Genomic DNA, 57671 nt, shown 5'->3' with positions numbered 1-57671 from the left:
TAGATTTTTTGTTAAACAAACCAAATGCTCCACCGGTAATAAAGTCTTCATTATTTCCTGGAATCATATCGGTGGAATAATATGTGCTTGTCCATGGTTGTGAAGAAACAGGACCTAGAAAATCAATTGCTGTCCATGTTGCACCAACGTCAGTTGTTTTATATACACTAAAACTGTTACCTGTTAAATATATGTTTGATGACATTACTGGCGGAAGCTGTGCTCCTATTGATACGTCATCAAGATAACCGCCATTGCCATCGTCGTTAATATGACGGAAAGCAACATAAATATTTTGACCTGCATAAGCATTTAATGGATATGAGAATCTCTTCCATGTGTAAGGAGCAACTGTAGTATCTGCTGTATTTAATCCTGCAATCAGATTTGTAAAACTCGCCGGCATTGAATCAGTCGTAGATACTCTAATGTACAAAGAATCTGGAGGATATTGTGCCGAAAATGCATTTTTCCACCAAAATACTAATGAGTCACCGGCAACGATACCATTTACTTTTTTGGTAATTAACCAGTCGTCACCTCCCGTTGATTGATAGGAAATATATGCACTTGCAGCACCCGAATGAAACTGGCTTGTAGAACGTGACCAAACACTCGTACCGAGTACGTTAACTGAACTCCAGCCTGTTGGCGGGAATGTAACGTCGTCAAAACTTTCATCTAATTTGTTCGTTGAAACTGCTGTTGATTTTATATCAATATCGTAAAACGTTGAAGCTGCTAATCCTGAGTTTGCAGGGGTTGTCCAGGTTAATCCTGCATCTGTTGTTACTCTGAATGCTGTGGATGATCCGGAAACATAGCCTGTGTTTGCATCTGCAAATAATATCCTGTACAATGTCGCTGATGTACCTGTTGAAATTGCTGTCCAGTTAGCACCTCCATTTGTTGTTCTCCTGACGTTACCTGATGATGAAGCAACGATGATATTCAATGAGTCAAATGCGTGAATATCATATGATGAACCTCCTGCTGTAGTCACACCCGTCCAGCTCATTCCGCCGTCTATTGTGCGGAAAACATAAGGAGCACTCGTTGCACAGGCATATCCTAATGTGCTGCTGACAAATGAAGCAAAATAGAATGTACCCGAAACGTAAGGAGTCATGCTTGTTGTATCCCAGTTTGTACCGCCGTTTGTCGTTCTCCAGATACCATTTGTACCCGAAGTTGAATTGGCTGACCCAAACGCTAACCCGGTTGTTTGATCAAAAAAATGAGCGTGATAAATGTTTGTATGCTGACCCGAAGTAGCGTATAAACCGTGTGCTGCGTGCGTCCATGTCCAGCTCGTGCCTGCATTCGTAGTCTTCATAAAAGTACCTGCATAGCCAACTGCATACCAGTTGTTTGCGTCCCAGTATTTTACCCAGCGTAATGTGTTACCCTGTGGTGAGGGGTGTTGCCAAGTCCATGGACCCGTTTGTGCAAAACCCTCAAAGCTAATACTGACAAAAATTGCCAGCATTAAGAAAGCGAATAGTTTTCTCATTGCATTTATTATTTAGTTAATAAAAAATGTTATTTTAAAATCCAATGTATGGCAAATCAATTTTAAGACATTTTTACCTTAAAAGCAATAGAATTAGTAGTATTCTTGCCCGCTATACTGATTTCCACTCATCTAATATTATTCATTTAAGACTTGAAAAAAGTTATTTTAAAGTATAATTTTGTATTCTATGCGGGAATAGCTCAGTTGGTAGAGCGCAACCTTGCCAAGGTTGATGTCGCGGGTTCGAGTCCCGTTTCCCGCTCTTTGCTTTTATTTTAATGGTGTCGTACCCAAGTGGCTTAAGGGAGCAGTCTGCAAAACTGTTATGCATCGGTTCGAATCCGATCGACACCTCATATTATAATTGGTTTCATCAGTAAACTGTTATGTTCGCCTCGGTGAATTCGAATCCGATCAACCTTCTTATACATTCAGACTTATTACTCGATAAGTCTAAAAATCCGACTACTGTAATCCATATTACTTTGAAAATGCTTTTTATTAGTAGTATATTATTCATAATATTAATAATTAAGGAGACCTAAATTTTGAGAAAATTAAGTATTTTATTTTTAAGTTTGTTCTTTATTTCTTCCATTTTAACTCTAACATCATGCGATAAAAAAGAGAATGGTCAGAGACCTGATGTAAAATCAAATGTAAGCGAATACGTAAAAACTGACGACGTCGGTCAAAAAGTAACCTTGAAGTATTTCCCTAAACAAGGCGATAAATTTAATTATAAGATGACCGCTAAAACGTTTTCTACAGAAAAAAGTCCGGGTACGGGAGATGAGGAAGTTGCCAGCGAACAATCGATGACTTATTATTACTCTCAGGAGGTCGCAGAAGTCAGCGCTTCAGGTTATATTACTTTTAAAATGAAATATGACAGTATTATCATAACCGAAAAAATAACTGCAAAGGATTCTTCTATTTCACAGACATTTAACTCAAACATTAAAGATTCTGTTTCAGCAAAAATAGATTTTATTCAATATAACGCTCTGGCTGGTCAGGAGTTTAAATTCAGAGTCTCACCAAAAGGTGAAATATCTGAAGTTATTGAACTTGAACAGATTCACGAAAAGATTTTCAAAGCTCTCGGAGATACTCTAAAACCTGATGAAAAAGCAAAGATAAAAGAATCAATGGGTTCGGAAGCTCTGAAATCTATAATTCAAAACCAGTACCAGAAATTCCCTGATAAGGATGTATATAAAGATTCTTCTTGGACATTCGATACGGAGACAAATCTTTCAGTATTTCCAATCAAGAATATTCTGGGATATAAACTTAATAACGTAAACACTGAAAATAATGTAATTATTGATATTATTGCATCACTTGGAATCGAATTCCTGAGTAAAGAAGAAAAACAACAAGGTATGACTATTAAACTGACGAATGATGAAGCAGGCGGTTCAGGTACAGTAAGCATAGACCTTACCAGAGGATGCGTCGTTAGAAAAGAGACAAGCACAAACATAAATATGGGCTTAAAGCTTTCTGCCCAAGGTCAGTCGGCTAACTCGAAACAAACTTTGAAAACACATTTACTTGTCGAATTAAATTGAGTAAAATGATGAAAAATATTGCTGTTATTGAACACCCTCTTGTTTCTCATTATCTGACAATCTTAAGAGAAAAAAATACTCAGAGCTTTGAGTTTAAACAAACAGTCGATATTCTGTCTTATATTCTTGCTTCAGTTTTCTATGCTGAGTTAAAAACTGAAAAGGTAAATATCACTACTCCTTTGAAAGCAACTGTAGGTTATAAGATTAAACAGAACCTTGTACTGCTGCCGATTCTTAGAGCCGGATTGGGATTAACGAGAGGTTTCGTTGATTTATTTCCATCGATAAAAATCAGCCATATCGGTCTTTACCGCGATGAGGAATCGCTAAAGCCGATAAAATATTATTTCAAGTTTCCTAAACTGAAAGATAAGAAAGAAACAAAGGTTATAGTTCTTGACCCGATGATTGCAACAGGCGGAAGTGTTATATTTACGCTTGAATATCTTCTGAACATGGGATTTAAAGATATCAGCGTCGTTTCCCTGCTTATGGCTCCTGAAGCAATAAAAGCAATCGATAACCGATTCGGAAATACTGAAAGAAAATGTTTTAATATTTATACTTGCAGTATCGATGAGAAATTAAACGAAAAAGGATTTATTGTCCCCGGACTCGGCGACGCAGGCGATAGAATGTTCGGCACTGTTTAAAAAATTTATTTCTGAAGGATGTTTAGCAATTATAATAAAAAGAAACTCGATGAGTTACTAGTAAATGCTAAAACAAGTCTTTCATCAAGGAAAGTCAATGAGAAATTAATCTCTAACGCATTCAGGTTCGCTCTCGATGCCCATAAAAACGACAAGAGACAGTCGGGAGAACCTTATATTACACATCCATACGAAGTAGCGCTGATCCTTGCAAAAGAAATTCCTATTGATGATATAACTATTGCCGCTGCATTGCTGCATGATGTTATTGAAGATACAGAATTTACCATAAAGGATATTGAAGCAGAATTTGGTAAAGAAGTTGCCGATATTGTTGACGGTGCAACTCAGATAGAAGGACTCGTGGAGAACTACGAACTCAAACAAATTGAGTCTTACAAAAAGATGCTTCTGTCTATGACGCTTGACCTTCGTGTAATGCTAATTAAATTCGCGGATAGACTCCATAACCTAAGAACACTTGAATTCCTTTCAAACAAACGCCAGTACAGGATGGCTCAGGAAACTCTCGATATTTACGCTCCCCTCGCTCACAGGTTTGGACTTTCAAAGCTCAAATCGGAACTTGAAGATATGTCTTTTAAATACCTGAACAGAAAAGAATACGATAAGATTGCAAACCGCATCAAAGACAAGAAACGTGAACGTGAAAGATTCCTAAAAAAGTTTATTGAACCTATAAAGGAAAGCCTGATAAAGGAAAACTATAAGTTTGAGATTTATGCGAGAGCTAAGCATATATACAGTATTTACCAAAAACTCAAGAAACTGGAAAAGGGATTCGACGATATTTATGACCTGCTTGCAGTAAGAGTAATTCTCGATTCGAACAACAAATATGACTGCTTTTCTGTTTACGGTATTGTTTCTCAGCTTTATGCACCGATTCCGGAAAGGTTTAAAAACTTTATTTCTGTTCCAAAGCAAAACGGATACATGTCGCTTCATACCACCGTAATGAGTAGCGAAGGGAGAAGAGTTGAAGTCCAGATTCGTACAAAGGAAATGCATGAAGTTGCCGAAAAAGGTATTGCCGCTCACTGGAAGTATAAGGAAAATCTGAATATTAATGACAAGAAGATTGAAGAATGGATGAGGAACATACGCGAAACTTTCGAGAACGCTGCAAAAGAAGACATCTCAACAGGACAGCTTATTGAGAATTTCAAGCTTGAACTCTACCAGAACGAAATATATTGTTTCACACCAAAAGGCGAGTTGAAAATTCTTCCTTCTGGTGCCACACCCGTTGACTTTGCTTTCGCAATTCACACTCAGGTCGGCATGAAATGCATCGGAGCTAAAGTTAACGGAAAAATAGTGCCTCTCGATACACAGCTCAAAAGCGGAAACCAGATCGAAATTATCACTTCAAAAAATCAGAAACCAAAACTTGACTGGGAAAAGTTTGTTGTGACCCATAAAGCCCGTTCCGATATAAAAAAGTATTTTAATTCGGAGAAGCGACAACTAATTTCTGACGGTAAAGAGATGTTTGAGAAAAAACTTAAGAAGAATAAACTTCATATCAATGATGATGCACTACTCGAAGTTTTACAGAAACTTCACTACAAAGACCTTCAGATTTTCTATCAAAATGTTGCCTCAGATAACAATAAAGCCGATGAAGTCATCGAATATATAGAAGATAAAAGCAAACTCCAGCAAATTGAAGCTGAATCAGTTGCTTTGAGCAGTGCAGCAGCAGAGGCAAAAGGTCTTGAAAGCATTGATAGGTTCAGAAAGCAGGCTCAGGATACGAGCAAGAATATTTCTCTCGGCTCTAAAGGAAGTAATTCTATACAGGGAATTAAATACGACTTTGCAAAATGCTGCAATCCCATACCCGGCGACGATGTAATAGGATTCGTTACTCAGACTGAGGGAATAAAGATACACAGAAAGAACTGCAATAATATTATTAATCTTTTCCTCCTCGAGCCCGAAAGAATCGTTGAAATAAACTGGGGCGAAACTAAAGGTACCGAGTTTGTCGGCGGCATTAAAATAATCGGCGAAGATAAACCGGGTATCCTGAACGAAATTACTGAAATGCTTGCCAAAAACTTCAAACTTAATATTAAAAGTATTAATATATTTACTAAGAGCTCAATGTTTGAGGGGACGATGATAATTGAAATTGAAAACCTTAAGCAGTTGAATTCAGTTATTGAGAAAATAAACAGTCATAAAGGTGTTTTTAGCGCTTCAAGGTTTTATAGCTAAGCACTTAATAAAACCTACTGTGGCTTCCTTCCCTTATCTTTAGAGCTTTTACTGCTCCCGTCATCATTTTTATCATTGGGAATTAAAGGTCTAAGCATTCTTTCAATATTTGTATCTATATCCGCTAACGAGTCTATCAGCGATCGCGCTTTATCATATTCGTCTTTTTTAAATCCTTCTATGTATTTATTTACTTCTTTCTCTTTCTTTTTCTCACTGCTTTCAATGGTAAGGAATATAAATCCTATCCCTGCTATTAGAACTAAAAACGATACTATGCTGACTACAACAACAATTTTCCCCGAAGATGTTTTCCTTCTTGCTGCTAATAAAGGATTGGAATAGTAAGGTGCAAAGTATTTAGTGTAAAAATCTCTGTCTTTTTCATAATACTGCTTTGCAAGTTCGTCAAAATATTTTCTGCTCGTTCTGTAAAACTGGTCTATCTGCTCTTTTGAAGGTCCTGTATTCATTTTACTCCTCCCAGATAACCACTGCACTGGCGTATTCGTCAGTGTGTGATATGCTTACATTAAATTTTTGATTTGAATATTCGTTCTGTGTAACATGGTTTATGTACGGTTTCCCTCTTGCATCGTTTAATATCTCAATATCTTTCCACTTAAAATCTTTTGAAATCCCGGTCCCGAGCGCCTTTGAATATGCTTCTTTTGAGGCGAACCTGCCCGCGAAATGCGGCTCGGGCTTTGCTTTAAAAGACTTGCAGTATTCAATTTCTTTTTCGGTTAAAATCTTTTCGTAAAACTTTTCCCCGAATTTCTCTATTACAGATTTAATCCTTTTTATATCAATAATATCTGTGCCGATTCCTTTAATCATTTATACAGTTCTCCTTTCTAACAATATTAATTAATTCATCAATAGAATTTATATCATAATCAGAACCTGGATGTAATGTATTAAATGTATCTCCGTATCTTGCAAAAACTGTTTTCATTCCCACTGACTTTGCACCAACAACATCCCTCTCTGCCCAGTCACCTATCATAAGACATTCATCAGCTTTAAGATTTAACCTGCTGAGTGCAAGGTTAAACGGTGCGGGAGAAGGCTTTCTCTCGCGTGATTCATCATATGTAATTATCACATCAAACAAATGATGAAAGTTCAGGTAAGATAATCTTAACCATGCTTCTGAAGACGGTGCGTCCGAAACTATCGCAAGCTTAATCCCCATCCTAATCAGTTCTATTAACGTAGGAAAGACTTTTGGATATGGCTTTAATGCAGCTTCACGGGCAGTTCTGTACGCTACTATTCCCGCAGATATTATTTTATAATCAATCTCTCCGTATTCTGTTTTCAACAGTTCATCAAACACTTGCTGATATTCAATACCTTCCCTTTTGTAAATTGCGTTTATCTTATCCTTTGCCTCAGACTGCGTCATCCTTAATCCGGAATCTACCATCGCATGAACAGCAGCATCAACAGCCCGCTCTTTCATGAGCATAAAATCCACAAGCGTGTTATCAAGGTCAAATATTATTGCTTTTATCATACTTTTTAAAATGTTTAAGAAAATCACTTACCATAAAAAATGAACCCGTTACAAGAATAATATCGTTTTTATCAGCCAATCGCTTCACATGTTCGAACGCATCCTTTACGTTAGCTTTGATTATGTATTTACTGTTTCCTGTCATATACTTCACAAAATTCTCAGGGTTGCAGGCTCTCTTATAATCCGGTTTAGTGAATATTATAAATCCTTTTAATTTTTCCAATTCATTTATGCACTTGCCGAGTTCCTTATCAGCCATCATACCGAACACTACAAAAAGTTTTCCGTATTTCAGGGCACTTGTAATTTCCTTAAGATTACTAAGACCTTCAGCATTATGCGATACATCAAGCACTATCTTCGGCTTCTTCGATACAATCTGGAACCTGTATCCGTAACCCGCGTTCCTGCTTATATTTTCAAGCCCTTTTTCTAATTCAATGCCTGAATAATCAATAACTTTTCTCTGCTTCAGGTTATTAAGAACTGCTAACACTGTCTTGAAGTTGTTTATCTGGTATTTCCCTCTCAAAGGCAGATTAAAATACTTCCCGAATTCTTTCAGGTAAACATCAAATCCTGATTTCGATTGTTGAAAGTAAAAATCAATTAAAGACGAATCTGCAAAAACTGATTTCTTATTTTCACAAATTTTCTTTATAATCGCTTTTGAATATTTTGAAACATTTCCAGTTACACATGGAACATATCTTTTTATTATGCCTGCTTTTTCATTAGTGATGCTTTTTATTGTATTGCCAAGATATTCGGAATGGTCTATTGAGATACTGGTTATTACGGATATTTCAGGTCTTATGATGTTCGTGGAATCGAGCCTTCCTCCCAATCCGCATTCAATCACTGCAAAATTAACTTCGCAGTCCGCAAAGTACTTGAACGCCATTGCAGTTGTCGCCTCAAAGAAGCTCGGTTTTATCTTATCTATTAAACTGAAGTGTTTCTCCGTAAATTGTATGACGAAAGATTTTGGTATAACTTTGCCGTTTACCCTTATCCTTTCCCTGAAATCTTTAACATGTGGAGAAGTGTATAGGCCGGTTTTATACTTACTCTCAGTTAACACGGATGATATAATAGATGCAACCGCACCCTTGCCGTTTGTCCCTGCTATATGAATTGACTTAAACTTTTCATGAGGATTACCGCAGGCTCTGGAAAGTTTACGTATGTTATTCAGGTCATATTTAATACCGACACGTTCAAGTGAAAATAAATAATCTATACATTCCGTATAACTACTAAATTTCATTCCGATATTTAAAATCTAACCGTAAAGTTCTCTTTCAGTTATCTCGCAGAGTATATGACCTATAGTGATGTGTGATTCCTGAATTCTTTGAACATTATTCGAAGGAACTATTACAGATAAATCACATTCATCTTTAAGTCTTCCACCTCCGCTTCCAAGCAGGCAAATAGTCTTTATCCCCATTGATTTTGAAATCTGTACCGCTTTAATAATATTCTTTGAATTTCCGCTCGTCGATATTCCTATTAGTACGTCGCCTTCTCTTCCTATACCCTCTATGTTACGGGCAAATATATTCTCAAATCCAATATCGTTTCCGCCGGCGGTAAGGTTTGACGAATCAGTTGACAAAGCAATCGCAGGTATTGCCTTCCTCTTAATATCATGTGAAAGTCTTATCATAAACTCTGTCGCAAGATGCTGTGAATCAGCCGCACTGCCCCCGTTCCCGCATAACATCATCTTGTTCCCGGCTTTTATTGTACTAAGTATCAAATCTGAGGCTTTCATAATTTCATCGTAACAACTCTCTAAAACCTTAAGTTTTATTTCCGAGCTTTCCTTTAATGAGTCCGTTAAAAACTTTTCTCTATCGAACATATTAGTTGATTAAATTTTCAATTATTTTTCTGGTTGTCCCGAGCGTATCACTGAACACGAGCTTGCAAGAATCACTTACCTTTTGATAATATACCTTGTCCGTTAAGAGCTTTCGTATGTCCCTGTAAAATCTGTCCCTCGTGCTTACCAGTATTCCGCAGCCTTTCTCAACAAGTATCTCGTCTTCATCTGAATTCTTAACCTCGTTCGCAAAAAAAACAGGTATGTTAAATATCGCAGGCTCGAGCACATTATGCAATCCCGTTCTGAATCCTCCGCCTACGTAAGCTATATACGCAGCAGAGTAAAGGCTCATAAGCTTTCCAACACTGTCAACTATAACAAGATTTTCACCTGAATAATTTTCTATTTGAGATAATCTTATTGATTTCAGGTTTTCATAATTACTTTTTAGGTTGCTCTCAATCGCAAGTATCTTAGTTTCCTTCGGTTCATGCGGAACGAGCACAGTCAGCAAACTCTCCCCGTATTCTGGCAGTTTATTAATAACTGGCAGAATAATTTCTTCGTCATCTTTCCATGAGCTTCCTATAACAAACACCTTCTTATCTTTGATTACAGAAGTATCTATTACATTTTCAATCTTAATATTCTTCGATGCTTCATAAACTCTCTCGAACTTTGAATCACCCGCCTTTATCACTTTTGTATCATAACCTCTCATCATCCTAAGATAATTTTGATAATCGGATTCGTCTATAACGAACATTTTATCAACCATTCCGTACATTGCTTTCTTAATGGACTTAACAAACTGCAGTTTCCAGAACTTGTCTTTTTCGTCGTATCTTGCATTCGCAATAATGACCTTAATATTATTTATCTTTGCACAATAAAGAAAATTGAACCATAGGTCATACCGCATAAGTATAATCATCTCAGGATTAATAGCATTAATAAACTTCTTAACGTTAAAATATGAATCAAAAGGAATATATGTTTTCTTTACCTCAGGCAGCAAATTTATTGAGTTTTTGTAGCCTGAAGGAGAGAAAAAGGTTGCTATTATTTCGTAACCCTTTTTCTGAAGCTCATCTATAATAGGAATTGCCTGCTGGAACTCGCCGAGCGAGGATGAGTGGAATATAATTCTTTTAGCTGATGAGTCTAACTTCCAGTTTTCAATTTCGCGGAAAATGTATTTCCTGCCTTTGAAACCTTCCCTTATCTTTGGATTGAACAAAGATAGGAACCTGAATCCTGTCCAAATCAAAGGCAGAAAAACAATATTGTAAACGATAAACCAGAATGCGGTCATATCTTCGGAAGATATTAGACTTCCATTATTTCTTTTTCTTTCTTCTGTACTAAAGCGTCAATTTCTTTTATGGAATTATCCGTCAGCTTCTGCACCTCGATTTCACTGTGTTTACGGTCATCCTCGGATATATGTTCCTCTTTTTCTGTTTTCTTTAGCTTTTCTATTTCATCTCTTCTGATGTTTCTGATAGAAACCTTTGCTTCTTCCGCAAGTTTCTTCACATGTTTCACGAGTTCTTTTCTTCTTTCTTCGTTTAACGGAGGAATCGGTATCCTGATTATGGTACCATCGCTCGAGGGGTTCAATCCGAGATTTGCGTTCAGGATTGCCTTCTCGATAATTGGAATAACCGTCTTGTCCCAGGGCTGAATGTTAATTGTATGAAAATCGGGAGTGCTGAGATTACCAACCTGATTTAAAGGTGTAGGAGTACCGTAATAATCAACTCTCACGCCTTCAAGCAGTCCAACGGAAGCCTTGCCTGTTCTAACCTTTACAAACTCAGACGTCAAATGCTCGACAGCTTTTAACATCCTTTCTTTAGTAACTTTTAAAATATCTTTAATCATAAAATATATTAAATTATGAAATTAATGTTCCGATATTCTTCCCGGAAAGTAATGCTTTAAGGTTACCTTTCTTGTTCATGTTGAAAACAAGAATCGGAAGATTGTTCTCTCTGCAAAGAGTAATCGCAGTTAGATCCATCACTCTTAGGTCTTTATCCAGAACTTCACTGTATTTTAATTTCCTGTACATCTTTGCATTTTTGTTCTTTTCGGGGTCAGAATCATAAACACCGTCAACTCTCGTTCCTTTAATTATCACGTCAGCCCTCATCTCAATCGCTCTGAGTGCTGCTGCAGTATCAGTCGTAAAATATGGTTCGCCCGTGCCGGCTGCAAATATTACGACTCTTTTCTTCTCGATATGCCTGATTGCTCTCCTTATGATTAAAGGCTCTGCTATCTCGTCCATTTTTATTGCAGATTGCACGCGTGTATAAATACCTCTTTTTTCAAGTGCATTCTGCAATGCGAGAGAATTAATCAGCGTCGCAAGCATTCCCATAGTGTCTCCTGTAACTCTGTCAACTCCCTGCTGTGAAGCCGAAAGCCCCCTGTAAATATTACCACCGCCGATTACAATCCCGAGCCCTATCTTCATTTTTTGAACATCCGCTACTTCATTCGCGATGTGATCGACTACCTTTGAATCAATGCCAAAACTTTCGGAGCCCATTAAAGATTCTCCCGAAAGTTTCAGCAAAATTCTTTTATACTTTATCGGCATAATGAATTAATTTTATGGTTTATCCTAACTGGAATCTTGCCATTTCTGTCACATCAAGCGGCTCGTCCGTTGCTTTCGAGTAATCCTTCAAAAGGTCGCCTACCGACTTGCTTGAATCCTGAATGAATTCCTGCTCAAGTAGACAGTTTTCCTGAAAGAATTTCTCAAGCCTGTTCATCGTAATCTTCTCTATAATGTTTTCAGGTTTCTTTTCGTTTCTTGCCTGCTGCTGATATATCTCGAGTTCTTTCTCGATAATCTCAGCTGAGACTTCGTCCCTTCTTACGTTAATAGGTGTCATCGCAACAATCTGCATTGCCATTTTTTGGCCTATTTCATTCGCTTCTTCGGTATATTTTCCTTTCATTCCTATAATTGCACCTACTTTGCTGCCGAAGTGAATATACGTAGAAACAAATCCGCCTTCAACAGAGATAAACCTGACTCTTTTCAGTTCAATCTTTTCTCCAACACTTCCCATCATACTGTCAATCGTTTCCTGTACTGTCAGACCGTTATCTCCTTTTACAGAAAGCAGGTGAGCTGCATCATTGCTGCTGCTTGCCAATGCCGTGTTTGCAATTCCCTGTGCGAAATTCTGGAAACCTTCTCCCTTTGAAACAAAATCAGTCTCGCAGTTAACTTCAATGATAACACCTTTTGACTTATCTTCACTAATTTGCGATTTTACTGCACCTTCTTTTGCAATCTTGTCAGCTCTCTTTGTTGCCATTGCGGCACCTTTTTTTCTGAGGTACTCAATCGCTTTTGGGATATCACCGTTTGTTTCTTCAAGAGCTTTCTTGCAATCTGCCATTCCGGCTCCTGATTTTTCTCTTAAATCCTTTATTAATTCAATTGTTACTGCCATATAATTTTAATCCTTCTTTTTGCTTTATCTTGTTTAGATTTCAATTATGGAAAAGCAATTATGCTTTTTCCTGTTTTTCTTTCATCTCTTCAGTCTCGTCTTCTTTTCTCGTCTTAGCTACCTGAACGCCTTCGATTACAGCTTCTGCAAACGCCCTTGTGATAATCTCGATTGATTTCACTGCGTCATCATTCGCTGGAATCGGATAATCGATTAATTCTGGGTCGCAGTTTGTGTCTACAATTGCATAGATAGGGATGTTTAGCTTTCTCGCTTCATCAATAGCAATGTGCTCTTTCTTAATATCGACGAGGAAAAGTGCACCGGGAAGTTTTGTCATTCCTGATATACCGTTAAGCACTTTTTCAAGCTTTTCCTTGTCGCGCATCATAATTAATCTTTCCTTCTTAACGAACTTATCGAGCGTTCCGTCCTTTTCCATCTTCTGAAGTGTAGTAAGCTTCTTGATGCTCTTTCTGACGGTGTTAAAGTTTGTTAGCATACCACCGAGCCATCTTTCGGATACGTAGAAAGATTCGCATCTTTCAGCCTGTTCTTTAATTATTGCCTTTGCTTGCTTTTTGGTCCCTACAAAAAGAACTCTTTTTCCTTCCGCAGAAATTCTCGCTACAGCATTGCAGGCATCATCGATTAGGTCAACGGTTTTCTTCAAATCAATAATATGAATACCGTTTCTTTCCATGAAGATGTATTTTCTCATCTTAGGATTCCATCTTCTTGTAAGGTGTCCGAAATGTGACCCTGCTAATAACAAATCTTCGATTTGTACTCTTGACATGTGTAATTTCTCCTATTAATAAAGCCACGGACATTTTGCGATAAGCTTACGCTTATGTATGAAATGCATCATCCCGGAGGATGAAAAAGTTGGCTTTTGTTAATCTTCTATTCTCATCATTTTTCTTGACACATTCCATTTAATGGAACACGGGTGTTTTGAAATCAGAGAATATGTATTTTTAATTGGTTTATAAAAAATTTAAAATCTTATCTCTTCGAGAACTGGAATCTCTTTCTTGCTTTTGGTCTTCCGTATTTCTTTCTTTCTACCATTCTTGGGTCTCTCGTCATAAAACCGCCTTTTCTCAAGGTTGGCTTTAACTCTTCATTTATCTCTACTAATGATCGAGCAATACCAAGTTTAATCGCATCAATCTGACCTCTGAAACCGCCTCCGTTTACGTTAACTTTTAAGTCGTATGTACCTTCGGTTCCGGTGACAGTAAAAGGCTGCATTATATCCTTTAAGTGACCTTCACTCTTGAGGAATACTATTGCATCCTTGCCGTTAATAGTAACTTTTCCTGTGCCCGATGCAAGATGAACTCTTGCAACTGCAGTCTTTCTTCTTCCTACTTTTATTGGTGTACTTGTAGCCATCAAATAATTAAATTTTCAAATTTCGGTTTAAATGTTTAAAGCAATAGGTTTCTGTGCCGAATGCGGATGTTCACTGCCTTTGTAAACTTTCAGTTTGTGGAAAAGAGCGTCTCCGAGTTTTGTTTTTGGAAGCATTCTTTTCACTGCCAGCTCAATTACCTTTTCGGGAGTCTTGGCAAGCATCTCTTTATATGTTTTGATTTTCTGACCACCTGGATACCTTGAGTGAGTTTTGTAGTCCTTTAATTCTGCTCTTTTGCCCGTTATCTTCACCTTATCGGCATTAATAACTACAACCCAGTCGCCTAAATCAGCATTGGGGGTGTATTGAGGATTGTACTTCCCTCTAATTCTTTTTGCAACTTCACTTGCAAGACGTCCGAGGACTTTACCATCGGCATCAACTACATACCAGTTGTTGGGATTTTCGCCCCTCGTGGCATATTTCGTTATTCTAACAGATTTTCTTATCGTTTCTTTCATCGGTTATTCTATAAAACATGTAAATTAACATTATTTAAAATTAAAGTCAATGAAAACAGTTGGCAGAAATTGTTGTCAGTTATCAGTAACGGGCAACTATCAACCATCAACTGATAACCGACATCTTTCGACTAAACAAGAACCTTTTTCACCTGCTCTACTGCCCAGTCGATTTCCTCTTTCTTTATGACAAGAGGAGGTGCAAATCTGATAACGTTTTCATGGGTTTCTTTGCAGAGTACGCCGAGATTCTTCAGACCTTCGCAGTATTTTCTTGCACCACCGGCTTCCGGTTTAAGTTCAACACCGATAAACAAACCTTTGCCGCGAATTTCTTTCACGTGTTTTGAATTCAGTGCTTTAAGTTTATCCCTGAAATAATCGCCAAGTTCATGCGACTTTTCAATCAATCCTTCTTCTACGAGAACCTTCAGGCTTTCCCTTGCGACTGCACATCCGAGAGGATTTCCCCCGAACGTTGAACCGTGGTCACCAGGTTTAAACACACCGAGAATTTCCCTTGATGAGAGCACTGCTGAAACAGGATAGCATCCGCCAGAAAGAGCTTTGCCGATCGTAACCATATCTGGTTTAATACCGTCGTATTCATAGGCGAAAAGCTTACCGCTTCTGCCAAGTCCCGATTGTATTTCATCGGCAATAAAAAGTATATTATTCTTCTTGCAAAGTTCAAAAGTCTTTTTCAGATAACCGTCAGGAGGTACAATTACTCCGCCCTCACCCTGTATCGGTTCTACGAGGAATGCAACCGTGTTCGGCGTAATTGCTTTTTCAAAATCTTCTGCATTACCGTATTCAACAATCTTGTATCCGGGGGTTAACGGACCGAACCCAAACCTGTACTGGTCTTCAGTTGAAAAACTAATAATTGATATTGTTCTGCCCGAGAAGTTATTCGTACAGGCTATAATCTCAGCCTGATTTTCAGGAACGCCCTTTACAGTATAACCCCATTTCCTCACTGCCTTTAAAGCGGTTTCAACAGCCTCAGCTCCTGAGTTCATTGGAAGAATCATTTCATATCCCGTCATTTCGGAAAGCTCTTTACATAGCAGAGGAAGCTGGTTATTTCTGAAAGCACGTGAAGTTAGTGTTATTTTATCCGCTTGCTCCTTCATAGCATTAACTATTCTTGGATGGCAATGCCCCTGATTCACTGCTGAATAGGCTGCAAGACAATCGAGATATTTATTACCGTCAACGTCCCAAACCCAAACACCCTGACCTTTTTCAATCACAACATCAAGGGGGTGGTAATTATGCGCACCGTACTGCTCTTCAATTTCAATAAATTGTTTTGTGTTCATAAGATTATAATTTAATTATTAATAAAAATACCTATTTATTTTCAAAGGATTTTTTCTGAATAGAATGTAAATATACAAAATATAACTCACAGATTCGAGTGATAATATCTATCATAAACTCTTCCTGCTCTAAGTACATTTCTTTTTTTAAAACAAGTATAAAATAAAAAAGGCGTCCATAATGAACGCCTTTATGAAACCGGAAATTTCTTTTATTATTTTATGAGTGTCATTTTTTTAATATCAGTGAACTGATTCGATTGAATTTTATAGAAATAAACACCGCTTGTCAACTTTGACCCGTTGAAGTCAACAGTATAATTTCCTGCGGATTTAACTTCATTCACGAGTGTACTTACTTCCTTTCCGAGCATATCATATACTTTTAAAGTAACATGACCCTGTTTCGGTAAAGCAAAATTAATTTTTGTCACTGGATTAAACGGGTTCGGAAAATTCTGGCTTAGAGAATAAACAGATGGGACTTCGCTTCCATTCTGCGTGATTCCGACAACACCATTAGCAGCTGTAAAAAATAACGCACCGTAAGCAGCAGAACCGATCTCACCGACGGCTACACCAACGTTAAATCCTTTTAAAGCGACACCGTATAAATTTCTGTTCTCAGCGTTCAGCTGGTCAACAAAAAAGAACCCAAAGTCACTTGAAGTCATTATCTTGCCATTATCACCGCAAACAGTGACTTTCGGACCGTAATAATCAATTGAACGAAGATGCTCGCTTGTGAGATACTGAGTATTGACGGTCCAGGTCTTGCCCCAGTTAGTTGATCGTAGAATGGTACCGTTGTTTCCGCAAATCATAGCTTCAACATCGTTAAGAAAAACTACGTCGTTAAGATAATCATAACGGTTCGTATTTCTTGCAACCCAGTTTGATCCAAAGTTGGTAGTATTCCAGACCTTGCCGTCTGTACCGCAAATAATTCCCCTTCCGTCAAAAGTAAAATTTGGTGAATAAGCAATTGAATGCATTGTGAACGGAATGTCAAACCTCTGTACGAATGAAAAACCTCCGTTGAATGTTTCAAAGAAAGTTCCTGCATACCCCACGAATGACGCATATCCCGGGGCTCCGATTTTAACGCCTATACCACGTATTGTATGGTCGGGTGTACTGAATGGTCTAACGACTTCCCATGTACTTCCGAAGTCAAATGACCTGAGAATGACACCACCCATACCAGCCGCCCAGACTAATCCCGGTGCATGGGGATCAAACTGAACATCGTTCATCCAGATGTCTATATTAGAATAAGTTAAAATCCATTCTTCACCGTTATCCGTTGTTTTTAAGACTGTGCCGCCCTGCCCTACTGCAACACCTATATTTTCGTAAGGAGGATATGCAAAATCAACTCCGAATAATGAATAAGGAACACCTGTCTGATAAAGCGTCCATGGCTGAGCTGAAGTTACTGACGCGAAACCCATAAGCGCCAGTAAAGCGAGTAGTAAGATTTTTGATTTCATTGTTTTTCCCTTTTTTTGAATTAAATAAATATAAATTACTATATTCTTTAATTCCCCCTGTACCTGAAAACCCATTTGCAGATTATTTGAGTCTCCTGCAAAAGCAAAATTATTAATCAGGTGTAACAAATTACTGATTGTATTCATTAATGTCAATATTGAATTAAAAATAATTTTGTTTCAATAATTATCATAAATATATTGGCTCTTTCTGTATCTCAAGTCTTATTTGAGATAAACAATTACCGCGCTTGAATCATACGAGTGAGATGAATATCATTCCCTGAACGCTCTAAGATTAACATAAATAAAAAACAGTTAATGCAAAAATTATTTACCCCCGGAATCAACAATAGCTGACATAAAGAGAACCGAGTATGAAAAGCAGGTATAAGAGGAAATGAGAAACGGATGGAAAAATAAAAGTGAGAGAATAAAAAAGGCGGAATTTTATTCCGCCCTTTTTAGATATTCATTAATAAGAATTATTTAATGAGCATTAGTTTTATTACATTGTTGAATGAACCTGATTCCATTTTACAGAAATATGTTCCGCTGGAAAGATTTGCACCGCTGAAATCAACAATGTAATTCCCTGCGTTTTTGTTTTCATTCACTAATTTTGATACAAGTTTACCGGTCATGTCATATACATTCAGACTTACGTATCCTGTTACGGGTATTGAATAATTTATCTTCGTAGTTGGATTAAATGGATTAGGATAATTTTGTGACAAATTATACTTAACGGGAATTTCGATATTACCGATTCCTGTTAATGTACCCGTGCATCCTGTGTATGCAAACAAACCGACCGATGATGGATATCCCTGCCCAAGAGTGAAGCATGAATCTGAGGCATCGTATCTGTATCCGGCTCTTACTGGTGCGTAATTTGTTGACATCCCGGTCGCAAGGTTAAATGAAGCTACGAATGTACCTGCATTAAATGAACGTGTCCAAAGGGCACCTGTACCACCCACTGTTACCTGATATGCAAACCTGAATGTATTCGGAACTCTTGGAATTGAAACTACATCTGTGTATAAAGTAGAATCAGTCGTTGAACTCACATAACCGCCGGACCATGTTGTGCCATTATTTGAAGTTCTTTGATAATAGGGATCCCAATCGGTCGCTGACCATTGTCTTGTTAAGCCAATCATCATATATTGTGCGCCGCCTGCATCGAGTTGAGTACTCGCTATTCTTGGCTTCAAATTAACTTTCGTCTCTGCAATTTGTGGTGTATTTGTCGGAGCAGTAGTGCCGTAATTTGAAGAATATGACAAGTATAAATTGTTAAATCCTGCTGTACGGTAAAAATTTGAAACAGTTACAATAAAGTCGGTATTCGCCGAGTCTGAATATGCAATATCGTTGTACTGCATCGTTGTATCAGGTACTTCGGTGTAAGACCACGCATAGCTTCCACTGAGACCATTATTCCTGTATGTTAAGGCCGGTGTAACAGCAAACGGATTTGTTATAACTGCAAATTTATCGCGTACTGTATGACCCGAAGCCAGCAACGTATCTTGTGTGCAAATAACGTAAACATATGAGAGGTTTGTATATTTTCCGTTATCGCTCGTTATTCTTGGATAAATGAAACTGTTACCTGCTGCAGCAGTGTAAAGATTACTTGCAAAAAATCCTGAACCAATACTGTTTAATCTAATCAGTACAGAATTGTGCACTCCTGCGTTGGTGTATCCTACAACTGCAAAAACATAGGACGTATCGCCTTTATTTACCGCCTCTATATCAAGTTCATCGTTTCTCCATTTATAAGCTACGGAACTCTGAATCCTGTTTATCAATGTCCAGGTTATTCCTGCGTTTGATGATGTAAAAACTTTTAAAGTATCAGATGCTGAAACAGAAACTGAATATTTTGCAGATACTACATATAACCTGCCTGTGACTCTGTCGGTTGAGGTTGCACATGCCCAGTTAGCATCTAACCCGTTAATGATTGTAAGATTGTAATCTCCTGGTGAAACTGGTTCGTTGCAAACTATGCTTGTTAATCCTGCATTGTTTGTGAGAGGTGCTGATGTTGATTTGCTTTCTGTAACTCTTTCAAGTTCGTTTTGCAGCTGCGTAGCTTTTTCAACATTGCCGTTAATTCTTGCTGCACTGATTTGGGCGGTGATTTCTTCCACCTTCGCTTTATCGTAATTAACCGCTACAGAATGCTGAGGTCCATGCAGAGGTGTGTCATATACGATTTGAGAATTTACTTCTCTTGTGTCTTTCTGTGCGTACGCAATGTACGGCATCAATACTGCCATAAGCAGCAGTAGTAGTAAGTTGTTTTTCATAGCTTTTATTTTTTAGTTAATAAAGATATTGCTCTTACTTAAAATCCTATTACACTACAAAAATCTTTAAATGGCTGAATAACGTATTATATAATTCAAACCAATTAACCAATCCCCCTTATGTTGAATATCAGAACAATAATATTCATTGAAAGTTCCATGATTTTAAATTAAATGACAAGGCAGTGGAAAACTAAAAACCGAAACCGGGAGGGAGAAGTATAGAAGTCGGAATATAAGTGTTAGTAAGAAAATGGGATGTTGAATTTTATGAAAAGAGCCAATGCAAAAGCACCTTGAAAATCCATGAAAAAAGAAAGGTGACCTGCGACGATTGATCGGGTGAGGAAGTGTTGTAGTTAGGTAGTGACAAATTCGTCACTTCAATAAAAGTCATAACTAACCCCTAACTTGCCTCTAACTTACCTTAAGATAGTCTAAAAAAGATTGTTATTTTATAGTGACAAATTTGTCACTTTGTCCCTGTTTGTTCTTTTTGTTTTTTATATAATATTGTGAAGTGACTGAGCAGGTTAGAGATATACATTTTATATGTTTTTCGTTTTATATGCTGTTCGATTTAGCTAAATTTATAGTTTTGTAGTAAAATAAAAATAACGTAAGACAATTGAAATTAATTGAGAGGAGAATGGTGAAGAAAATAATATCGGTGGTGGGAGCAAGACCTAATTTTATGAAGATGGCACCCCTGCATAAGGAGTTAATGAAGCATAAGAAAAGAGTTATTCATAAGATTGTGCATACGGGACAGCATTATGATAAACATCTTTCGGATATATTTTTTAAACAACTTGGACTTCCGAAACCGCATATAAATCTTGGTGTGGGTTCGGGTTCTCATGCAGAGCAGACGGCGGAAACGATGGTGAAGTTTGAGAAGATTGTGATGAATGAAAAACCCGATTTGGTTCTTGTTTACGGTGATGTGAATTCCACTCTTGCAGCCTCAATCGTATGCTCTAAAATTCTTCAGAATGGAAATTCCGTTCCCGTTGCACACGTGGAAGCTGGGCTGCGTAGCTTTGACAGAACGATGCCCGAAGAGATTAACAGGATTGTTACGGACTCGATTTCAAATTATCTGTTTGTTCCTGAAGAAGACGGTATGCTGAACCTGAAGAAAAGCGGAGCTGATTCACGCAGTGTTTTCTTTGTGGGAAATATCATGATTGATTCTTTGACTGGTTATCTTATGGATGCGAAGAAATCAAAGATACATGATGAGCTCTGCCTTACGAAAAAGAATTACGCTCTTGTGACGCTGCACAGACCGTCAAATGTTGACTCGAAGAAAAACTTTATTAAAATACTTAACATCTTAAAGGATATTAACAGATTAAGTCCCGATACTGATGTCGTGTTTCCTGTTCATCCTCGCACACTGAAGATGGTTGAAAAATTCGGGCTTTACGTAAAGCTTGAAGCGATACGCAACCTCGTAATTACACAACCGATAGGATATATTGATTTTCTTGCTCTGATTAATTCTGCAAGGTTTGTTATCACCGATTCGGGTGGAATACAGGAAGAAACTTCTTTCTTGAATATCCCCTGCCTGACGCTGCGAGCAAATACAGAAAGACCTATTACGATTAAGCATGGCTCAAATGTTCTCTGTGGAAGCGACAGTAAGCTCATTCTGAATGAGCTTAAGAAAATATTTTCAGGAAAATTTAAGAGAACAAAAAAACTGAAATATTACGACGGAAAGACGGCAGGTAGAATTGTAAACGTAATTATGAATAAAATACTGAAATAAAATTGCAAGTTAAAAGATTATATAAGGTAATAGACATACTTGAGGAACATTTCGGAGGTAAGAGAAAGGTATCCAAGCCGAAACCGAATCTGATGGACGTTTTAATTGCAACGAAGCTTTCTCAGAATACAACGGATAAAACATCTTACATCGCTTTCAGAAATCTGAAGGATGAGTTCGGCAGTTGGGAGAATGTTATGACGGCTCCCCTTTCAAGAATAAAGAATGCAATAAAGGTTTGCGGACTTGCAAACACGAAGGCAGTGCAGATCAAGGAAATGCTTAAGAACATAATGAATGAGCACGGTAGTCTGACGCTGAACCATTTAAGGAAACTATCAGACGACGAGGTTTATGAAGAACTTTTAAAGCATAAGGGTATAGGTAAGAAGACAGCTTCTTGCTTACTCGCGTTCGGAATGGGGAGAAACGTATTCCCCGTAGATACCCATGTACACAGGGTTTTGAACAGAATTGGTCTTGTTGATACGAAAACTCCCGGGGAAACTTTCGATGCGGCGAAACCAATAGTTCCTGATAAATTAAAAGTAAACTTTCATACTAACCTTATACGGTTCGGAAGGAACGTATGCAGGGCTGTAAGACCTCTTTGTTATGAGTGTATGGTTCATCATCTTTGCAGCTTTAAGCAAAAAAACTTATCCGGAAATTCAGGGCTGAAAGCCGCAGCGAAAAACAATTTTATAATATTAGAGAAAATTTGATTTGAAGATTAACAAAGATGAAATAAGAAGGTTGCTTGTGATAAAATTCGGCGGAATCGGAGACGTGCTTATGTCAACACCCGTTTTGCCAAACCTGCGGGCATACTTTCCCGATTCTAAGATTGATTATCTGACTCTGATAAGGAACCGTGATGTGCTTATGGATAATCAATACATCGACCGCGTTTTGACCTACGACTCAAAAATTGATAAATCCTACGACCTGATAAGGCATATAAGGAACAAAGAGTACAACCTTGTGATTGACCTGTACTGCAATCCGCGAACGGCTTTCCTCACTTATGTCACGGGAGCTAAATACAGAGTAGGTTTTAAATTCCGTGGAAGAAATTATGCGTACAATATAAAAGGGAAAGGACGCGGGGGTTTAGTCCATAACACAGACTTCAATCTGGATGCGCTAATTAATGCAAACATACCCATCGTTTCCAAAAAGCTCAATCTATCAGTAAACATTGTTCATGAGGAGTTTGCTGATAAATTATTATCCGATAACGACTTAAGAAATGAGTTTCTTATAGGGATTGCGATAACGGGCGGATGGGAATCGAAACGCTACAAGATAAATGATTACATTGAGCTAATAAAACTTATATCAACAAAATATAATGTTAAGTTTATAATACTCTGGGGTACAAAGCAGGAGCTTATAGAAGCAAGGGAAATTAAGTTAAATACAGATGGAAATGTTTACATAATACCTGAAAGTCCAATCAGATATCTTGCTGCCATCATCAAGAAATGCAAGGTACTAATAGGTAATGACTCGGGACCTCTGCATCTGGCAGGTGCGGTCGAGGTGCCTGTTCTCGGGATTTACGGTCCTACTAATCCGGACCTGCAGGGTCCTTACGGTGATAGGAATGTTACCGTACAAAACACAAAACTTGAATGTTTGCACTGCAACCTGCTCGATTGCAATATCGGTAATGTATGCATGACTGAACTTTCGAAACCGCTTATTCTTTCGAAGTTTGAAGAACTTCTTAATAAGAATAAAATTTTGATTCCGCATAAATAGATGTCAAGAAGATATTTAATAGTAAGAACAGATAGAGTTGGAGATGTAGTAATGACGACCGCAATCCCGAGAGAGATAAAGAAGGCATATCCCGATGCTTTCGTTGCAACTCTTACGCAGCCAAATACCTCAGTTATATTCGATAACAATCCGTATGTTGATGCGAGAATTACAGATGACCTTTCGAAGGATTCATTCTGGGACGTTGTGAAACAAATAAGGAAGTATAAGTTTGATTACGGTCTGTTGATTCTACCGACTGAGCGTGCCGCATATCAATTGTTCTTCGGCGGTATTAAGAAAAAAATTGGCGTCGGGAGGATATTTTATGAGATAATCACTCTTATGGAAAGCGTCTCACGAAATAATTACAAACCTCTTCGCCATGAGGCAGATTACTGCATGGACCTCGCGAGAAAGACGGGTGTTAATACTGATAACTATCAACCAGAAATTTTTTTGTCTGATGTAGAAAAAGCAGAAATAAGCGATTATCTTAATTCAAAAGGAATTGAAAACAGCACATACAAAATCATACTTCATACAGGCTCGAGAAATTCCGCACCGAATTGGAGCGAGGAGAAATACTTCAGGCTAATACAAAAGTTACTCAAGAAGTATCCCGATAAAAAATTCGCTTTACTGCTCACGGCATTCGAAATGACAAATGAGTTTAAAAATAAGGTGCAATCCCTTAAAGACAGAAGGATATACGACGTATCAGACGACATAGACAATTTGCGAAAGCTCATAAAAATAATATCTGCAACAGATTTAATGATATGTTCATCCACTGGTCCCATTCATTTAGCGGATGCACTCGATAGGAAATGTATAGGGATTCACTGCAAGCGTGATATGAGCTGTGTTAAGATATGGGGAGTGATAAACAAAAAATCCATAAACCTTGAAGTATCAAAGGAATACTGCGACGCTAACTGCAGCCGTGACAAAGAAATATGCGGTATTGAAAACGGTCTTTCTACTGATGAAGTTTTAAACCATATTATACTATAAGAATGAAATACAAAGATTTAAGAATACCAAAGTGCAAAAACTTTTCGGGCTACAAACCCTGTAAGCCTTACTATAACTGCATCGAACAAGGTTGCGCTGATGATACCGCAAATGCTATGGGGAAGAAAATACTGATTATTTCTCTCGATGCACTCGGAAACGTACTGGATAACACACCTTTGCTGCATGCGATTAAAAGGAAGTTTCCGGTCAGCACTATACACTGGATGACAATGCCTAATGCGGAGAAGATTCTTTCCAACAATAAATTCATAGACAAGCTTTTTCTCTGGGATGATGAAAGCAGAATGATATCACGAAATATAGAATACGATACAGTTATGAATGCGGATAAATCCCTGTATGCTTGCGCTTTCGCAAATGAGACGAAAGCAAAAAAGAAACTCGGATTCCTCCTCAATGAAGACGGCAAGATTGTTCCGGCCAATGATGCTGCAATGTATAGTTACATTCTCGGAATTGATGACAAGAAGAAGTTCAGGGAAAATACCAAAACGGGAGTTGAGATTATACATGAAGTGTTTGAGCTGAAGTACGAAAGAGATAGATACGTTTTTGAATTTAACCCGGAAGAAAAAGAATATGTTGCCGCATATAAAAAGTCAATAAAGTACGATAAAAAGAAAGTTTACGCGGGATTCAACACGGGATGCTCTGAGCTTTTTCCAAACAAGAAAATGACTGTTGAACAGCATGTAAATATTATAAAGAACTTACTGAAGAATAAAAATATCGTAGTAATGCTTCTCGGCGGTCGAGAGGATACTATTCGTAATAATCAGATATTCGATACATTTTCGAGTGCGGAACAAAAGAGGATTATTAACACACCTTCAACTGAGGGAATCCGCAGAGGAGCCTGTTATATGTCTATACCGGATATTGTTGTTTCGGGGGACAGTTTCGGTATGCACCTTGCAATAGCACTTCAGAAGTACATAATAGCATGGTTCGGTTTATCATGCCAGGCTGAGATAGAACTTTATGATTACGGAGTGAAACTGTATCCTAAAGAACTGGAATGTTCGCCTTGCTGGAAACGTGTATGTCCTTACAATCTTGAGTGTATTGACATGATTGACCTTAAGAAGATAGTCGAAACAATTAATAATTTTAAAAAGTAAATATTATGGGTTTCAGAATTCCATTGTACATTCCGGTTTTATCGGGGAATGAAAAAAAGTACGTGAATGAGTGTCTTGATTCCACATGGATTTCATCAAAGGGGAAATTCATTCATGAGTTTGAGGACAAATTTTGCGAATACATCGGGGCTAAATACGCTGCATCAGTTTCAAACGGAACGACTGCACTTCACCTTGCGCTTGAAACGCTCGGAATAACTGCCGGTGACGAGGTTATTGTTCCTACGTTTACGTACATAGCATCTGTGAGTGCTATTGTTTATACGGGAGCTACCCCTGTATTCGTTGATTCAATTGAGGAAACATGGCAGCTTGACCCTGAAGATGTTAAGAAGAAAATCAATCCGAAGACAAAAGCAATAATGGTTGTTCATCTTTACGGTCAAATGTGCGACATGGATGAGATAATGAAAATTGCAGATGAGAACAATCTATTCGTAATCGAAGACTGTGCGGAAGCGTTTGGGTCCCGGTATAAAGGAAAATACGCCGGTACTTTCGGAAACATAGCAGCTTTCAGTTTTTACGGTAATAAAACAATTACAACAGGAGAAGGCGGAATGCTTGTATCGAACGATTACTACCTTTATGACAAAGCTTACCACCTAAAAATGCATGGAGTATCGAGCGTAAGGGAATACTGGCATGACGTAATAGGATATAATTATAGAATGACAAACATCTGTGCCGCTATTGGACTTGCACAGATTGAAAATGCAGATGAGATTATTAAGAAGAAAAGAGTGATAGCAGAATTATACGCAGAAAACCTTAAGGGGCTTCCTTTAACATGGCATAAAGAACAGAAAGAGACCGTACACTCATACTGGATGTTTTCCATACTGGTAGAAAGCGTCAAAGTAAGGGAGGCTTTGCGGAACTTCCTTTCAGAGAACGGTATTGAGACACGACCTACTTTTTATCCTGCCCATACTATGCCGATGTTTACTCACACGTATCAGAAGTTCAGAGTTGCAGAAGGAATTGCTATAAGAGGAATTAATTTACCGTGTTTTCCTGAGCTGAAGATGGAGCAGGTAATTGAGGTATGCAATGCCATTAAGAGTTTTTATAAGTAAAGAAACAATTTACCACCAGAACACAATAGTACCTAAGAAAAGATTTGATACCGTGAAAAAACGATATAACCGGGGAGGACTAAGGGAGGACTATTAGAGCGCTATGAAGAGAAAAGATCTTATGTAACAGTGGAGCAGAGACTCGGAATCAGACATTACGCAAAAGCACTAAAAGTTGAGATTGGCACTCTGATTTTTCTGATTGGATTTTGATTCTCATTGATGATATAGATTTAAGGGAATGTAGTATAGGATTTAATGATAAAAATATATTAACTTTATGAAGTTGATTTAATATAACTTTATTAATATTTTTGACTACTTAATTATTCTTCATAAAATGTCTGACTTAAAAATATTTACCGGTACAAACTCTCTGAATCTTGGAGAGAAAATAGCAAATCTTCTCAATGTGATTCCTGGCAACAGAGAGATAAAACACTTTTCTGACGGTGAAATCTGGATGCGGTATAATGAGAATATACGCGGGAGGGATGTTTTCATTATACAATCCACCAATCCCCCGTCTGATAACATAATGGAACTTCTTATAATGATAGACGCTGCAAAGCGTTCATCGGCATTGAGAGTGAATGCCGTTATTCCCTATTTCGGATATGCCCGTCAGGACAGGAAAGACCAGCCGAGAGTCTCAATAACTGCAAAGCTAATATCTAACCTAATCGAAAAAGCTGGGGCGGACAGGGTCATAACTATGGACCTTCACGCGTCACAGATCCAGGGATTCTTTGATATGCCCGTTGATCACCTTTACGGGTCGGCGGTATTCCTGAAACACTTTTACGATTTAAACATCCAGAACCTCGCAGTATGCTCACCCGACGTAGGAAGTATTAAAATGGCGAGAGCTTATGCAAAAAGACTTCATGCAGACCTAATTCTCATAGATAAAAGGAGACCGAAACAAAACGTCGCGGAAATTATGAATATAATAGGAGAGGTAAAAGATAAAAACGTACTTGTTATTGACGACCTTATTGATACTGCAGGAACGTTTGTTAATGCTGTGAACGCGGTAAAGGAAAAAGGTGCTTTGGAAATTTATGGTGCCTGCACGCATGCAATTCTTTCGGGAGAAGCGATGAAAAGGATAGAAGATTCACCGCTCAAGAAACTCTACGTTACTGATACAATCCCTCTGAAACAAACATCGGTGAAAATTGAAGTGAAGTCTGTAGCGTCAATCTTCGCAGAAGCTATAATCAGAACAAATAAGGATGAGTCAATCAGCTCATTGTTTGACATAGTGGTGTAGCTGAATTTTTTAGGAAGTATTTTGTTCTAATTATATTATAAAACAAATATTCAGGAGATAATCTTTACATGTTAGTTGATATTATTATGCCCAAAATGGGTGAGTCAATAATGGAAGGCACTATACTTAAATGGCTTAAACAGCCGGGCGATAAGGTTGAAAGAGATGAACCTTTACTCGAAATTTCTACGGATAAAGTCGATACAGAAGTCCCCTCACCTGAATCAGGAATTTTAGCAGAATTGCTTTATAAAGAAAATGATACAGTTGAAGTAGGCAATGTTTTAGCTAAACTGGAAACTGACTCAAGCGCAAGCGTAACTCCGAAGCAAACATCAAATGAAGAGTTAAAAAAAGAGGAAACAATTAAGGAAACTTCTGTACCTGCAAAAGATGAGGTTAAATTAACACCAGTTTTGAAAGAGGAGGAAATAAAAGCTGAAGGAGGGTTTTATTCACCACTTGTTCTAAACATAGCGAAGAAAGAAGGGGTAGGATCATCAGAACTTTCATCGATAAAAGGCACTGGTTTGCAAGGTAGAGTAACAAAGAAAGATATATTAGAATATATTTCAAAAAGAGGAACAGCACCTTCTTTAAAGACCGAAACAGCGGTTCCCGTAAAAGCAACCGCAGCACCTGTAAAGAAAGAATTTCCAAAACAGGAAATTAATTATAACGAAGAAGGTTTATCCGTACTTGAGTTTGATAATATTAGACAAAAAATGGCTGAGCATATGGTTGAATCAGTTGCCATATCACCGCACGTAAACGCCATTGCAGAGGTTGACCTTACAAACGTTGAGAAAGCAAGAAAGAAAATGGCGGCAGAGTTTGAAGCGAATGAAGGATTCAAACTGACATACATGCCGTTTATAGCAGAAGCAGTAATAAAAGCATTAAAAGATTTTCCTCTGATAAATTCTATAATTGATGATTCATCAAAACCGTTTAAAGCAATAACCAGGAGCAAGATTAATCTCGGTATGGCAGTAGCGATGGAAAATGGAGGACTTATAGTTCCGGTTATAAAGAATGCTGACGGAATGAATCTCGTAGGCATTTCAAGAAGTGTCAATGACCTCGGAAAAAGAGCACGTGTAAAGAAACTGACGCTTGATGAGATTCAGGGAGGTACGTTTACAATATCAAATTACGGTGTATTCGGTAACATTATAGGAACTATGGTAATAAATCAACCGCAAGTCGCAATAATGGGAGTTGGTGCAATTAAGAAGAGACCAGCAGTATTGGAAACACCCGACGGAGATTTTGTTGTAATAAAACCGATGGTATACTTAACACTTTCGTTTGACCATCGTTTGATAGATGGTGCCCTCGGCGGCAGGTTTATAATGCGTGTTGCACATTATCTTGAAAATTATCAGGGTTAAAAATTAATATAAATTATTATGGAGGTTACCTAACAATAGTTAAGTAACCTTTTTTTGTTAAACATTTTGTTAAAGAAATAAAATAGATTAATATGGAAAAAATAAAACTCTGTTTGTTATTAGTCTTTATTAGCATTGCTTCGCTGGCTTTAGCCGCTAATGACAGCGCAAACACAAAATACTGGATTATCTTTTCGGATAAAGACGGGATAAAACAAGAAGATGTGATTAAGTATAACTCATTTGAGTATAAAGCAGGTTTAGAGTTACTTACTGAGAAAGCCATTAATCGACGTTTGAAAGTACTGAGAAAAGAAGAATTGATTGGGTTTGCAGACCTGCCTGTTTCAAATAAATACATTGACAAAATTATGAACATGAAAATTGATGTTATTGCTAAATCGAGATGGTTCAACGGCGTAAGTGCTTACCTGACACAATCACAGCTCGAATCTCTGAAGAAACTTGAATTTGTTAACCAAATATTTGCTGTTAAGAAGCTTTACAAACAAGGTTTTGAAAGCACCTCTCCCGTTTTTCTTAAAACTTATTATGAAAGTATTACGGAACATGATTCGATGAATGTATATGATTACGGAAAATCGTTTAATCAGATGATGCTCGTAAATGTACCTGCGGTTCACAATCTTGGAATAACGGGCAGCGGAGTAATGGTTGCAAGCTTTGACGACGGTTTTGAATGGAAGACTCATGAAGCGCTGATGGGCTTGAATGTTCTTGATGAGTTTGATTTTATTAATAAGGACAAAAACACAGCAAGAGAAAAGAATCAGAAATATACTGATTCGGAATCTCAGGGGGGACACGGAACAGCAACTCTGTCTTCGCTTGCAGGTTTCAAGGAAGGAAAGCTTATAGGTCCCGCGTTCAATTCAGATTATATACTTGCAAAGACTGAATACGTATCTTCAGAAACACCTATGGAAGAGGACTTCTGGCTTGAAGCAGCGGAATGGGCTGAAGCACTCGGCGCCGACGTTATTACAAGTTCGCTTGTTTACAAAGCATTTGACAAACCTTTTCTGGATAATTCATACACTTACGCGGACTTTGACGGGAAAACTTCAATCATCACGATTGCAGGAGATCTTGCTGCACATTACGGTGTGGTAGTCTGCAACGCAACCGGTAATTATTACCAGACCGACCCACCTTCTTTAGGTTCGGCATCTGATGGTGATTCAGTAATAGGGATTGGTGCGGTAGACAAGCAAGGGAATGTTACGACCTTCAGCTCAAACGGACCGACAAGTGACGGACGGATAAAACCGGACATAGTTGCTCCAGGTGCGACTGTTTATGTTGCAAGAATGGGAGAGGGAAATAATTATGATTATTCGAACGGTACATCTTTCTCAACTCCTATAACGGCAGGTGTATGCGCTTTGATTCTTTCTGCACATCCGGAACTAACAGCAATGCAGGTTAGAGAGGCATTGAGGAATACTGCAAACAACAGCTCTACACCTAACAATGTAATTGGTTGGGGATTGATTAATGCATACAAAGCAATGCTTTATTTCGGTGCAGTATGGGGAAAAGAAACTATTACTGAAAGGAATAACAAAAAAATTGTCAGGATAGGATTTGCTTCGAATGATTTCACACAACCATCATCCGTTAAATTCAATTACAGGACTCCGAAAAGTAAGAAGTTTAAATCGGTTGATATGACACTGGTGCATCAGATTGAAAAAGATAATTACTCGGGGGTGTATGAATTCGTATCTAATGAATACAAGGGAACTGCTGAAAAAGATGAGATTGAATATTATTTTACCGTAAATATTAACGGAAAAGAATTAACATATCCGAAGAAATAGTTTATTTTCAACCACATCGGGGTTTATGCTATTACTATTAAAACCCCAGCTTCACAAGGGATAATTCGTATTTAAACCCTGTGGAGTTTATTGATTATTAGTTTATTATATATTTAAGCCCTTTGGATCTGAAGTAATGTTTTATTCAGGACCCAGGTTTCGCAGGGGATTAATAATATTAAAGCCATCTTGAACTGCCCTTGACAGTCATATTTGACTGATTTGTTACAAAAACAAAGCTTGGTTACTGACCCTTAATATCATCTCTTCATTTTCATAAATAATTGAATTGAATGAACAATTCAAAAGCAGTACTTTTCAAGTTTCAAACATTAAAGATAATATTTCTAAACTTCAAAGTATAATATTTCATATTTAGATAAAATATCGGTTAGAGGAGCAAGGGTACACAACCTTAGGAATATCGACGTGGATATTCCAAGAAACAGTCTGGTAGTATTCACAGGATTATCCGGTTCGGGTAAATCATCGCTTGCTTTTGACACTATTTATGCAGAAGGGCAAAGACGATTTATGGAAACACTCTCATCTTATGCGAGGCAATTTATAGGAAATATAGAGAGGCCAGACGTTGACAAAATAGAAGGGCTATCGCCATCAATCTCAATTGAACAGAAAACTATCTCTCACAATCCGCGCTCGACTGTCGGAACAGTCACCGAAATATACGACTTCCTGAGACTTCTTTTTGCAAGATGCGGAACCCAGTACTCTCCAGATACTGGAAAGGAAGTTGTAAGACAATCCCTTGATCAGATATTCAAGATTGTACTAAAGGAATTCTTCGGAAAGAATATAAATATTTTAAGTCCTGTAGTAAAAGGTCGCAAAGGACATTACAGAGAACTCTTCAGTGAAATTCTTTCTGATGGCTACACTAAAGTTAGAACTGACGGCGAGCTGAAGGAAATAACAGAGGGAATGAGCCTTGACAGGTTTAAGATTCACGATATTGAGGTTGTAATTGACAGAGTTACAGTAGCAGAGAAATCGAGAATGAGAATATATGATTCTCTTGAACTGGCTTTGAGGTACGGAGATGGAGTAGTAATAATCAACAATGGTAAAAGCGATAAGCTTTTCAACGAAAAGCTATCTGACCCTGTTACAGGAAGAAGTTTTTCTGAACCAGCGCCTAATTCATTCTCTTTTAATTCACCATACGGCTGGTGCAAGGAATGTTACGGACACGGAGAAAAAAGAAGGATTGATGAGAATTTAATAATTCCAGATAAGAACTTATCTTTTTCTCAAGGCGGAATAGCTCCGATAGGCTTACCCAAAAAGACATGGATTTCTTCCATGGTATACGGACTGCTTGAGAATTTCCATAGCACACCTGATACACCAATTAAAGATTATTCTAAAGTACTATTAGACACTATATTATTCGGAAGTTCAGAGAAGATAAATTTTACATACACGAATGCTGCCGGAAGAATATCAAATTACTCACATAAGTTTACCGGTATTGTCAAGTATATAGACCAGCTTTCGAGCGATACAACATCGCAGCATATTAAGAACTGGTCTGAAAGTTTTATGAGCGTCACAGTATGTAACTCTTGCAAAGGAGGGAGGTTAAAGGAAGATGCTTTATGGGTAAAGATTGATGATAAGAACATACATGATATTACAAAGATGTCAATATTATCGGCTTACGAATATCTTTGTAACCTAAAGTTTGATAATAACAAAAACATACTTGCAGCACCGATCTTAAAAGAGATTCAAGAGAGGCTAAGATTTCTTCTGAATGTGGGACTTGATTATCTTACACTAAATAGAAGTGCAAAAACTTTGTCGGGCGGTGAAGCTCAAAGAATAAGATTAGCTACTCAAATAGGTTCGCAGCTAACGGGAGTATTGTATATACTCGATGAACCTTCGATTGGTCTGCATCAACGAGATAATTTAAGACTGATAAATTCACTGAAACATTTGCGTGATATTGGTAATTCAGTTATTGTTGTAGAGCATGACAGAGAAATGATTGAGTCGGCGGATTTTCTTGTTGACCTTGGACCCAAAGCTGGAGAGCACGGCGGTAAGGTAGTTGCAAAGGGAAATCCGAAGGAACTAACCGGTAATTCTATTACTGCTGATTATATAAACGGTAAGAAGCATATTCCTGTTCCTGCTAAAAGACGCAATGGAAACGGACTGCACTTAACTCTTAAAGGTGCGACGGGTAATAATCTGAAGAACATAACGCTAAAAGTACCACTTGGAAAATTCATATGCATAACAGGAGTAAGCGGCTCAGGTAAATCCACTCTTATAAATGATACTTTGTACAAGATATTAAATAAGAAGCTCATGAAAGGAGCTGAAAATCCTCTTCCTTATGCATCGATTGATGGTGTATCTGCGACGATAAAGGGAAGATACATTAAATATGTTGACAAGATAATCGAGATAGACCAATCCCCTATCGGCAGGACTCCGAGAAGCAATCCTGCCACATATACCGGACTGTTTACGCACATAAGGGATATATACACTTCATTACCTGAGTCAAAAATAAGAGGTTATAAAGTAGGAAGATTTTCATTTAATGTTAAAAGCGGAAGATGCGAAGAATGTGAAGGAGGTGGTCTGAAAAAGATTGAAATGAATTTCCTTCCAGACGTTTATGTTACATGCGATACCTGCAAGGGGCACAGATACAATTCAGAGACTTTGAGCATTTTATACAAAGGGAAATCAATAGCAGACGTACTTGATATGACTGTAGAGGAAGCAGTAAATTTCTTTGAAGCTTTCCCTTCTCTTAAACGCAAACTAAAAACCCTGTATGATGTAGGTCTTGGATACATACGACTCGGACAGCAGGCAACAACATTATCGGGCGGGGAGGCACAGAGAGTAAAACTTGCCACTGAACTCGCAAAAATACAGACCGGTAGAACATTTTATATACTTGACGAGCCAACGACAGGACTACATTTTGAAGATATTAATATGCTGCTTGATGTGCTTAATAAACTCGTTAATAAAGGGAATACAGTAGTTGTAATAGAACATAATATGGATGTAATCAAATCTGCTGACTGGATTATTGACCTTGGTCCTGAGGGAGGTGATGCCGGAGGACAGATTGTTGCAGAAGGAACTCCGGAGGAAATTGTTAAGAAGCATATAAAGGTTTCCTATACAGCACAATTTTTAAAGAAAGAACTGATTGATTACTAATAATACTGATTATTATAAAACGCATTACTGACTTAATTTATTGCACGCGGGAAAGATAGGGTAAGAAATAAGGGTTATTTCTTATCCTCGTCTGAGAAACCAAATCGAATTTTACCTTTTTTGAAAGTAACAGATTTGTTTGTACTTTCCTTCGGAGTGGACGTTATGATTTTTGAATCTTCTTTTTCGGACTCTTTCTTTTCATTTGGTTTAGTAATTTTTATATTTCCCCCTAAATCATCAAAGAAAACTTTCTTTGTAGGCTCTGATTTCTTTATTTCTTTCAGAGGATTATCATTCTCATTAAGCTCTACATCATCGAAGAATTCTATTCCATCACTTATATCTTTTATTTCTTTGACACTGTAATCATTTTTGGAATCTGTATAATCATCATCAGATGACCTAATGGGATTAACGTCCTTTCTTACTCCTATTACTCTGAATTCACTATCTGAAATGATAGGATTTTCAGTAATCTTACGTTCATCACTATCTGCACCTGTAGTAATAATAAGCTTACGTTCTTCTTTAATGCCTGTGGCGAGGTCATCAATTCTTTTTCTCATAAGGTACTTTTCCTTGAACTCATAGTACTTGCCCGTTTCGACTATTTTCTTAATCAGTTCTGATGTAGTCTTCTTCATTGTATCCGTATCGAAGAGCTTACTCTTGTAATCCCTTCTAATTACATTACCTTTAACGATTATATCGCTGATATCTTTTGCGTCAAGATTTTCCACAATGTGTTCTGAAACCTTTTCAGAGTTTATATCCGGAGTAATAAGATAGTTTCTTAAATCCGAAACGTCAAAAAGGATTATGTTGGCAACTTTATTCTTCTCAATACTGCCATGAGTTTCGAAGACCTCGAACATCTTTGCAGGATTAACAATTGCCATCTTTAGTATCTGCCTGTAAGACAAGGTTCCTTTTTTAACAAGATGAGAAAACAGTTTCATTTCGGCAAGAACCGATTTCCCGAGCAATCCCGTACCTAAACTTACATTTATACCGTATTTAGTCAGGTCAAGAGACTCAATTCTCTTTTCACCAAGTTTAAGAATATCGCTCGGGCATAGGACTGCATTGAGCTGTTTGTCAGACAGATAATCGAGTTCATCCTTTTGAATGTTAATCGGATTAGAAAAAATAACTCTTCTATCGAGGAATTCATTCTCACCAAGAACTTTGAAGATAGACTTAGAAAAAGTTCTTCTTATATTATCCTGTCCGGTTGATTTCTGCAACACTTCAAAAAATATCTTGCTTTTACCGTCTTTAACGGCTTTAGCTGCAGAACTAAGGGTATAATTGTTAATATCCGATTCATCCCTGATACCGATTGAATGAAACTTTTTAATTTCTGAAAGATACCTGCTAAATGCTTCGCTGAAGGAAGTAAAAATAATATCCTGAACTATAAGAAAATTATGCTTGTGGTACTCCTGCAGAAAATCCTTTGATAAATAATTCGAGGTTTCATTAAGGAACAGTTCCCCGTTTGAAAGTGCTCTGTAGTAGCTGAAAGTCAAAAGATTCTTTAAATCAATCTTAAACTCCTGACTTGTAAAATGTTTTTCAAGAATTGCAAGCGACAGGTTCTCAGCAAGTTTATCGTAGTTAAGACGTTCGAAGAATACACTGCTGAGTGCGAAAGAAGAATTGATGTTAGAGTTTATGAAAGCAGGTATAATTATTTTATCCTTGGCATCTATGATATTTACCCCGGGATACTTTGTGTAGATATTCCTGTCGGAAGCAAGCTCATTGTAATAGTCTACCTGATGGATAACATTATTCTTAATGACGATATTATAATAGCCTACATTGTCTTCCTTATCGAAAGTCAGCACAATACCGTTTTTAAGAATTAAATATCTATCCATCTGATATAATTATAAATCTTCTATAATGTAATCTTCATTTACTAAATATTCACTGTCAAACAAATTATTCTTTCCATTTTTATAAACTGCATACTGGAATCCTTTTCTGATACTGAATGCACCATACTCGCCTTGTTTATTTAACGCAATAAATCCAACCTGATAAAGATGGTCTCTGTTTTTGCTTGAAAGAAGATTAAGTTTAAAAACCCTCTCGCATGCGACTCTGCAAGCTTCTTTCGGAGATAATCCGAGCCTCATCATCTCAACGATAAGAAAACTGCCGCAGGCACGGATACATTCTTCCCCGCGACCTGTTGACGCAGCCCCTCCGATTTCACCGTCAACATATAGACCTGCGCCTATAACGGGAGAATCACCGACTCTGCCGTGGAGTTTCCACGCCATACCGCTTGTAGTGCAAGAAGCAGAAACGTGTGAATCAGCGTCAACAGCTACCATGCCTATAGTATCGTGATTGCCGTCGGCGTTAATATCCAAATTATTTTCTTTTTGCCAAGGCTTAACAAAATCATCGGTATGTATTTCTTCGGGTTTAGTGGAGTTCGATTTTTTCCAATCTTTATAACGCCTTAAAGAATTTTCAGTAAGGAGGCTTTGCGGTTTAAACCCGTTTTTAATGGCATAGTCATAAGCACCGTCACCGGCAAGGATAGTGTGTTCGGTATTTTCGAGGACGAGCCTTGCAAGTTTAATCGGATTCTTAATGTTCTCGACACAAATGACAGAACCGACACGAGCTTTCCAGTCCATTATAGCCGCGTCGAGAGTAACGCGACCGTCAGCATCGGGCAGACCACCGTAACCGACGCTTAAGACTTCAGGGTCGTCTTCGGCAACCTTAACACCAGCCTCAACAGCATCGAGCGAGTTTTCACCTCCTGCCATAAGGTCATAAGCAGCTTCATTAGCAGCGATGCCATGTTTCCATGTTGAGATTACAACTGGTTTCATATTATTAAATCCTTTCTGGTAGTAATCTTAATGTTTGATTTTTCACCTTCTACTATTCTAACTTTATAACCGGCAAATTCCATGAGAGACGCTTCATCAGTACCGATGAATTTTTCCATCTTTGCGAGTTTAAAAGCATTTACGAGTTTGCTGTACTCGAATATCTGAGGAGTCTGTACGCTCCAGAGATTTTTTCGCGGTATAGTGCATACAACATAATTTTTACTGTCGGATAATTTAATAGTATCAGTTATCTGCAAAGCCGGAATAACGCAATCGAATTTAATAGATTCATTCATCAGCTGTTTTAAGAGTTTTAACGAGAAATAAGGTCTTACAGCATCATGAATGATAATCCTGTCGCCTTTAACAGCATTAATACTCGAAAGTGCATTATAAACTGAATCCTGCCGCAATTTCCCACCGATAACAACGTTACGAACTTTATGAAGTTTATACTTATCCGCAAGAAAATAAATTTTATTTACGTATTCTTTCTTTGTTGAAATAAAAATAGATTTAATATCCTTAACGGAATTAAATCTACTTAAAGTATGAACAATAATTTCTTTGCCTTTTGTTTTATAAAACTGCTTCGGAGTCTTCAAGCCGAACCTGTTTCCTGTGCCCGAAGCAGGAATTATCAGATAAAAATTCATCAGCGTGAAATACTAAATTTTAATACATGTTTTATACAACCATCATTGCGTCGCCGTAAGCAAGGAACTTGTAATGCTCTTTGATTGCTTTCTTGTAAGCTTTCATCACGTCATCGCGTTCAGCAATAGTGCATGCGAGCATAAGCATAGTGCTTTGCGGGAGATGAAAATTGGTAATAAGTTTATCAACAATACTCATAGAGTTAGGCGGATGAATAAACCTGTCAGTCCAACCTTTTGTTGGTCTCACAAAAGAACCTGTAATAACGCTCGATTCAAGGGCACGGCAAACTGAAGTACCAACGGCGATAACTTTTTTGCGTTTATTGATTGCCTGATTAATCATGTCGCTATACTCCGGAGTAATTTCATAATACTCCGAATCCATTCTGTGCTTTGAAAGGTCTTCGACTTCTACAAGTCTAAACATTCCAAGACCGAGATGCAGAGTGATGTACGCTATTTTGACACCTTTTTTCTCAATTTTCTTCAGAAGTTCTTTCGTGAAATGCAATCCTGCTGCGGGAGCAGCGACCGATCCGACATTCTTAGCATAAACAGTCTGATACAATTCCCTATCCTTTTCAGTCGGCTCTCTCTTAATATAATAAGGCAGCGGAGTTTTACCCAGCTTATCGATAATTTTCTTGAAATCTTCTTTAACGTTAAAACGAACTATTCTACCCCGGGAAGTTGTATTATCGATAACTTCACAAAAGACATTCTTATTCAGAAAAATTCTATTACCAATACGAACTTTTCTTGCGGGGTCAACAACAACATCCCATATATTTTCTGATTCAGAAAGCTGTCTAAGCAGAAAGACTTCAATCTTCGCCTTAGTCTTTTCCTTGTTGCCATACAGACGGGCAGGAAAGACCTTACTGTCATTCAACACGAGAACATCGCCTTCATTCATGTAGTCGATAACATTTTTGAATTTTTGTGATTTAATCTCGCGTGTTTCCTTGTCGATAACCATTAGTTTACACATATCGCGAGGAGTCTTAGGGCTCTTCGCAATCATGGTTTTCGGAAAAGTAAATTTGAACTGGGATAATTTCATCTATAATTACTTTAATTTATTAAATACTTTTTTACCGGGGAAATAAGCCTTTGAACCGAGTTCCTCTTCAATTCTAAGAAGCTGATTATACTTAGCGATTCTGTCGGTACGAGAAGCGGAACCAGTTTTAATCTGACCTAAATTCAGAGCAACAGCAATATCGGCAATGGATGAATCTTCCGTCTCTCCGCTTCTGTGGCTGATTACATTAGCATAACCGTTAGCTTTAGCGAGATTGATACAATCGAAAGTTTCAGTCAGAGTTCCGATTTGATTAACTTTAATAAGAATTGAATTAGCGATATGCTTTTTAATTCCTTCGGCAAGAATCTTCGGGTTGGTAACGAAAATATCGTCGCCGACGATTTGAATTTTATTTCCAAGCTCTGCAGTTAAATTTTTCCAGCCTTTCCAGTCGTGTTCAGAAAGACCATCCTCAATTGAAATAATAGGATATTTCCTGATGAGTTCAGCATACAGCTTAATCATATCGTTTGAGGATTTGGAAGGAATGTGTGATTTATAGAATTCATAAACGAACCTATTAGGATACTTTTCGCTTTTCACGTACATTTCACTTGCAGCGACATCAAGAGCGAGAAAGACCTGTTTGCCGGGCTCGTAACCAGCGTTAGAGATAGCGGTAATGATAACTTCAAGAGCTTCCTGGTTTGATTTCAGGTTTGGCGCGAAGCCGCCTTCATCTCCGACCGAGGTGTTATAGCCGAGTTTATGCAGAACACTTTTAAGAGAATGAAAGACTTCAACGCCGCATCTTAAAGCATCGGAGAACTTTTCAAATCCTGCGGGAATAATCATGAACTCCTGAATGTCAACATTATTATCAGCATGCTTTCCGCCGTTGAGAATATTCATCATCGGAACGGGAAGCGTAAACCCATCAAACCCGCCGAGATACCTGTAAAGGCTCATACCCGCGTAGTTAGCGGAAGCTCTTGCAGCAGCCATAGAAACACCGAGAAGTGCATTGGCACCGAGCTTGCCTTTATTATCCGTACCATCGAGATTAATAATAAGCTCATCGAGTTCTCTTTGTTTAAAAGAATCGAAACCGATAAGTTTTTTTGCAATAACATTATTAACGTTATTAACAGCTTTTAAAGTACCCTTACCGAGAAACCGTTTCTTATCGCCGTCGCGCAATTCAACAGCTTCCTTTTCGCCCGTGGAAGCGCCCGAAGGAACAATCGCACGGCCTAAAGTACCATTTTCAAGAATAACGTCAACTTCAACCGTAGGATTTCCCCTTGAATCGAGGACTTCCCTTGCTGTAATTTTTTTAATATCAGGCATAATCTATATATAATTTTGCTATTATAATAAAAAAAGGAATATAATGTCAATAACAGGTTTTTACAATGCAAAAAGGTACTTTTTAGTAGTTAGAAGCTAGGAGTCAGGAGTCAGGAGTTAGGAGTTAGGAGTCAGGAGTCAGGAGTTAGGAGTTAGGAGTCAGGAGTTAGTGAAACTCAAGCTTTCTCCCCGAATGTTCCAGTCGGGGATCTCGTCCTTTTACAATTGCCGTTGGCTTTAGCCAACGGATAATGAATGATAATAATTACCGGCTTTAGCCGAATTATTTTATTAAGCCTGATTAGTGCAGGACTAATCAGGCTTAGGAATTTCGCTGACTACTGTATTTTGTACCGCTCTCTGCAACCTCACACATCACTGAAAGTATTTGAATAGCCGATTATGTTATGGTCATCATCAAAGCCGGCGAACATATAAAACAATTTTCTTTTATCATACACTTCAATAAATCTTGCTTTATCAGGTGTTACCTCTGCATCAAATTTAATCGTTTGGTTTACAACATATTTAGTTTCTTTTGAAGCGAGAGCAGCAATTTCATACTCATTAAGGCAGCTATCCTGCGGCTCCTTAAAAAACAACAGCACTATAATCTGAACGTAAGATAAATTTTCAAGACGGGAATCAGAATCTACAACCAGTGCTTCTGCCGAGAGATTATTCTTCACCAGCTTAATTCGCGGGGACTCAACAGACATATTTCCAAAAGAAGGACCCATACGAAATGATTCATGAATATCGCAGACGCTGATGTGCGGATAGAAAACCTTCATCATTTTATTAAAGGCACTGATAGGTTTATTGATACCGAACTGATTCCAGATGCATTTCACAGCTGGAATACCACCGAGCGCACTGCTTAGTTTATTTGCAAGCTTGAATCTATTCCTTCTTGCAAGCACTAATGGGTCATTGCTTTTCTTCTGCGGTCCGGGTCTATGTGAGACTACAGTCTTACCGTTTAAATTTCTGTAAACAAAATCACCGCATCCTCCGATAAGTATTCCTAAGGGACTAATAAATCTTGCCATTTTTAATTTTCCTTGTTTTAAATTTTGAATTTGGTAATTTCTCACCGCAAACGGATGAGTTAATGCATTTTGTTAGTAACAGGGGGTCAGCTGTCCCCCCTGTTAAAAACATTGAGACAAAACAATTTTCCGGTACTGATTCAAATTGCATCCGCCAAAAAGATTTGGCAGTTCTTCGGTTCATAAACCGCTGATTATTTTCTTGATGAATTTTCTTCATTACCTTTATCATTATTTCATCTTTTCCAATCATAGTTCGTTATGTTGTAAAGCCTTTCGAAAAATGAATGGGGTTATCGTCAGCGTCCAGAGTAATTAAAGCAAGGTACGTCAGATGAGTGTCATACTTTGAATAAATATCTCTGTCGCTGTCATAAATAATTGAAGTAAAGCTCAGGGGATTTGCAAGGTTCAGAACAACGTTGCTTGAGAACCCTGAGATAAACATAATATTGTCATAGTTGTCATCATTCTTATCAGTACATTTAATCACATAACCAAGTCTTATGAATTTCTCGATATTCGTGTCAATCCTTGTAATCGTGCCTATGGGGTCGATTGCGACTGTTACCGTCTCTCCGTCAATTGTGACATCAGATGTTGTAACGCCAAATCCATCCGTTAAAGGTACAATCGTTGCAGAATCAAGAACGTCAGTTGGAATAACATTCTTATAATTGTGCTTGAAAATACCATTAAAAGGTGACATAGAATTCGGTGTTGCCAAATCCCAGATCTCATTCAGACCCGGGACCTGATGTACAGCTTCAGAAAATCGGGCGGTAAGCCCAAATCTCAATCTTTGGTTTAACACATACTGTTTCGGCTCCTTACTGCTCAGACGTGGAAGCCTTGCCGCGAAGTGGTTTCCTCTAAGAAGTTTAAAAACCTGCGGTCCAAGTTTTCCCTGGAGAACGCCAACATGTTGATCTCTTACTTTAGCCATAATATTTTATATCCTTTCATCTTAATATTTTTATTGTTTTTCATTTTTTGATATATTTATTAATTTTTCCGGAATAATCCTGCCTCACGGAGGGCTTTTCCCGGTATAGCGCGGGAATTCCCCCCATCTTCCGCTGACGGAATAGAATTTAGCTATGATCATAAGCCGTTTATAAAATCTATATTTAAAGGTGTAATTTTTTAGTTGCCGAGAAGACACTGAGAAGAAGCAGAGACCATGCGGCGGTAAGGCTGATTTAAGGCTGAAACATGGCTGAAAAAGGCTGAAACAAGGCTGAACATGGCTGAAAGACAAGCTATGTATTATGGTTTTATGAAAGTTAAGTGTTATGAGCTTAAATAAATCATTACGTCTTCTTTTTTTGCTTTCGTATTTTCTACTTCTATTTATTTTGTGTATCACTCGCATCAACTTTTTTAATTTTTAAAGTTGATGCAAATTACGAAGAATAGATAATTGTCGTAAGACAATTATTTTTTTAACGGAATGGTGGGAACTAAGTGGATATAATTCTTCAGAAGGAACTCATTCTATATCAATATTCATAGGGTACCGAAAATTTACCCCCGCTAATATCATCGATATTATCAAGTATACAAGCCTGTATAGACTGACGCGAAAATGTTTTCTCCAACATTCTATAAAATAATTCAGTATTTTGCTTAATGTTTATTGTATCATCAAAATACATTAGTATTGCCTGAAGTGGAATAATATTGTCAATAATTAAATTTTTTATGACGTAACGTGTATTCTGGTCGCTAAAATCTGATATTAATTGAGCTGACTCCTTATTTTTCAACAAAAATGAATAAAGATTTTTGAAACTTTTATTTTCTTTAGAAAGTTCTTCCCCGAGTTCTATGGTGGGGTATCGATGACGACGCAATTCTTTAAATTCATCACAAACAAAATACATTGTTGCAATAAGAGCCTGAACAGGGCAATCAATATCAAAGTCGGGAGATTCCGTAATAATTTCTTCATATTCTTTTATTCCCTGAAAAATAGGTTCTAGGATGAGTTTTATCTTTTTATTATTCAAAAGTTTCGTACCCATTTTTTCATCATATTCATGAACCTCATCATAAATTATACTTAATATTTCATCACAATTTATTAATTCTTTGTGAGTTACTTTACCAAGATACTCTTCGATATTGAGAATAATTTCGTTAGCAGGTTTGCGATTCCTGAAAATAGCCTGAACTTCTTTTTCTATTTCAGATCGTGATTTTCTGATTTTTCTCATGACAATATGATTTTATTTTACGATAACAAATTTTAATACATGCTGAAGGAGTTAGTCATTATTTGTTTTATTCTCTATAGAAATTATTTGTTCGCATAAACTGATAAATCATAACTATAAGGAGTATCATCAACTATAGAATTTGATAATTTAAAATCATATCCATATTTTAGAATAATTGATTGTATAATATCTTTAAACCATTTTTGACTAGATGGAGCAACAATAATCTCCTTTATCAGCACGTTTAAATCAACATTTACTAATATACCATTTTTATCTTTCCATGAATCGTCTATTATAAAAGCTATTGCTCGATATTCTTTTTCATGTTCATAAATCTTTCTTTTATGAATAAAAGGAAGAAACATATTTGCACCCGCAAAACCTACTTTTGACATATCATAATCAGAATAATATATATCATTCTCATAATCCTTATATCTGACTTTTCCAATAAAAATATTTTCCTTTGAATTATGAAAAGACTTTTTAAACGATTCAATATCCGTTCTAATACACAATCCTTCATTACTTTTCAAATATAATCTCCACATTGCAGCAGACTCGGTTTGATTATAATGCCAACAACTAATAAAATTAATGTTACATTGATGTTCATATCCATTTTCCCATCCTTTCGCACATTCTTTCAGATGTTCAAAATCTGATTGTATAATATTCTGATTATCATTTTTAGATTTATTCCAAATCCTAAGTTCATTTCTCAAATCATAATCTAATTCGTTCTTCAACTCCGACCCTTCCCATGGGTCAATTTTTTGTAACTTTTTTGCACTTGGGAAAAACAAAGATTTTGAATCTAATAATGAAACGAATTTAGTAAAATCCATATATCGCCATAGTATCGTTGTTTCTTCAGGATCGGTAAATAATATATGTTCTTTGTAAGGCATATCAGCAAATAAATTATTTTATGTTGAGAACTTCTTCGAGTGATCGCTTAAATTCGTTTTCATTATCGTAGTTATAGAACGGGACTCCTGTTATTAAATAATTATCGGTTTCTATTTTTAATGTCTTTTGTTCTTTTCTTATTTCTTCAAGGAAATTTTCTTTCCATTTGTCATTTCCAACTATATATGTGCCTTTTGGCTCTATGAAAACCTGATAGGTTAGTTCTTTTCCTTTTTTCTGTTTTGCGAATAACAGGAAATCGGGCTCGAATGCTCTGCCGAGTTTATCAAATATTTTTAGTTCTCTTTCATTACGAATCAAATATATGTTTTTAAATTTCTTACTAATGCTTTCAAAACGTCTTGCGAATAGTTCTACAAATGATTTTTCCTCGGACGTTCCGTAGTTTGCATTGTAAACATACCAGGGTTTATCTGCGACTACGTGTTCCTGACCTTTAGATTTTTCACTATCTTTTTTGACTCTAATATCTTTATTTGTGAAAACTTTATGTATGTAATCATTTATGTATTCAGAGCCTTCGTATTCAGTTAAATTATCCTTAATTTCAGTTTCTATTGATTTTAACAAACCTTGAATCGCATACAAAAAGTCGGAATTTGATATTTGTGTAAGTCTTGCTTTTGAACCTTTGAAAGTGATTTCTAAGCCGCTTAAATAATCAGTGTTTTCAATGAAGTTTGATATAGATTCAAGATGTTTGAAATATTTTGATATGTTATCGAAATAAAAGTAAGGGTTTTGAGATAGAGCGTATCTGATAATGTGTTTAGGAATACCAGAGAGTTTGATGTCTTTACTTTCAATTTGTTCTAATGGAGTTACATCTGCAGTTTCAAACACACCAGTAACTTTACCTTTCCCTGAAGAGAGTGCATGAACGTAGTTTCTTAATGAGACACCAAGGTCAGAAAATGATTTTACGTTGTCATAACTTTTTTCAATCTTCTTATTATATACAACTTTGCCTTTTTTATAAAAATCTGTTTTTTGAAAATCGAGTTTTAAAGTAAGATGTTTTGTTTCAAGGTCATCTTCGTAAATACCGGTTTCAACCAATGCTCTTTTCAGTTCAGAAATATATCTATTATCTTCTTTAGTATGATAGTATAATTCTTCAAGAATTTTCAAATCATTATCTATTTCATTATCATACTTTCTTGTGAATTTGTCCTGACCTTCTTCTAAGGCAAAAGGAAAATATCTCGCGCCTCTACCGATTAATTGAGCTTCTGACATAGTTGTTGCTCCAACAGTTGTGTTTGTTCCGCCAGTGTTTTGACCTTCGTACAGACGAACAATATCAAAAAGATTTAAGACGTCCCAACCTTCATTTAATTTTTGAACTGCAAAAACTGCACGAAGGGGGTTTTTCTCGTCTTCAAGAGTGTTTAAACTAATTTGATTTTGTTCTGCTTCCTCGTCGTTATTTGCACTAATACAATTTTCATATTTGAAATTTGATTTTAAGAGGTTAGAAATTTGCGAAGATGAAATATGCATTAAGTTAAAAAAGGCAAATGCTTTTTGAATAACAGAAACAGTTGAAGATTTTCTGATTCCATCAATTCTTTTGCCTGACAACGCATCTATAAGATTATGAAAATTTTCTTTATTCTTTTCAGATTCTTTTATTGTTCGCTTTGCTTTAAAAAGAATAACCGGTTTTAAATTTATATTTTTGGATGCTGCGAGTTCCTGACGGTACAGGTTTAATATTAATGCCTGAATTATACGTTCCTGCTCGTCAAATTCTGAACGGATAAGATTAATTTCTTTTGAAAAACCGTCAATACGAAATTGTGCTAAATCATATTTGAAAATAATTTTGTTTTCATATTTCCGGGCAATTTCAGGATTTCCGTAGTCAATAGTGGCGGTAAATTCAAGAAGAATATTTTCGTGATTCTGTTTTAATATTTCAAGCACTGTACCTTCCCAACTTCCAAACAGTTCGTTGTTGTTTCTGGTTGCTGAACTTAGATGGTGAGCTTCATCAGCTATGAGAACAATCTTTTTGTCTTTGAAATCTTCATAAGTAACACAGTTTTCTTTGGTATTGTTTAAGTCGATGTGCAACTGCTGAATAGTCGTGAATTTAATGTTTATGTTTTTGGTGTCAGCACTTTCGAAAGTGACAGTTTCTTTAATATGAACTTCTTGGCCATTGATAACAATTTTATTGCTGAATAAATATTTTGAAGCCTGTGAATTAAGAAAATTGTCTTTCGTCTTTTTAATAATATTTGTTGAGTTAACAAAGAAAATAAAGTTGCGATAACCTTTTTCGTAGAGGTAAAGCATAAGACCAGCCATAACAAGTGTTTTACCGCTTCCTGTTGCCATATTATACAACAAATGATAAGGAGTGTGTTGTTTGCCGTCAAAGTTAGATTTTAAAAAATAATCAAACCTTGCGAATGATTTTATCTGATATTCTCTTATAGGAAAACAGGGTGATAAATTATCTTCAATTGTTGCAAATTTTATATTAGGTATGGCACCAAATTTAGTTAACGTATCGAAACTTTCATATAAAAATGGCATACACTATTTATTAAGGTTGTAAAATTCTATTGTTACTTTCTTTTCTTCGGGAGTGACTTTGAAATCTTTGTCATCCATTGAAGATATATTGACGTATAACTGATTTTTATCGAGAATTTCGAGCAAATGTTGTTTTTGTTCCTCTAAAGAAAGTGATTTAAATTCATTAATGTGTTCATCGTGTTTCTTAATATCAACGTTGTAGTTTAGGAAAGATTTAGATTTCATATCTTCCCAAATTATGAGAAGTGCTTTAGTGGATTTTGCTTTTTCGATTTGTTCGATAAAGTGATGATTGTATTTTTTAAGTTCGAGATAAACAAACGAATCATCATTTACTTTGTTTAAGCATTTTTTGATTCTAGGTAACGTAGCGTTATGAATATAATCCATTTGTTCAATGATAATAAAAGATCTATTTCCATTATCAAATTCATTAACTCTATTTACGGCTTGCGCTGTTGTGGCACTACCACCAAACATATCCAGAACAATATCTTCCGAATCAGAATTAGTAGTAATTTGCACAATATCGATCATTGTATATAGAGATTTTGGATAAGAGAATACCTTTTTACCATTAAATAATTTTTTCAATAAAAGAGTTCCATGTGATGTTGCATTAAAATCGCTATCGTACCATGTAGTTGTTGGTTTTGAACCTTGACGAATACGGTCTTTAATTTTAATCTTATTGTCTATCAAATTTATTTCGCCCAGTTTTGCAGCCCACAAAACTTTTTCTCTATCAGACCATCTCCAAACCTGACGCTCTCCTTTACTTCCTTTAGGATAATATTCAATTATATCTTTATTAACCTTACAAAACTCTTCATTAGATATTTCTTGCAATTGACCATCATTATCGATTATGAAAACTTTATTTGAATAATAAAGATCTTCAGGAGGTTTCTCACTGAAACCACCTACACCAATAATCTCCTTTTTATTTTGTGAATAGTAAATTATATAATCTTGGTTTGGTCTAGCTATAGGTGTAGAATTTCCACCAGTTCTAACAAAATCCCGCCAATAAAACCTGCCAGTACTATCGTTTTCTTTCCATTTTCGAGATTTTTCTTCAGAAATATATAATTTGTTTAATTTTGCTTTGTTTTTATCTTTGCAATAAAATAGACAATAATCATGTGATGTTGCGAAAAATTCACTGTCAGTCCTACCTTCTTTTTTAATTTGAACGACAACAGTTGCTAAGAAATTATCACGTCCCAAGATATCATCGCACATAACTTTAAGATAGGCATATTCAACATCATCAATAGCTAGACAAATAAATCCATCATCCGAAACTAAATCACTAGCAATTTCAATCCTATTTTTCATAAATGTAAGCCAAGTAGAATGATTGAAAGAATTATTATAACTAAAGGTATTAGCCTCCCCCGGTGTATTATAAGGAGGATCTAAATAAATTAGTTTTATTCTGTTACGAAATACATGCGAAAGCGAACTTGAAACGAGTAAATTATTTCCATTTATTAAATAATTGCTTGATAATTTCCAAAAATTCTTTTCCTTTATATCAAAAGGTATTTCTTTAGACGACGTAATAAATTTTACATTGGTCAATATTTTTGGATTAAGAAGTTGATTTATTTCATCCTGAGCGAGAACCTCATTAAAAAATATTTCATCGCGTTTATCTTCTTCTCGAGATTGACCGCCTTCAAGAATACAATCTTTGTATGGCCAGACGAGAGACACATCGTTATTTTGTTTTATGTATTTACCGTCTATGTTTAAACCGACTTTGTTTTTGTATGCGGTATAACTATCATTTAAATAGTTCTTTTGTTCGAAAAACTGTATGAACAAGGATAGATTAAAGACTAAAGCACCTTTTACTTTAAGAAAGAACTTTTCTTTTAATTCTTTATCTTCGAGCAATAAAGAAATTAAATCTTCATCGAAGTTTTGAGCCTTGGTGATAACAACCCACTTTTTAAGTTCTCCGCTATCAGAAACAAAATTCGGTTCACTTTTTAACTGCTTTTCTAAAATCTCAAATAATTTCATAATATATAAATTTTCTGTTTAGCACTATTTTAATAAATTAGTATTATTCTTTTTTAAAAACAATAAAAAATAAAATCATACATTTCTGACTTTATTACAAAATTACAAAATTATTCAATACAAATATTATCATTTGATGATAATTTATTTATTATAAATTTCTTATTCGTTAAATTAAAATGCTAATTTTTATTCTTTATCTCTATCGATTTGTTTTGAATACCAAAAGGAATATGAACCAAAGGAATATTTTCAAGTTTTGGGTCTAAATGAGTTAATTGGTCATCAAAAAACAAATGCGGTTTCATCACTTCCAGAATTCTTTTCTTTTCAATTCCTCCAAGCAAAAACATTTCATCAACTTCAACTTTCCATTCTTTCAACGTGTTGATTGCTCTTTCATGTGCAGGTGCATTTCTTGCTGTAATGATTGCAGTTTTTAAAATCTTTTTATAAGTTAAATCATTTTCTGCTTTCTTAGATTCCATTTTTTGAAAATAAGATAGTTTTCGGAAAAAATCACCTAATGGTCCCGGGTTAAGTGCTTCTTGCCTATGTTTAGTTTCATACTCGTAGTATATTTCTAATTGTTTAGATTCGGCATAAACTTTTTCTGCTTCATCATCAGCTATTACACCGTCAAAGTCAAAAGCAACTCGCAATTCTAAATCATCATCATCTTTAATGTTTGTTTTTAAAATTCTTCCTGCAGCATAATTAGCTTCAATAGCATTTAATACATCCTTTTCATTAACTGATAGGAAAAGCGAAATGTTGTAAGCAGGAATATATTTATATGGTGATTCACCTGATGTGAAAGCTGCCCTAGTTATGTTTAGATCATATTCCTTTATAGCATTAAATATTCTTATTCCAATTTCTGGACTATTTTTCGATAAAAGAACTACCTCAACTGGTTCTTTATCTGAATAAACTTTATTTATGTGAAGGAATCTTTTAATAAACGGGAATGCTAGTCCTTTATTTAACTTAACATGCTTATTTTCGTATTGATACGCTTTATAAGCTTGCAGACCCTCTTTTTGAAATATTTCGTCTTCTTTTTCTAAATCAAAAAGAGCGTTTGATGATACAGCGACAACTAATTTCCTTTCAATAGGATAAGCCATAAAATATTACAACTATGTTTAAAAGAATTTTTGTACTTTTATCTTTCTTTATTAATGGTTTGGAATTTGATTTAAAGAAATGGCTGTAGTAGTTTTTCAAGCGTGACTTTGCTTGCAGTGATGCGAAGTATTCCCAATAATAATTCACATAACTTTTTCTTTGAATTTATTCCTATTCCTTATGCTAATTAGTTATTTTTGATGTTTTTTTCAAGGAATAAATATTGCGGGTTATTTTCAGAATGGCAATGAATTGGTTTTGTATTACTTGCATTCTTCATATTCAACTCCTTCGGGATTGAGAACAGATGAAGTTGATTTTCAAAAATAGGTCTGCCGTAACGGATGCAAAGAATGCGGCGCAGACAGAGTAACAAAGTGACGGAGTGACAGGATTAGTTGATAGTTGATAGTTGATAGCTCTTTAATACCCTCTTTTATTATATATGCAATTCGTTTTGGAAATTGTGCCGTCATTTCTTATGCAAAATTTTTCCCCGTCTGATGTTAATAAAGATGCAGGGTTACAGTATTTACGCGATAATCTTTTCATATCTATTCTGCTCATAACACTGCCTATCGGGTTTATAATGAGTGTATCGGGTATCGTTGCCTCTATTACATCAAATCAGATTATTATCGGAATGTAGTATCCGGTTCTATTTTTGATATTTTATATTCTCGGGTATATCTTTGTTATTAAAATACGAATTTGGTATTTTTGAGTAAATTATAATAGTTTATTATGAAATTTATAATTTATAAACATTAACACAAAATGTTTATTATAAATATATTGAAAACAGATAAAATATATTAAAATTATGAGCAGTTACTTCTATTTACAAGCAGACGAAAATCCATCTAATGCTAACTTAATAGAAAAGTTAAAATCGTTTGCTGAAAGTACTAAAAGTTTGATTTATGTTTTAAATAGACCTCTTACAGACCCAAAATATTCATACAAGTATAATCAATCTCTAATTATTTTATCACCTAGATACAAGATTGCTATACTAAATTATGGTGATAATGAAGCAGAATTTGGAAACTATATTGAAGATGTTCTTGAAGACATTGGGTCAATATCAGATAAATATCTATACAAAGATGTAATTGGAAGACCAAGAATTTGGAGAAAGACTTTATTAGAATACTCCATTAAAGTTAATGAAATCACTAGTATTGAAAATTTATTTCAACGACTTGCACTAACCGATGAAGGAGAAAAAAAGAAACTGGATTTATTAATTTCTTTATTTATTGGAAGTATTAACGATATATACAGAGTTAAAGAAGATGTTCCAAATACAACATTAGATAAAGTAAAACAAAAAATACAACTTTTTGATGGAGATCAAACGAGGTTCGTATATGAAAATCTTGAAAAGAAAAGAGTAGTAATTCAAGGATTATCTGGTACAGGTAAAACCGAATTACTGCTTCATAAATTAAAAGACTTATATACAAGTGACAATTCATCTAAAATATATTTTACTTGTCATAATAAAATATTGGCAGACAGTTTAAAGAAAAGGATACCTTCTTTTTTCAATTTTATGAAAGTAGAACAACAAATCGAATGGGATAAAAGACTTTGGTGCACTAATGCTTGGGGTTCATTTGTTTCACCAAATTCGGGTGCATATAGATATATATGTGAATTTTATCAAATTTCTTTTTCCCCGTTTTCTCCGGAAATGTCATTTAGTAAGGCCTGTAAGTTAGCAACTGAGGAAATCAAGTTAAAACAACCAGATACTAATATCACTTATGCATTTACACATATGTTTGTTGACGAGAGCCAAGATTTTGATGAGAATTTTTTTGAACTTTGTGAATTAGTGACTGAAAAGAATGTTTTTGTTGCAGGTGATATTTTTCAAAGTATATTTGATGAGAATTTTTCCAAAACAATTGATCCTGACTTCTTGCTTGGAAAATGTTATAGAACAGATCCCAAAACATTAATGTTTGCTCACGCATTGGGAATGGGCTTGTTTGAATCAAATAAACTTCGATGGTTGGAAGAGAAAGAGTGGAAAGATTGTGGATATAATGTTAAAGTTGAAAACAATAAATATTATTTAAGTAGGGAACCACTTAGACGATTTGAAGATTTAGATGAAGGTTTTGAGAGTATTAAAATAGTTGAAACCTCCGGCTATTATATTGATCAAATTATTGAATTGTTAAAAGAAATTAAACAAGAAAATGAAACAGTCTTACCTGAAGACGTTGGCATTATACTTCTTGATCAAGATCAAGGAATTTACAAACTGGCTGACTTTCTTGAAATAGAAATCTGGAAAAATTTTGGTTGGATAGTTAATAAGGCGTATCAATCAAAAGAAAAATTACCAAATACCATTTTTATCAGCAATAGAAATAATGTTAAAGGACTAGAATTTCCATTTGTAATTTGTATTACAAAAGGAATCTATAATAGCTCAAGTTACAGAAACTCTCTTTATACAATGTTAACTCGTTCTTTCATTAAATCATATTTACTTATACCAGAAGATAGTAGGTATGGTTTAACAGAGGGTATGAAAATTGGCTTAAAGGGAATAGTAGATAATAATCAAATGGTTATACAAGAGCCTACTGATGCCGAAAAGGAGAATATTAGAACAAGTTTTAAAAACCGTATTAAAAAGGAATCTTATTATGATTTAATGATGAACATTTTTAAAAGACTAAGAGTTGATAAAAAATATCACGACAAACTGTTTAAAGTTTCACAGCAATTAGATATGATTGAAAGTGACGAAGATACCTTAACGGAATTTGTTATGGACAATATTAAATATATTAAGGGAAAGTAAAGTAAAGTGAAGTGAAGATAATTGAAAGAGACATACTACCTTTTCAAGAGAAAGAATTCTTCGTTCCGATAAGAGATATAATTCAATATGCAAGAGTTATTGTTTTTGCAGCTCGCCAATTACTTTTAAATCCTAAAGCTGAGGATATTCCTATTACTTCAAAAATGAAACTAATAGTTGACAAAATGAGTCGATTATTCTTTTACAAAGATCAAAAATACTATAGTGTATCTTTTCCACTTTTAGTTAAAATTGAACACGATGAAGTTCTTGAAATATCAACTTACTCAGGTAAAATATTAGATAGTCAAAGTATTTCTGCGGTAATTTCAATAATAGAAAGTAGTCAATTTAGAATAAATCCTTCATTAATAGATTACTATATTGAACCTGATAGTATTGATTCATCGGGTCTTTTTATTTTAGAAGAGATCTTTCAGTTTGAACCATCATACTTAAGATTTGATTATGATCCAGATAATGAAAATGGAAAATTTCACCCTGTTAGCCATTTAGACGTTAATTATTCGCAATACAGTACTTTTAAGATAGGATTAGATGATGCAATAACACAATATTACTTTGAAGACTTGCAAAACATCAATACAGAATGTTCGTTCATCAAAGACTGATAACATAAAAGTGAAAAGGAATATAACGGAATATAAACTTAAGAAACTCTCTGTTGAGTCATTTAAAAATGCTCTTCGTCTTCATTTCGACTCAATAGTTCTTTACAACAATAAATCTTATCCTTCAGCATTTCAATTATCAGTTCTATCTATAGAAGAATTTGGTAAATCGGAACAAGTTGAATGGTACTATTTTACTTTAACAACCAATGAGTGGACTCCTGATGTTGAGTTCGAGCAAAAATTTCTTAATGATTTATATATACATCCAATTAAGCAAAGAGTATTCTTTAATAATAATGATTGGCATGAATATTCCCCCAAATTTATAAAATTTATTTATAAACGAGATTTAGAAAAGAAAAAGCAAAAAGCAACTTATGTTGGTCTTGAAAGAATTAGAAAAGGGAATATTATAGATGTGAATAGTAGAATTTCTATTCCAACGTCAATATGTCAAAAGGATGCCCAACAAATGATTTCAATTATTAGAGATTATTTGAAAAATGTATGCAGGTTAAGATTTTTTCAGGAATCTTATTTTGATATTGATGAAAAAGATGATTTAATTACAAAATCGCTTTTAAAGAAAATTGACAAATGGAAACATCGCTCAGGATTGAAATCGAAAAAGCATTTACAGGATTGGCATAATATCAAATTCAATGTTGCTAATCTTTAACGAAACTTTATTCTCTACACCCCCTTCGGAACCCCTCTGTATCCCCTTCGCCCCCCCCCATAGGCATTAATTTAGTGGGTCATAGGCTCTGATTTGAGGGTTGAGGGCAGTCAATTAACGGGTTAGATGCTTAAATTTGAGGGTTACGGGCAGTCGTTTAATGGGTCGGAGGCATTAATTTAGTGCATTGGAATATGTTTTGAAGTGCCTGAAACCTTTTTAGGATTTCAGGCACATTATCTAAAAAGATTTCAGGATTATTGCTTATGTAGTAGGAGGAACTGCCGGGTCTTCCTTCTTTTTTCCGCCGCCGGGGAACTGCTGTTTTAAGAAGTAGAATGATTAATAATAACCGGCTTTAGCCGAATTATTATTTTGTTTTGGGCTAAAGCCCATTCTTACTAATCCTATCCTGACCGTCACCTAAAGGTGACGGCAATTCGATACGGACAGGACATTTGGTTGCGAAGGCGGATAGCCATCAGATGTTAATACCCCCTCATATTATGTATATGCAATCCTTTTTGGAAATTGTGCCGTCATTTCTTATGTAAAAATTTTTACCCCTTTGATTTTTGAGTGTTTTCGCGTATAAAGTGGTTATGCAAAAAATTTTCTCAATTATTTCATGGCAAAATTTTGGTTTTTGTTTGCATATATTAGTAGAATGAACTATGAAACTAATACATGCCCTCCTACTATTAATCACAACATTTTCGGAAATTTCTGGTTAGGGTTTAGATGGGCTTACCTTGCGCTTACCTTGCGTTCAAAATAGGGTCGAGTATTTAGTCGATTTAAAACACGAAAAGAGATAGAGCTTTGGCACACCTGCCTGCAGCAGGCAGGCTGATTTACACAGAAAGAATAAGATTTACACAGATGAGAAAGAGAATATTTTCTTTTAAAGAGCAAGAGATGTTTTTCAACACTTAGAGCACTTAGGACACTAAGAAGAGAGCGCACAGGGAATAGGCAATAGGGAATAGGAAATAGGAAATAGGGAATAGGAAATAGGGAATAGGGAATAGGGGCGAAGTGAAGAAGTGACTTAAGAGCAGTGAGAAAGTGAGGAAGTGAAAAAGTGAAAAAGGGAATAGGCAATAGGGAATAGGGAAGAGCTGATAGTTTATAGTTGATAGTTTTTAGTTGATAGTTGATTGTTGTTAAGAACAGAGAGCCACGATTAGATCCCCTGCCTGCAGCAGGCAGGCCGCCTTGATCCCCGCCCAAGAAAATTGCGGGGACGCGGGGATGATCCGCCCAATCCTCCAAATAAGACGGCGGATCTTCGACAAAATGGCGGACCTGCGGCAAAAAAATAAGAACAAGATTGATAAGAACCCGGTGATGAGCCGGGTTCTTTGTTTTAGAATATAAGTTTAATCCTCGTCTTTGGGTTCGGGTAATATGGTAGCGGTATCATTCTGGCTTAAGGATTCAACGTCGTTGAGTTTGCGCTGTATTGCTTTCGTGCGTTTGCCCACTACTTCGTCAAGCTGGTTGAGTCCTGTTACAAAATTCCTTTGTGCTTTTTCGAGCATTCCTCCGAATGTTTCAAACTCTTTCTTAACGGAGCCGAGTACTTTCCAGACTTCACTGCTGCGTTTTTGTATTGCGAGTGTTTTGAATCCCATCTGAAGACTGTTGAGTATTGCCGCCAGTGTTGTTGGTCCTGTTACTATAATTTTATGCTTGCGCTGAAGCTCTTCCAGCAGTACCGACTTGCGAACTACCTCCGCATATATGCTTTCAAAGGGAAGGAACATAATTCCGAAATCGGTCGTGTTCGGAGGGTCGATATACTTTTCGCTTATATCTTTAGCCATCGACTTTATCGCATTATCAAAATTCTTTGAAGCTGTTTCAATCTGTTTTGCGTCCGCTGTTTCGAATGCTTCGAGAAGATGTTCATAGGAATCTTTCGGAAACTTTGCATCAATCGGCAGATAGACAGAGCCTTCAAGCTCATCGCGTCCGGGAAGCTTTATGGCAAATTCAACGGAATCGCTGCTCCCCTGCTTTGTCTTTACGTTTTTCTCAAACTGGTCGGGAGCGAGTATTTGCTCGAGAAGCATTTCAAGCTGTACCTCTCCGAGATTGCCGCGTGTTTTCACGTTGCTTAAAACTTTTTTGAGTCCGCCTACATCCTGTGCAAGGTTCTTCATTTCGCCGAGTCCTTCCTGAACTGCTTTCAACTGGCTGCCGACTGTTTCAAATGAAAGGTTGAGTCTTTCGTTAAGAGTCTTCTGAAGTTTTTCATCAACGGTTTCACGCATTTGCTCGAGCTTCTTTTCGGTGCTCTCGATGAGTTTTGTCTGATTAGCTTCAATCTGTGAAAACTTTTCTTTCTGAAGACTATTGAACGATTCAACATTCTTTTCAAAGGTAAGCTGAAAATCTTTTAAAGACGCAGTTATAGATTCACGGTTGTATTTATTGTTATCGTCAATCTTTGTTATCAGTGCGTCGATTTTTGTTTCGAGCGTCTGATTGATTTCTTTTAATGCCGTGCTGAGCTCAGCCCTGTTCTCTTTGGTTGCATTCAGGAGCTCTTCCCTGTTTGCGCGGAGTTCCTTGTTTTGGTTCATCTGAAATACAAAGTATAAGATTATTACCAGGACAAGGAGTGCTATAATAATAGTAGTTTCCATGTATGCTAATATAGGATATTGAAATAAATTTTTTAAGAGGAATATTTATCACTAAAAAGTAAAGAGATTTTCGGTATTAAGTTTACGACAAAGCAGGAGCTGCAAGCAAAGAAAAACTTTGACCGTCCGCCGCGGCGAATCTGCGACTCGAACGCAGAGAACAAATACTAAAACAAGAAAGAGAATTTTTACCGGATGACGCAGAGAACTAATACTAAAACAAGAAAGAGAATTTTTACCGCAAGGATCGTCCGCCCAACAAGACGGCGGATCTTCGACTCGGAAGCAAAGGACGCAAAGAGAACTATTTAGATTTTTAATAAAAGTTTGTTTTTATTACACTGTTTCAAACATAGTAGCACAGAGAAAAATATTAATTTATGGATAAGAGCAAAATTTTAAAGACATTCATTCGCCGCGGCGAATCTTCGACTCGAACACAGAGATAAAACAGAGGGCACAGAGGAGAAATTTATTTATTGCTAAGAGCAAGAGCATTTTACCACAGAGTTCACAGAGGGCACAGAGGAGAAATTTATTTATTGCTAAGAGCAAGAGCATTTTACCACAGAGTTCACAGAGGGCACAGAGGAGAAATTTATTTATTGCTAAGAGCAAGAGCATTTTACCACAGAGTTCA

46 protein-coding genes and 2 tRNA genes (1 of these 48 running past the window's edge) are annotated in these 57671 nt (G+C 36.3%); 19 read left to right on the top strand and 29 right to left on the bottom strand.

Translation table 11 applies throughout. From position 1 onward, the window contains the following. Positions 1–1513: the 5' portion of a choice-of-anchor J domain-containing protein gene (locus WC644_09520; protein ID MFA5012172.1), read on the bottom strand. It extends 1241 nt beyond the left edge of the window; the window shows 1513 of its 2754 coding nt (coding positions 1–1513); the start codon lies at positions 1511–1513; its stop codon lies off the left edge, out of view. A gap of 192 nt (positions 1514–1705) precedes the next feature. On the opposite strand from WC644_09520, the gene WC644_09515 reads away from it, so the two are divergent. The 5 genes from WC644_09515 to WC644_09495 all read left to right on the top strand — a co-directional run bounded on the left by WC644_09515 (position 1706) and on the right by WC644_09495 (position 5996). Continuing rightward, positions 1706–1778: transfer RNA gene (locus WC644_09515), tRNA-Gly, on the top strand. 18 nt (positions 1779–1796) lie between these two features. Then, positions 1797–1870 (top strand) — tRNA-Cys (locus tag WC644_09510). A 194-nt stretch (positions 1871–2064) separates the two neighbouring features. After that, entirely contained in the window at positions 2065–3093 is a 1029-nt protein-coding gene (locus tag WC644_09505; GenBank protein ID MFA5012171.1) for a DUF6263 family protein, read from the top strand. 5 nt (positions 3094–3098) lie between these two features. Continuing rightward, a complete protein-coding gene (gene upp / locus WC644_09500; protein MFA5012170.1) occupies positions 3099–3749 on the top strand; it encodes a uracil phosphoribosyltransferase in 651 nt (216 codons plus the stop codon). An 18-nt stretch (positions 3750–3767) separates the two neighbouring features. Beyond that, on the top strand, positions 3768–5996 hold the full coding sequence (locus WC644_09495) for a bifunctional (p)ppGpp synthetase/guanosine-3',5'-bis(diphosphate) 3'-pyrophosphohydrolase (protein ID MFA5012169.1): 2229 nt from the start codon (positions 3768–3770) through the stop codon (positions 5994–5996). A 14-nt stretch (positions 5997–6010) separates the two neighbouring features. Here the strand turns inward: WC644_09495 and WC644_09490 are convergent, their stop codons facing one another. From WC644_09490 to WC644_09420, 15 genes are all read right to left on the bottom strand, one after another. Further along, a complete protein-coding gene (locus WC644_09490) occupies positions 6011–6469 on the bottom strand; it encodes a hypothetical protein (GenBank protein ID MFA5012168.1) in 459 nt (152 codons plus the stop codon). Between the two features lies 1 nt (position 6470). Next, positions 6471–6836, bottom strand: a complete 366-nt coding sequence (acpS, locus tag WC644_09485; GenBank protein MFA5012167.1) for a holo-ACP synthase — start codon at positions 6834–6836, stop codon at positions 6471–6473. Further along, positions 6829–7518, bottom strand: coding sequence for a TIGR02253 family HAD-type hydrolase (locus tag WC644_09480; GenBank protein ID MFA5012166.1), 690 nt, complete (start codon positions 7516–7518; stop codon positions 6829–6831). The genes acpS and WC644_09480 overlap by 8 nt, the downstream gene beginning before the upstream one ends. After that, on the bottom strand, positions 7496–8791 hold the full coding sequence (locus WC644_09475; GenBank protein ID MFA5012165.1) for a folylpolyglutamate synthase/dihydrofolate synthase family protein: 1296 nt from the start codon (positions 8789–8791) through the stop codon (positions 7496–7498). Before WC644_09475 ends, WC644_09480 begins: the two co-directional genes overlap by 23 nt. A gap of 15 nt (positions 8792–8806) precedes the next feature. Continuing rightward, the gene (locus WC644_09470; GenBank protein MFA5012164.1) at positions 8807–9391 is read right to left on the bottom strand and encodes an SIS domain-containing protein; all 585 of its coding nucleotides are present in this window, start codon (positions 9389–9391) and stop codon (positions 8807–8809) included. 1 nt (position 9392) lies between these two features. Continuing rightward, positions 9393–10670: a glycosyltransferase N-terminal domain-containing protein gene (locus tag WC644_09465; GenBank protein MFA5012163.1), complete on the bottom strand. Its 1278-nt coding sequence runs from the start codon at positions 10668–10670 to the stop codon at positions 9393–9395. A 14-nt stretch (positions 10671–10684) separates the two neighbouring features. Next, on the bottom strand, positions 10685–11242 hold the full coding sequence (gene frr, locus WC644_09460) for a ribosome recycling factor (protein MFA5012162.1): 558 nt from the start codon (positions 11240–11242) through the stop codon (positions 10685–10687). 13 nt (positions 11243–11255) lie between these two features. Further along, the gene (pyrH, locus tag WC644_09455) at positions 11256–11966 is read right to left on the bottom strand and encodes a UMP kinase (protein ID MFA5012161.1); all 711 of its coding nucleotides are present in this window, start codon (positions 11964–11966) and stop codon (positions 11256–11258) included. A gap of 19 nt (positions 11967–11985) precedes the next feature. Further along, positions 11986–12837, bottom strand: a complete 852-nt coding sequence (gene tsf, locus WC644_09450; protein ID MFA5012160.1) for a translation elongation factor Ts — start codon at positions 12835–12837, stop codon at positions 11986–11988. Positions 12838–12895: 58 nt separating this feature from the next. Beyond that, positions 12896–13636, bottom strand: coding sequence for a 30S ribosomal protein S2 (rpsB, locus tag WC644_09445; protein MFA5012159.1), 741 nt, complete (start codon positions 13634–13636; stop codon positions 12896–12898). 209 nt (positions 13637–13845) lie between these two features. Then, positions 13846–14238 (bottom strand): 30S ribosomal protein S9, encoded by a 393-nt coding sequence (gene rpsI, locus WC644_09440; protein ID MFA5012158.1) that lies wholly within the window; start codon positions 14236–14238, stop codon positions 13846–13848. A gap of 27 nt (positions 14239–14265) precedes the next feature. Beyond that, on the bottom strand, positions 14266–14721 hold the full coding sequence (rplM, locus tag WC644_09435; protein ID MFA5012157.1) for a 50S ribosomal protein L13: 456 nt from the start codon (positions 14719–14721) through the stop codon (positions 14266–14268). A gap of 131 nt (positions 14722–14852) precedes the next feature. Then, entirely contained in the window at positions 14853–16049 is a 1197-nt protein-coding gene (gene rocD / locus WC644_09430) for an ornithine--oxo-acid transaminase (GenBank protein MFA5012156.1), read from the bottom strand. A gap of 215 nt (positions 16050–16264) precedes the next feature. Next, positions 16265–17542, bottom strand: coding sequence for a T9SS type A sorting domain-containing protein (locus tag WC644_09425; GenBank protein ID MFA5012155.1), 1278 nt, complete (start codon positions 17540–17542; stop codon positions 16265–16267). A gap of 485 nt (positions 17543–18027) precedes the next feature. Further along, positions 18028–19869, bottom strand: coding sequence for a T9SS type A sorting domain-containing protein (locus WC644_09420; GenBank protein ID MFA5012154.1), 1842 nt, complete (start codon positions 19867–19869; stop codon positions 18028–18030). 628 nt (positions 19870–20497) lie between these two features. Here WC644_09420 and wecB point away from each other — a divergent pair. The 10 genes from wecB to uvrA all read left to right on the top strand — a co-directional run bounded on the left by wecB (position 20498) and on the right by uvrA (position 34408). Further along, positions 20498–21649 (top strand): UDP-N-acetylglucosamine 2-epimerase (non-hydrolyzing), encoded by a 1152-nt coding sequence (gene wecB / locus WC644_09415; protein MFA5012153.1) that lies wholly within the window; start codon positions 20498–20500, stop codon positions 21647–21649. Positions 21650–21651: 2 nt separating this feature from the next. After that, positions 21652–22374: an endonuclease III gene (nth, locus tag WC644_09410; protein MFA5012152.1), complete on the top strand. Its 723-nt coding sequence runs from the start codon at positions 21652–21654 to the stop codon at positions 22372–22374. A gap of 1 nt (position 22375) precedes the next feature. Beyond that, positions 22376–23416 carry a glycosyltransferase family 9 protein gene (locus WC644_09405; protein ID MFA5012151.1) on the top strand — a complete coding sequence of 347 codons (1041 nt, stop codon included), beginning with the start codon at positions 22376–22378 and terminating at the stop codon, positions 23414–23416. Beyond that, complete coding sequence (locus WC644_09400; protein ID MFA5012150.1) at positions 23417–24433, top strand: glycosyltransferase family 9 protein; 1017 nt, start codon at positions 23417–23419, stop codon at positions 24431–24433. A gap of 2 nt (positions 24434–24435) precedes the next feature. Next, complete coding sequence (locus WC644_09395; protein ID MFA5012149.1) at positions 24436–25578, top strand: glycosyltransferase family 9 protein; 1143 nt, start codon at positions 24436–24438, stop codon at positions 25576–25578. Between the two features lie 5 nt (positions 25579–25583). Further along, positions 25584–26678: a DegT/DnrJ/EryC1/StrS family aminotransferase gene (locus WC644_09390; protein ID MFA5012148.1), complete on the top strand. Its 1095-nt coding sequence runs from the start codon at positions 25584–25586 to the stop codon at positions 26676–26678. A 340-nt stretch (positions 26679–27018) separates the two neighbouring features. After that, on the top strand, positions 27019–27954 hold the full coding sequence (locus WC644_09385) for a ribose-phosphate pyrophosphokinase (protein ID MFA5012147.1): 936 nt from the start codon (positions 27019–27021) through the stop codon (positions 27952–27954). Positions 27955–28022: 68 nt separating this feature from the next. After that, complete coding sequence (locus tag WC644_09380; GenBank protein ID MFA5012146.1) at positions 28023–29348, top strand: dihydrolipoamide acetyltransferase family protein; 1326 nt, start codon at positions 28023–28025, stop codon at positions 29346–29348. A 92-nt stretch (positions 29349–29440) separates the two neighbouring features. Further along, positions 29441–31192: a S8 family serine peptidase gene (locus WC644_09375; GenBank protein ID MFA5012145.1), complete on the top strand. Its 1752-nt coding sequence runs from the start codon at positions 29441–29443 to the stop codon at positions 31190–31192. 366 nt (positions 31193–31558) lie between these two features. Then, entirely contained in the window at positions 31559–34408 is a 2850-nt protein-coding gene (gene uvrA, locus WC644_09370) for an excinuclease ABC subunit UvrA (GenBank protein ID MFA5012144.1), read from the top strand. Positions 34409–34482: 74 nt separating this feature from the next. Here uvrA and WC644_09365 read toward each other — a convergent pair whose 3' ends face one another. From WC644_09365 to WC644_09310, 12 genes are all read right to left on the bottom strand, one after another. Next, on the bottom strand, positions 34483–36297 hold the full coding sequence (locus tag WC644_09365; GenBank protein MFA5012143.1) for an amidohydrolase family protein: 1815 nt from the start codon (positions 36295–36297) through the stop codon (positions 34483–34485). 9 nt (positions 36298–36306) lie between these two features. Next, complete coding sequence (locus WC644_09360; protein MFA5012142.1) at positions 36307–37272, bottom strand: N(4)-(beta-N-acetylglucosaminyl)-L-asparaginase; 966 nt, start codon at positions 37270–37272, stop codon at positions 36307–36309. Beyond that, complete coding sequence (ispD, locus tag WC644_09355; protein MFA5012141.1) at positions 37269–37931, bottom strand: 2-C-methyl-D-erythritol 4-phosphate cytidylyltransferase; 663 nt, start codon at positions 37929–37931, stop codon at positions 37269–37271. The genes WC644_09360 and ispD overlap by 4 nt, the downstream gene beginning before the upstream one ends. A 31-nt stretch (positions 37932–37962) precedes the next feature. Next, positions 37963–38997 carry a tRNA preQ1(34) S-adenosylmethionine ribosyltransferase-isomerase QueA gene (gene queA / locus WC644_09350; GenBank protein ID MFA5012140.1) on the bottom strand — a complete coding sequence of 345 codons (1035 nt, stop codon included), beginning with the start codon at positions 38995–38997 and terminating at the stop codon, positions 37963–37965. A 6-nt stretch (positions 38998–39003) separates the two neighbouring features. Then, on the bottom strand, positions 39004–40311 hold the full coding sequence (gene eno / locus WC644_09345; GenBank protein MFA5012139.1) for a phosphopyruvate hydratase: 1308 nt from the start codon (positions 40309–40311) through the stop codon (positions 39004–39006). 368 nt (positions 40312–40679) lie between these two features. Then, positions 40680–41363, bottom strand: a complete 684-nt coding sequence (locus WC644_09340; protein ID MFA5012138.1) for a hypothetical protein — start codon at positions 41361–41363, stop codon at positions 40680–40682. A 259-nt stretch (positions 41364–41622) separates the two neighbouring features. Then, positions 41623–42309 (bottom strand): hypothetical protein, encoded by a 687-nt coding sequence (locus WC644_09335; protein ID MFA5012137.1) that lies wholly within the window; start codon positions 42307–42309, stop codon positions 41623–41625. 556 nt (positions 42310–42865) lie between these two features. Beyond that, the gene (locus WC644_09330; protein ID MFA5012136.1) at positions 42866–43582 is read right to left on the bottom strand and encodes a hypothetical protein; all 717 of its coding nucleotides are present in this window, start codon (positions 43580–43582) and stop codon (positions 42866–42868) included. Positions 43583–43665: 83 nt separating this feature from the next. After that, positions 43666–44499, bottom strand: a complete 834-nt coding sequence (locus tag WC644_09325) for a DUF2971 domain-containing protein (protein MFA5012135.1) — start codon at positions 44497–44499, stop codon at positions 43666–43668. Positions 44500–44512: 13 nt separating this feature from the next. After that, positions 44513–47068, bottom strand: coding sequence for a DEAD/DEAH box helicase family protein (locus tag WC644_09320; GenBank protein MFA5012134.1), 2556 nt, complete (start codon positions 47066–47068; stop codon positions 44513–44515). Between the two features lie 3 nt (positions 47069–47071). Next, positions 47072–49105 carry a site-specific DNA-methyltransferase gene (locus tag WC644_09315; protein ID MFA5012133.1) on the bottom strand — a complete coding sequence of 678 codons (2034 nt, stop codon included), beginning with the start codon at positions 49103–49105 and terminating at the stop codon, positions 47072–47074. Positions 49106–49287: 182 nt separating this feature from the next. Beyond that, positions 49288–50235 carry a 5'-nucleotidase gene (locus WC644_09310; GenBank protein MFA5012132.1) on the bottom strand — a complete coding sequence of 316 codons (948 nt, stop codon included), beginning with the start codon at positions 50233–50235 and terminating at the stop codon, positions 49288–49290. 482 nt (positions 50236–50717) lie between these two features. Between WC644_09310 and WC644_09305 the strand changes: the two genes are divergently transcribed. From WC644_09305 to WC644_09290, 4 genes are all read left to right on the top strand, one after another. After that, positions 50718–50885, top strand: coding sequence for a hypothetical protein (locus WC644_09305; protein MFA5012131.1), 168 nt, complete (start codon positions 50718–50720; stop codon positions 50883–50885). A 174-nt stretch (positions 50886–51059) separates the two neighbouring features. Beyond that, a complete protein-coding gene (locus tag WC644_09300; protein MFA5012130.1) occupies positions 51060–53063 on the top strand; it encodes an AAA family ATPase in 2004 nt (667 codons plus the stop codon). 11 nt (positions 53064–53074) lie between these two features. Next, positions 53075–53695, top strand: coding sequence for a hypothetical protein (locus WC644_09295; GenBank protein MFA5012129.1), 621 nt, complete (start codon positions 53075–53077; stop codon positions 53693–53695). Further along, positions 53646–54377, top strand: coding sequence for an AbiV family abortive infection protein (locus WC644_09290; protein MFA5012128.1), 732 nt, complete (start codon positions 53646–53648; stop codon positions 54375–54377). The genes WC644_09295 and WC644_09290 overlap by 50 nt, the downstream gene beginning before the upstream one ends. Before the next feature lie 1382 nt (positions 54378–55759). On the opposite strand, the gene rmuC is transcribed toward WC644_09290, so the two are convergent. After that, positions 55760–57031, bottom strand: a complete 1272-nt coding sequence (rmuC, locus tag WC644_09285) for a DNA recombination protein RmuC (protein MFA5012127.1) — start codon at positions 57029–57031, stop codon at positions 55760–55762. Positions 57032–57671 lie beyond the last annotated feature (640 nt).

It is taken from the genome of Ignavibacteria bacterium (assembly GCA_041649015.1).
In the GTDB taxonomy this organism is placed as follows: Bacteria; Bacteroidota; Ignavibacteria; order Tepidaquicellales; family Tepidaquicellaceae; genus CAIKZJ01.
The sequence above is the reverse complement of the archived record's forward strand: the minus strand, read 5'-3'. Positions and strand labels throughout refer to the sequence as shown.

Coding starts and splice junctions, on each gene's coding strand:
- upp (MFA5012170.1), top strand. CDS start 3,099: ATGATGAAAAATATTGCTGTTATTGAACACCCTCTTGTTTCTCATTAT.
- WC644_09495 (MFA5012169.1), top strand. CDS start 3,768: ATGTTTAGCAATTATAATAAAAAGAAACTCGATGAGTTACTAGTAAAT.
- WC644_09490 (MFA5012168.1), bottom strand. CDS start 6,469: ATGAATACAGGACCTTCAAAAGAGCAGATAGACCAGTTTTACAGAACG.
- acpS (MFA5012167.1), bottom strand. CDS start 6,836: ATGATTAAAGGAATCGGCACAGATATTATTGATATAAAAAGGATTAAA.
- WC644_09480 (MFA5012166.1), bottom strand. CDS start 7,518: ATGATAAAAGCAATAATATTTGACCTTGATAACACGCTTGTGGATTTT.
- WC644_09475 (MFA5012165.1), bottom strand. CDS start 8,791: ATGAAATTTAGTAGTTATACGGAATGTATAGATTATTTATTTTCACTT.
- WC644_09470 (MFA5012164.1), bottom strand. CDS start 9,391: ATGTTCGATAGAGAAAAGTTTTTAACGGACTCATTAAAGGAAAGCTCG.
- WC644_09465 (MFA5012163.1), bottom strand. CDS start 10,670: ATGACCGCATTCTGGTTTATCGTTTACAATATTGTTTTTCTGCCTTTG.
- frr (MFA5012162.1), bottom strand. CDS start 11,242: ATGATTAAAGATATTTTAAAAGTTACTAAAGAAAGGATGTTAAAAGCT.
- pyrH (MFA5012161.1), bottom strand. CDS start 11,966: ATGCCGATAAAGTATAAAAGAATTTTGCTGAAACTTTCGGGAGAATCT.
- tsf (MFA5012160.1), bottom strand. CDS start 12,837: ATGGCAGTAACAATTGAATTAATAAAGGATTTAAGAGAAAAATCAGGA.
- rpsB (MFA5012159.1), bottom strand. CDS start 13,636: ATGTCAAGAGTACAAATCGAAGATTTGTTATTAGCAGGGTCACATTTC.
- rpsI (MFA5012158.1), bottom strand. CDS start 14,238: ATGGCTACAAGTACACCAATAAAAGTAGGAAGAAGAAAGACTGCAGTT.
- rplM (MFA5012157.1), bottom strand. CDS start 14,721: ATGAAAGAAACGATAAGAAAATCTGTTAGAATAACGAAATATGCCACG.
- rocD (MFA5012156.1), bottom strand. CDS start 16,049: ATGAACACAAAACAATTTATTGAAATTGAAGAGCAGTACGGTGCGCAT.
- WC644_09425 (MFA5012155.1), bottom strand. CDS start 17,542: ATGAAATCAAAAATCTTACTACTCGCTTTACTGGCGCTTATGGGTTTC.
- WC644_09420 (MFA5012154.1), bottom strand. CDS start 19,869: ATGAAAAACAACTTACTACTACTGCTGCTTATGGCAGTATTGATGCCG.
- WC644_09400 (MFA5012150.1), top strand. CDS start 23,417: ATGTCAAGAAGATATTTAATAGTAAGAACAGATAGAGTTGGAGATGTA.
- WC644_09395 (MFA5012149.1), top strand. CDS start 24,436: ATGAAATACAAAGATTTAAGAATACCAAAGTGCAAAAACTTTTCGGGC.
- WC644_09390 (MFA5012148.1), top strand. CDS start 25,584: ATGGGTTTCAGAATTCCATTGTACATTCCGGTTTTATCGGGGAATGAA.
- WC644_09385 (MFA5012147.1), top strand. CDS start 27,019: ATGTCTGACTTAAAAATATTTACCGGTACAAACTCTCTGAATCTTGGA.
- WC644_09380 (MFA5012146.1), top strand. CDS start 28,023: ATGTTAGTTGATATTATTATGCCCAAAATGGGTGAGTCAATAATGGAA.
- WC644_09375 (MFA5012145.1), top strand. CDS start 29,441: ATGGAAAAAATAAAACTCTGTTTGTTATTAGTCTTTATTAGCATTGCT.
- WC644_09365 (MFA5012143.1), bottom strand. CDS start 36,297: ATGGATAGATATTTAATTCTTAAAAACGGTATTGTGCTGACTTTCGAT.
- WC644_09360 (MFA5012142.1), bottom strand. CDS start 37,272: ATGAAACCAGTTGTAATCTCAACATGGAAACATGGCATCGCTGCTAAT.
- ispD (MFA5012141.1), bottom strand. CDS start 37,931: ATGAATTTTTATCTGATAATTCCTGCTTCGGGCACAGGAAACAGGTTC.
- queA (MFA5012140.1), bottom strand. CDS start 38,997: ATGAAATTATCCCAGTTCAAATTTACTTTTCCGAAAACCATGATTGCG.
- eno (MFA5012139.1), bottom strand. CDS start 40,311: ATGCCTGATATTAAAAAAATTACAGCAAGGGAAGTCCTCGATTCAAGG.
- WC644_09340 (MFA5012138.1), bottom strand. CDS start 41,363: ATGGCAAGATTTATTAGTCCCTTAGGAATACTTATCGGAGGATGCGGT.
- WC644_09335 (MFA5012137.1), bottom strand. CDS start 42,309: ATGGCTAAAGTAAGAGATCAACATGTTGGCGTTCTCCAGGGAAAACTT.
- WC644_09330 (MFA5012136.1), bottom strand. CDS start 43,582: ATGAGAAAAATCAGAAAATCACGATCTGAAATAGAAAAAGAAGTTCAG.
- WC644_09325 (MFA5012135.1), bottom strand. CDS start 44,499: ATGCCTTACAAAGAACATATATTATTTACCGATCCTGAAGAAACAACG.
- WC644_09320 (MFA5012134.1), bottom strand. CDS start 47,068: ATGCCATTTTTATATGAAAGTTTCGATACGTTAACTAAATTTGGTGCC.
- WC644_09315 (MFA5012133.1), bottom strand. CDS start 49,105: ATGAAATTATTTGAGATTTTAGAAAAGCAGTTAAAAAGTGAACCGAAT.
- WC644_09310 (MFA5012132.1), bottom strand. CDS start 50,235: ATGGCTTATCCTATTGAAAGGAAATTAGTTGTCGCTGTATCATCAAAC.
- WC644_09305 (MFA5012131.1), top strand. CDS start 50,718: ATGCAAAATTTTTCCCCGTCTGATGTTAATAAAGATGCAGGGTTACAG.
- WC644_09300 (MFA5012130.1), top strand. CDS start 51,060: ATGAGCAGTTACTTCTATTTACAAGCAGACGAAAATCCATCTAATGCT.
- rmuC (MFA5012127.1), bottom strand. CDS start 57,031: ATGGAAACTACTATTATTATAGCACTCCTTGTCCTGGTAATAATCTTA.